This is a genomic window from Chitinophaga terrae (ex Kim and Jung 2007) (assembly GCF_900107795.1).
Lineage (GTDB): Bacteria > Bacteroidota > Bacteroidia > Chitinophagales > Chitinophagaceae > Chitinophaga > Chitinophaga terrae.
The window spans coordinates 57,672-109,348 of record NZ_FNRL01000023.1 but is presented as its reverse complement, the minus strand read 5'-3'; the positions used below and the strand labels follow the sequence as shown (position 1 = coordinate 109,348).

Here is a 51,677-nt window from a genome sequence, read left to right as displayed (position 1 = left end):
TCTACAATCGTCTGCGCATATGTATCTGGAAGCAATGGAAAACCATCCGTAACCGGTACCGTAATCTTATAAAACTTGGCTTATCAAAGTATTACGCAAGGATGTGGAGCAAAACGAGTATAGGTTACAGCCGTGCGGCTCGTAGTCCGATACTATGCAGAACCCTCACCAACGCATACTTTAGGAAAGAAGGCTATGTCGGATTTTACGAACGCTATTATCTGAAAACAGAAAGTCAGATTAAATTATTCTAACAAACCGCCGTATACCAGACCGGTACGTACGGTGGTGTGAGAGGACAGTGAGGGAAATAATCCCTCACTTCCTACTCGATTTGGTACGAAGAATGCTAGGTATTCAACAAAAGAACCGCTGAAACGTATATATACCAGTGCGGATCGTTTATTGGTCACCGTATCTAAAAGTTTATATATGAAAACAATTCTGGTACCTACCGATTTCTCAGATACAGCATACAATGCTGCTGTTTATGCCATTTCCCTGGCTACCAACTATGGCGCTACCCGTATCGTTTTATACCATGCGTATGAACTCATTGTTCCCATCCCGGATGTGCCAACAATGATTCCCATGGTAAACCCCGACGATTTGAAGGAAGCCAGCCTGGAGGGACTGGAAAAGATGCGGAATGAACTTAAAGATCTTGTGCCTCCGGAAATAACATTGGTGACAAGAGCCGATAATACCCTGCTTGCAGCAACCATAGAAGATGTTTGCAAAACAGAGGAAGTGGATATCATTGTAATGGGAATTACCGGCGGAACGAAGCTCGAAGAAGTGCTGGTAGGATCAAATACAATAGACGTGGTAAAAACCACTTCTTACCCGGTATTGGTAGTGCCGGGAGGCGCCATGTTCAGGCCAATTGGCAAAATAGTGTTTGCCACTGACCTGCAGAAGATCGTAGAATCTACGCCTATCAGCCAGTTAACCAGGTTCCTCGACCTCTTTAACGCTGAAGTGCATGTGCTGAATATCGATCATAACAATAAGAATTTCTCTTCAGATACCCCTTACGAAACATTGCTGCTGGATACTATCCTGGAAAAATACAATCCTGTATTTCATTTTGTAGACGATAAAGAAATAGTGGAAGGCATCATGAATTTTGCGGATGCTAACAGGGCCGACCTGATCATCACCATTCCAAAGAAACACGGATTGTTTGAAACGCTCTTTAAAAGAAGCCGTACATCCAAACTGGCGTACCAGACACATATTCCATTGTTGGCTTTACGCGAATAATTTTTACATTTGAACTTACATTAAAGTTCATAATAATACTATGCTTAGACGTTCATTATCGGTATTGCTGGGATGTTTACTCCTGACGCAATTAAGCCATGCCCAGTTTTTAAAGAAATTGAGTAAAAGGCTGGAACAATCAACTACTGCCAAAGACACTTCTTCTTCATCCGGAACTGTTTCCCTGGCTGGTATTACTGAATCCGACGCTGGTTCCGCTATTAAAGAAGCATTGGCCAAAGGCGTTTCCGCAGGTATTTCCAAATTGAATAAAACTAATGGCTTCTTTGGCAGTGATATTTACAAGGTATTACTTCCCCCGGATGCGGTTAAAATAGAGAACACGCTGCGGTCTATAGGCTTAGGCAGCCAGGTAGATAAGGCTATTTTGCAGATCAACCGTTCTGCAGAGAAAGCGGTAGGTTATGCAGCTCCTATCTTCGTTAACGCTATTAAAAAAATGACGTTAACAGACGCTTTAAACCTCGTTAAAGGTGGCAATACTTCAGCTACTGATTACTTCAAAAGTAAAACAACAGACGAGCTGAAAGCAGCATTTGCTCCGGTGATCCAGAAAACGCTCGACAGTACGGCAGCTACCAGGTATTACACCGACATTGTGAATACCTACAATAAACTGCCTACTACTTTCAATAAAGCCAATCCTGACCTCAAAGACTATGTAACTACCATGGCAGTAAACGCCCTGTTCGACCAGATAGGCAAAGAGGAAGCGGCAATCCGGACTAACCCTGCCGCCAGAACTACTGATTTGCTGAAGAAAGTATTCGGAGCCAAGTAGGCTCGCAAAGTTGCTAAGGAGGCAAAGAGCGCAAAGTTTTTCAAGGAAAATAAGAAAGCAAAGGGATTAAAAGATTGTGTTATATACAATGATCTTTTAATCCCTTTGCTTTCTTATTTTGTTGTCTTGCTTTTTAAAATACGTTCCTCTCCTCCTTAAAAATTCACTCCCTCTTCTTAAAACTAAAACTCGCTCCTTTATTTCTTAAAACTCGCTTCAATCCAAAATCCTTTGCGCCCTTTGCCTCCTTCCGCCCCTTTGCGTGAACCTACGCGAGGAGGACCTGCCACGCCGCCCGCACATCTCCTCTCTCCAGCAACTGTTTGGCATACAGGTGCAACTCCCTCTCCATTTCGTCTGGCGTGACGCTATAATATTGGATGATGTTTTTAAGGTGATCGTCATGAAATGCCGGATCAATGAATGGCAGTTCATGTACGTTGGCCAGTTGGCCAAGGTTATTACCAGTGAGGATGCTGCTGTTCCGGATGGCTGCAGGCAGCGCATCTACGCCGATCCCCAGTTTGGTATTGGGTTTCGCTACTTCAAACACGGCATTGCCGGAGGCGCGGCAATAATAATCGCCTCCCATTCTTGCTACCAGGTCTATTTTATGCGGATCTATTTTGCCGTTGGCGTCCAGTATGGTTTCGGTGATATGCAGCATTACCGGTTCGCAGATCACGAGGTTGCCTGCGCCTCCTTCCTGTCCGGTTACGATGATCTCTTTCACGATACATTCTATCTGCACAGGGCTTTCCTTTACCCTGAATGGTTTGATCTTTTCGGAAGGCACCGGAGTGAAGCCCGATTTTTCAAATTCATTTACGCCTGCAGGGTATTCGCAACTGGCCAGGGAAGCTTGCTGCACCATGTTGTAGTTCACCACATTGATCACCACTTCCCTGGTAGCCATTACATTTTCCAGGGTATGTTTCACTGTATTATCCCTTACCCGGCGGGAAGGAGAAAATATCAGCGTAGCGGGATTAGAGCCGAAAACGTTGAAGAAACTGAAAGGCGACAGGTTAGGCTGACCTTCGGCGTTCATGGTGCTGGCAAAACAGATAGGCCGCGGAGCCACCGCCCCCAGCAGGTAAGCATGCAACTCGCTGGTTTTGATACTTAAAGGATCTATCTGCATACTATTTTTTCTTTAAAGCCAGGATAGAAAAGTCGCTGTCTTCCTGTTTGATGATATTGGTAAGGGTACCAAGGCCGGTTACTTCCATTTCCACTACATCTTCGGGCTGCAGCCATTGTTCTTTATATTCCGGATCGTTCAGTTTGCCGGTGCCGTTGAGTTCCAGGAAACAACCGGTGCCTACGGTACCGCTGCCGATAATATCGCCAGGCAGGATATTGGCGCCATACGCGCAGCGTTCAACGATTTCAGCAAATGTCCAGTCCATATCTCCCATATTTCCTTCACTTACCTGGATGCCATTTACTTTGCAGGTCATTTTCAGGTTGTAATTATTGCCTGTATGACCTGGCTTCGCCGGGATCTTATAGGCTTCCAGTTCATCCGGCGTTACCAGCATAGGGCCAACAACGGTGCTGAAGTCTTTACCTTTGGCCGGGCCAAGGTTGAGCAGCATTTCTTCCATTTGGAGGGTGCGTGCGCTCATATCGTTCATGATCATGTATCCGCCAATGTATTCGTCTGCTTCGGCCGCTGTGATATTTCTGCCGGCTTTGCAGATCACGATCGCTACTTCCAGTTCAAAATCCAGTTTCTGGAAATGGTCGGGCATGCATGAAACGGCGCCGGGACCCTGGATAGCGTTATGGTTGGTGAAATAAAAGATCGGGTATTGATCAAATTCCGGGATCATAGGTACTTTCCTGTTGCGGCGGGCAGCTTCAACATGCTGGCGGAATGCATATCCATCGCGGCAGGAAGTAGGGAAAGGCACCGGCGATAAGAGGTCTACCGAGTCAACCGGGATACCGGTTGTACCCCCGGGGTGTTTGCCTTCTTTCAGCATTGCGTCGGCCTGTTTGGCTATCTCTATTACATCTTCCCACATCATGAGGAACATTCCCATATTATTGGGCAGATCGGGGTGCAGGTCTTGTGTATTGTAGAGCAGTCCATTTGCCAGTATGGCCAGTTGGTCGGTTTCTTCTCTTAAGTAGCTTACTAATTTCATGGTTGTTGGTTGTTCTGGTTGTATGAAGGCTCAAATATAACATCATTGCGGCAATAGAAGATGCTTTCTATCCGCCGAAAATGGGTATATTTATAAGTACGAACCATCGTGTATGCGTTACTGTTTTCTGATAATCTGTATGTTCGCCTGCAGGTCGATAGCTGTAGCCCGCCAGTCCGCCGATTCCCTGCTAATTAAGCTGATATGGCAGAAAGCATCTCCCGGCCTGAAACATATCCTGCAACACCCGGATTCTTTCAGATACCAGATAATTTATACCCAGATCGACAGGGATAAGCATAATGTGCCTTCCTTTACCAATCATAACTATGGAGTGGATGACCAGCTGTATTTTAACCCTGCCAGTACGGTTAAACTGCCGGTGGCATTGTTAGCCCTGGAGAAGCTAAGGAAATTGGGGATACAGGGACTGAATTTCGATACTCCGATGCTAACGGATAGCGTAAGAAAGGAACAGGTGCAGGCGCACACAGACACCACCGCCGAAAACGGGTTGCCATCGGTTGCCCACTATATCAAAAAAATATTCCTGGTAAGTGACAATGATGCCTATAACCGGCTATACGAATTCGTAGGTCAGCAGGCTATAAATGAAGAACTCTGGAAGAAGGGTTACCGCAATGTGAGGATTATACGGCGTTTTATGCCGCTCACGGAAGAGGAAAACAGGGTAACCAATCCCATCAGGTTTGTGCGCAACGGCCAGGTGATCTATCAGCAGCCTGAGATGATAGACACGATAACGTTTGATTTCAGCCGGCAGATATTTATCGGGAAAGGGTATTGGGATAAGGATGAGAAGTTGGTGTTTAAGCCGATGGATTTCACCAGGCACAATATTTTTCCATTGACAGACCTGCAGCATATGCTGCAATCTGTGCTATTTCCAACATCGGTACCCAAAGCCAGCCGTTTTTTATTAACGAAAGAAGATTTGAGATTGTTATGGGGGTATATGTCATCTTATCCGTCAGAAAGTAAGTGGCCGAGGTATGATACTTCGGAATACTATGACAGTTTTACAAAGTTCTTTTTTTTCAAGTCGGGACGGCAGAACATTCCCCCTGCTATCCGTGTATTTAATATGGCTGGCTGGTCGTACGGTTTCCTGACGGATGCTGCCTATATTGTTGATTTTGAACATAATATAGAATTCATGCTGACGGGTACCGTGTATGTGAACCGGGATGGGATCTTAAACGATAACAAGTATGAGTATGAAGAAGAGGGGTATCCTTTCTTCAGGGAGATTGGGGAGATCATATACCAGTATGAGTTGCAACGGAAAAGGAAGTACCGGCCTGACCTCAGGTCATTCAATATACATTACCGGGAGAATTAATCCGGCTAAATATCCTGATTGAGCGAAATAATGAATGAACATCGTATTTTTGCATGTCAATAAGGCTGATATATTCAAATTTTAATACATTTTGAGTTTTCGGCAAGGTATTTAGGAAGGTTTTATTCATATCCCGTAACTGCACCTCAAAACTTTGGGAGTTATGAAGTTTGAAAAGATTAAGAACAAAGGACAGGCAAGATTATTTGAAAGCCAGTATCTGGAGATGCTAACGAAAACGCATCCATTAGTGATCTGGGGTATGTATTTGCCCATTATCGGCTATATGTTGTATTATAGCCATGCAACTTTAGGATTCAGCGTTGGAACTGTAGCCGCCGTATTCTTTGGAGCCATGTTTTTCTGGTCGTTCTTCGAGTACATTATGCACAGGTTTATTTTCCATTTTGCCAGTGATAATCCAAAAGTTCGCCGTTTCATCTATGTCATGCATGGTAATCACCATGAGTACCCGAGAGACAAACAGCGGTTATTCATGCCACCGGTGCCAAGCCTGATCTTAGCATCTGTTATTTTCGGAGCGCAGTATATTTTTCTGCGCCAGATAACTTTTATGTTTTTCCCTGGCTTTTTGCTTGGTTACCTGCTGTACGGAAGCATGCACTATGCTATCCATGCCTGGAACCCTCCTTTCCCATTTATGAAGCCCTTATGGAGAAATCACCATTTACATCACTACAAAAGTGACGACAAGGGTTTCGGTGTAAGCTCTTCGATTTGGGATAGGGTGTTCGGAACATTTTTCGATCTGAAAAAAGAGAAGGAAGATAAAGAAAAGGTAAAGGAATTAATGTTTTAGGAAAAACCGGCTGAATAGCCGGTTTTTTTATATCCCAATTATTGAAAATCCCTTTTTGCCGCATCTTAGTGAAAAGAGATGTATGTTTTCAAATTGTTTACTAGCCTCCCATACCCTTCCTGTGGTAACGGAGAACCCTACGAAGAACGAAGTATCCTTCCCTTTCATTATTACAACTAAAACTACTTTTATTAAGTTACCCGGTAACCTGGAGGTAACCGGTCTGGCAGTTTTGTCGGTATTTATCAATAAAAAAGGATCGGCAGAACGTTTTACAATTGCCAGCCTCCAAACCTGGAAAGATGGCAAACGGATATTTTTGAAAGAAGAAGAAAAAAGCAAACTGCATTCCTTATTTTCGGAGTATACCAGGCGTCATATCCGGATCAGGAAAGTTTCCGGAACAGAAGTCAATACGCTAACAGAAGTGCATATCCCTGTAAGGTTGCATTAATATTCCACTATGAACATAAAATTGTTTTTAGCGTTAATCCTTTTGTTTTATTTGCCTGCCAGCGCCCAGGTAAAGGTTACGAAACTCAGCGTGGTATATGAAGATTTTGCAACAGAAACCGTTGAGGATGTGCCTTGCGAATATTTCAAAGCTGCATTTGCAGGATCATTGAAGACGATCGATATAACGGGGGCGGATATACTAAAAGATCTGCTGCCAAATTTTAAGCCTGTTAAACCGCGTGCTATTGATGTACGGGCAGCAATAGTAATTTGTCGGAATAAGTTGAAAGAAGAATGGTGTATGGACAGGTTTGGTGTTTTTGTAAATAAGACTACCGGGAAGTATTATACGAATAAGCGTTTGTTTGATCTTTTATCAGATAGATGCGGGCAGAAAGGAGGAGGAAATTTCGTCATCTTTACATTACCTAAAAAATAATAGATGATATTGTTTATAGATAAGACATTACACTATTTACGGACAATCCTCATACCAGTGGTTTGCTTATTTGGATGCATTCAAAAAAATGGCTCGGTCGAAAAAGAGAATGATACATCTGCGACGATAACTAGCTATTATGAAAACGGACAGCTTGAATCTATTTTGACGTTAAAAGATCCATCAAAGGGAATAGGGGTATATAAATCTTTTTACGTGAATGGGAGCTTGAAAAGTGAAGTGCCTTATGTAAATGGTGGAAAGGAGGGCTGGGAGGAGCAGTATGACAGCATCGGTAGAAAAATATCCAAAGTGCATTTTTCCCAAAACAAACAAAATGGGAGAGCTTTTTGGTATTCTGAAAGTGGGTCGCTAGAATCAGCCAGTTATTGGATTAATGACAAACAGTATGGAGAAGTTCTCTTTTATTTTAACGGAAATGTTATTCAGAAATATTATGTAAAAGATTGGGGAGGGAAAACATTTTATATTTCAAATTACAATAGGAAAGGCGATTTGCTTAGCGAAGAAGGTTTTGTTTTTAGTCCTTTGATTTTTATAAGGGAACGCAGAAACGCCATAATTGAGGAACATGAATATCCCTCAGGAAACCTAATTCGCTTGAGGGGGACAGATCAAGAAATTGGGATTACTGTCGCAACCCCTCCTAAAGTAAAATCGAAGCTCTACTTGATTATGAAAAATAATAGCAGCAATATTGACACTTTAGAAATGAGTGTAGAGAATAATACGGCTGTACTAAAACTAAACATTCTAAAAAAGGGAAGACATACAAGCACACTACAAGGAATGGATTTCAAAAATGAATCCTGACGAGCAATTCAACATAGTTTCTCATAGTGAGGGGGGAGCCTTTGCCGCAGGTATAGCAGCTTATTTATCTGAAAATGCTTGGGGTGATACGAAAGGTAATACAGTAGGTACCGTTTTATATTTATCGCCAGATGAAGCTGATGAGTTTGAACATACAAGCAGCGGAAAAGGGATACAAGTTCATAATTTAAGAGATCCAATCGCTCAATATTTCCCTTTGAAGGGCATTAAGAGAGAACTACAGTATGACAAAGGGGGGCTTGGAGAAGCTCATGGTGGGACTGTTTCCACTACTGTTATTAATGATTTGCAGACCCTCTTAAATGATGTAGCTAATTCAAAAGATTTTCAGCGGATTGAAACATCTGACGGTGTAATTTATAGAAGAAAATGAATGTTATTCACTAAACCTAAAGCTTTGCTTTTATTTAAATATGCAGAGCTTTAGAGGTTATGAGGTAATTAATGCCAGTAAGTTATTTGAGCGGTACTGGGATTCTTTGTATTAACAATGACGTGTTTTTCACAGATAGTGTTTTCCGTTTGTTTGTCGGGAAATTCAGATTTGATAAATACAATTTCGATTGAGTTGTAGTTTGGTTTGTACTTCATTATTTTAGAGAAGCGTGTGGCGATATTTGACGCTATTTCTTTTATTAAAAGACTGTCTACCGAACAGAAATTTTGGTGCTGTGCGTTTTTTAATTCTATCCAAAATTGACCGTTTTTTTTATTTTCTTTTATTGCTTTATAGTCGTGCTGTAGATTAACATCGGCGGAATACACGTTAGCTAAAGAGTCTGCGAATCTTTGTTCTTCTTTTGAGAGAAATATTTTAGGGGAGTAGCAGCAAGGTAAGGTTGCCATCATGAATAAAGTTATAAAAGGTAACGTACATTTTTTAAGAGCCATACAGGTTGAATTTATTGCAGTAAATTTAATTTTTCCATTGATGATAAAAGAATCGACGAGCTCACATATAACTTCCTTATTTTTTTGCAATAGTTTGTTTTATCTTGGATACGGTTAAATTTGGCTGCATCGGTAGTATTACATAAAGTATCAGTGGTTTAAAGATTGAGTTTGAGCCTGTCACCAAAGATAATAGATAAATGGCCAAGAGTTTGATTCCAATTATAGACAGGTTTGTTCCATCAAATGTACCATTACGATCCCTGGGAGGATTGATATCAACGGTGCCTATCGGGGGTTTTACTTGTTTACGGCCCTTCCCGTTCTTTCTATTGGCTCTATATCATCTTCTATATGTGCTTCAAGTTCATCCTCAAGAGCCCCTTCTAGGAACTCTTTTAGTAATGGAGTAAGCACCCCATCCTTACCTAGCAGCGTGTCACCCTTCTTCAAACGGGTAGCAGCCTGCTTCTTAAATGCCTCAAAATCGAAATTCTGTTTTTCCATATTGTCAGTTTAAAGTTAGTTAACTTTTAACTGACACACTTTTTGTAATAGTCTCTTAAGTGGTTAGCGTAAAGTGAGTTGGTATTGTAAGATTAACCAGCAACTCACGAATCACCACCTCTCCTCATCATCCGGCAAATCCTCCTGCCTGAAACTCGCCCGCGAAATTATTTTCTGCAACTGTCGCTCTACTATCAAACTCGCAATCGGTTTGTAAGGATCTGTGCCCAGCAACGCCGCTTCATTCAATAATTGCTTTACCCGTTTTTCCGAAACATCGATCCTGTACAGCAAGTAAACAAATTGCTGAAAATCTTTGCTGATCAATGATTCCAACCTTTCGGCCAATATCTCCAGGAGCTGGTCTGTACTCACATTATCGGGTACACGAACTTCTAAGGCGTCTTGCACCCACGCAGCAGTTTCCCGGAGATATTTTACGGGTAAGGTTGTCATTACTTCATTTGTTTGATCTTGTAAGAAGCATTGGTAATGATCTTGGCAGGTACTTTCTTATTATTCTTTATCTTTTTGGCAATGTAGGTATAATCGCCGGCCATTTCGCTGTTCTGTACGCAAATAGAAGGAAGTCCGCTGCTGATATTGATCAGGTAATTGGAAGTGGTGGTGCCGCTGATCTCTGCTGTTGCTTTAACATTATCGTCCAGGAATATAGTCTGGATCTTATCTGTTTTCATTTTTGCAGTGCCGTTGATCTTCGCGGTCTGCGAGTCCCAGGTTTGCAAAGTCCAGTAAAGGTCTACCCGGCCAACCAGGTCGCCGCGCATAGGTACGTTCTCTTCCCATTGGGTACCTGTTTTAATACCATGGGCAGGATACATCACAAAAAGTTGTTCCAGCCATCCGCGGAAGGCATCCGTTCCGAACTGGTCTTTGATCAGTTTCTTATAGGCTTCCTGTTCGTCTTTTTTCAGGGTGTTGAATGTTTCGCCGGCTTTATCCACCAGGGCGTCTAACCCTTCTACTTTGTTTATAATGCCGGTGGTTTGTATTTCAACTGTGAAAGGCTGATCCAGGATAGCTTTCAGTGCGCCCTGGAATGGTTCATCAGGTTTGCTTACCTTGGCATCTACGAAGATATTGTTATTCTTTGCGTTGAAATTGAATTTCAGGTCTTTATATTTAAATGTCAACGTAGTTTTTCCCGGTTCTATATTGGTGACCTCAATAGAGATCAGGTTGTTGTAGTCTCTTGTAGTACGTTGTACAACCCCATCTACGGTAACATAGGTTTCAGTTCTGCTTTTCTGCTCCAGTTCAAATACTTCGCCTTTATGGAAGGTATAGCTCAGGTCCAGGTATGCGCCGCCTTGCTGCGCATTGGCAATAGAAAAAGCAAAAAGGAAAGTGAGAAGGCCAAAAATTCTTTTCATTACTATTTTATTTATCAAACATACTTTTCAATCACTCCCAGGCCGAACAACGCAAAATCATATTTCGCCGGGTCGTCCGGGTCCAGTTTCTTCAGTTCATGTGTAAGCGCTACTGCTGTTTTCCAGTCGGATTTTGCTTCCGGGATAAGTCCCAGGCGGGCAGCAACCCTGCTTACATGTATGTCTACAGGACATACTAACTGTGATGGAGATATGTAGTTCCATAGTCCAAAATCTACGCCATTTTCGTCCTTTCTTACCATCCAGCGTAAATACATATTCAGTCGTTTACAGGCCGAATTCTTAGCAGGAGTGGCAATGTGTTTTTCTGTTCTTTCCGGGTGTTCCAATGCAAAGAAGACTTTTCTGAAGCCTATCAGCGCATTTTCTACATTCTCGTCCTGGGCGCTGATATGCCCGCTGAATGCAAATTCCAACGATGTTACATTGGAATAGTAATGTTGAAGGAACTCGACAAAATACAGCAGATCAAGCCCGTTAAAGGTTCGATGGGCGAACGACATCAGCTTCATCCTGTCTCTCGGCTGATGGTTGCGGATAAAGTCGTAAGGCGCATTATCCATCATTTTTAGCAGCGAAGTACATTTGTTGATGATGCTGGTGCGGTTTCCCCACGCGAGTACTGCCGCGAACAGACCGGCTATTTCAATGTCCTGCAGTTGGCTGAACCGGTGAGGGATACTGATAGGATCATCTGCAATAAAATCCGGATTATCGTAATAGTCGGCTTTGGCATTTAAGAACTCCTGTAATAGCTGGATCTTCATATTATAACTTACTGTATCGGCAAGGTATTTCTAACACTATCGGTAACGATAGCCCTGGAAACCCCCGGGATATGGTTAGGGCAAAAAGGTACGCGTTGGTAAAGATAATTTTTACAGATAAAAATTGGAATGAAAATTCTTCGAACGGATTTTGAACCGATAGTTATTCTATAGCCTTATCAAGATCGTCAATCAGGTCGTCTGCATCTTCGATCCCCACGCTCAGGCGGATCAAAGAATCGGCTAAGCCGTTCCGGAGCCTTTCTTCCCTGGGTATAGAGGCATGCGTCATGCTGGCCGGGTGCCCGATCAGCGACTCTACCCCGCCCAGCGATTCGGCCAGCGAAAACAGGTGAGTGTTGCTAAGTACCCGGTTGGCAGCTTCCAGGCGATCGTCTTTCAGGGTAAAAGAGATCATGCCTCCGAAATTGCGCATCTGGGTGGCGGCGATTGCATGATTTGGATGATCGGCAAACCCCGGCCAGTATACTTTATCCACTTTGGAGTGGTTCCGGAGAAATTGCGCTATAGCGGCCCCGTTTTCACAATGCCGCTGCATCCTCACATGAAGGGTTTTGATGCCGCGCAATACCAGGAAACAATCCTGCGGCCCAGGCACTGCCCCGCATGAGTTCTGGATGAAATACAACTGTTGTGCAAGGGCCTCGTCTTTCACTATTACTGCGCCATGTACTACATCGCTATGCCCCCCAAGATATTTGGTAGCCGAATGAACCACTATATCAGCACCCAGGTCTAAGGGGTTTTGCAAATAAGGAGAGGCAAATGTATTGTCTACAACCAGCAACGCCTTGTGCGCCGCTGCTATTTCAGCGCAGGCGGCTATGTCAATGATCTTTAACAGGGGGTTTGTTGGCGTTTCTATCCATATCATCCGGGTCTGAGAACTCAGGTGCTGCGAAATAGTTGCAGCGTCCGACATGTCAATGAATTTAAACCTGATACCCAATGGTTCATATATTTTGGTGAAAATACGGTAAGAACCGCCATATAAGTCGTTGGTTGCCAGTACTTCATCTCCCGGTTTCAATAATTTCATTACTGCATCCGTTGCAGCCATCCCGCTGCCAAAGCTGATACCATGACTGCCATTTTCAATAGCTGCCAGCGCTTTTTGTAAGGCATCACGGGTTGGATTCTGTGTTCTGGCATATTCATACCCTTTATGCACACCCGGCCCGTCTTGCACATAGGTGGATGTCTGGAATATAGGGGTCATAATGGCGCCGGTTGATGGATCTGGGGCTACACCGGCATGTATGAATTTAGTACCTGGCTTCATATCTGTATGATTTTAAATCGCTAATTCGGTTTTGGCGGTTTTCAAATATACCGTTTTCAACACCTTTAGCCAACATCATTTTGTAAACAAAAAAATGGCAGACAACCTGGATGTCATCTGCCATTTTCCTGTAATATTAAAATATGATCGTATAAATCCCGACGCTTACGAACATTTTTATATCGTTCACCAAATCGTTCTTCCTCTAACCTCGCAATCGGACTAAATTTGTTCCAGGTTTTTCATAGGATATGGTTAAAATTCTTAAGGCGGTATTCTTACCGCTTTTCTTTTTTATTACTTTTTCTTAGCTGTTGCACCCTCAGACCATTTGATCGGTAAACTAACACTCACTTTATCCCAGGCAATCACCAGGTTAGCGCCCGGATCTCCCTTCTCAAATACCATTGTAAATGCTTCTACCGGTGTATCCAGCGCCATTACCGGCAATGCTGTCCTTACAACATCTTTCTTCTGATCATATTTAAAAGCTCCCCAGATATCAGTATCCTTATTCAGGATGATAGTCCAGGTTTTTTCTGTTGGGATCGCATACATGGTATATCTCCCTTTGGGAATGTTTTTGCCGGCGATAATAACAGGTCTGAAGAACTCTATCTCCGTAGCCTCGTTGGCGCCTAAACGCCATATCTGGCCATACTCTTCGAGGTTCCCAAAAATATCCCTGCCCTTGGTCTGTGGGCGACTGTAAATAACTCTTGCAACCAGGGTACCCGGTTCGCCTTTCACTTTCACCGTATACGGGTACATTACAGGATAATAGGCCATATCCATCGGGCTGGCGTCTAAAGGCGGCAGTTTTTTGTCTTGAGCATTTACACAAATACTTAACAGGCAGGCAAAGGTGGCAAGCAATTGAATTTTTCTAAACATCCGGAAAGGTTTTTCTAATTAAAATGACTGGGCAAACCTAGCTTTTTTAAGCAATCTGAAAAGTGCCGATCCGGCTTTTTAACAAGCTATTGGCGGATTTCCTCCCGGATCAACCCTTCCACATACTGCTGTAATTCAGGGAAAAATTCCTGGTAACAGGCTTTTAATTTTTCGTAGTGTTCCATGAATACAGCATAGATGATATTGGCATCCGTTTCCAGGTATTTTGCCCTTTGTACCAAACCCCTCATCGACCTGAAGATCCCTTCGATATAGTGATAGCCGTATAACCAGTTATATTCTTCCATATACCCGAACATTTTCATAAATGCTGGAGGCAACGCCTCTTCTTGCTTCCGGATGATGCTGTAAACGTTACGGGCAAACGAATGCAGGCTTTCTGCCGTGAATTTTTCGGGGTCGGTAGCCAGGAAATGGTCATAAACCAGGTCAACGAATACGCCGCTATATAACCCGCTTGAAGCCCTGAAATACTGCTTGGCGTGAAGCGTTAACGGATGCTGATCGGTGAACGTATCGATAGCCCTGTGGATCCGGATCCCGGCCTGGATCGCCGGATCGTAAACGGCAAGCCTGGACTGGCCTTTCACAAAATCAGCTATCATATTCCCGGTGATCAGTGCGGGTTGCTCGAACGATAAATATGCATGGGCCAGGTAATTCATACAGGGCAAGGTAAGGATTTATGCGGTTCAGCCTAACTATTTTTGTCTCTAACCTAAGTATGTAGTTATCAAGTTGTTGCCGCTGTGCATGGTAAAGCCGGCCAGTTATACAGACCACCTGAAAATCTATCCAGTTTAACAATATCTTAACTTTCGTTCATGCAACATTGGCAAAGTTGAACCAACACACAGACAGGAGGGCGTCTATAACCGCTACTGTACAGTATTGGGCAGGCGGACGTCCATTACCGGATACCCCAACTAATCATGTAAACCCACCAGTAAAGTATCACTTGCCATCCGCCCCAGTTGCGATGTAGCTTTGGGTCGTAATCAAAATGTAAAACAAACAATCACAATAAATTTTTTCCGCCATGAAAAAACTAATTGCAATCCTGGGAGCATCCATCTTATTGTATGCAAATTCGCTCTTTGCGAACGTTTACGAAACAACCGTAAGCAAAAAGATCTCTACCTCGTTCACTGACGCCTTTGCCGGCGCTAAAGACGTGAAATGGTATACAGATGATAATAAAACCTTTACGGCCAAGTTCACTTTAAATAATAATAAAGTGACTGCCTTTTACCGCGAAGACGGCAGCCTGATGGCTACCAGCCGTTACCTGTCAGGAGAACAACTGCCGCTGAATGTGCTGAGCAGGTTGAACAGGAAGTATTCCGACTGCTCCATCTATTCCGTAGTTGAGTATACTGCCGACGAACACACCGTTTACTACCTGACCCTGGAAAACAAAGATTCCTGGATCATAGTAAAGGCCGACGAAGACGGAACCCTTCGTACCAATAAAAAAATGAAGAAAGCTTAGTTTAGTTTTAGTTAGTGTTAAAAATTATAGTGCCTGCGGTTTTTACCCAGGCACTTTTTTTATAACCTTGGGCGCCTCCAAATTTATCTTAACTTTGCCCACTGTTAAGGCTTTATTAGCCAGACTGTTAATGTATAAATGATTAAATGACATGAACAAGGGACCCGTTTCTCAATTTATCCAGCACCATTATCGCCACTTCAATGCCGCTGCATTGGTGGATGCTGCCAAAGGATATGAAACACACCTGCTGGAAGGCGGTAAAATGATGGTGACATTGGCCGGTGCAATGAGTACGGCCGAACTGGGCATTTCTTTCGCAGAAATGATCCGTCAGGGTAAAGTTGATATCATTTCCTGTACAGGTGCAAACCTCGAAGAAGATATCATGAATTTGGTGGCTCATACTCACTATAAAAGAGTGCCTAACTATCGCGATCTGAGTCCGCAGGAAGAATGGGATCTGCTGGAACAAGGTTTCAACCGTGTTACAGATACCTGTATCCCTGAAGAAGAAGCTTTCCGTCGTATTCAGCAACACATCTACAAGATCTGGAAAGAAGCCGATGAAAAAGGTGAACGTTACTTCCCGCACGAATTCATGTACAAACTGCTGTTGAGCGGCGTAATGAAAGAAAATTACGAGATCGATCCGAAGAACAGCTGGATGCTGGCCGCCGCAGAAAAAAATATTCCTATCATCGTTCCCGGATGGGAAGACAGTACAATGGGTAACATTTTTGCTTCTTACTGCATTAAAGGCGACCTGAAAACCAGCACTATGAAGTCCGGTATCGAATACATGATCTTCCTGTCTGAATGGTACCGCGCTAACTCTTCAGGTAAAGGTGTCGGATTCTTCCAGATAGGCGGTGGTATTGCAGGCGATTTCCCTATCTGCGTTGTGCCAATGATGTACCAGGACCTGGAATGGACCGATGTTCCTTTCTGGTCTTACTTCTGCCAGATATCTGACTCAACTACCTCTTATGGTTCTTATTCAGGCGCAGTGCCTAATGAAAAGATCACCTGGGGTAAACTGGATATTCACACGCCTAAGTTCATTGTAGAATCAGATGCTACCATCGTAGCTCCGCTGATCTTCGCTTATGTTCTTGGCTGGTAATTTATTTTTTCTTCAACATTACAAAGGCTGACCGGTTTAACTGGTCAGCTTTTTTTTATATAAACAACTCCCCGGCTATTCCATCTGCAAACAACCGGCCTGCTGTAGTAAGTCTTAATGCCTCTCCTGCCCTTTCCATTTTCCCCGCTGCTATAAAAGGCTGGCTATGAGCCAACAGGTGCAATACCCTGTCTTTACCGAATTTCTCGGCTACCCATTCCAGGTTGCAACCTGCCGAAGTGCGTAAAGTGGTCATTATATACTCGTTGAACTGCATACTGGTGGTAAGCGATTCTATTTCAAACGGCACTGTTCCGGCCTGGATGCTTTTCATATAAAGGGCGTTATTGGCAATATTCCATTGCCTGGAATGCCCATTGAACGAATGGGCCGAAGGTCCCAGGCCCAGGTAATGTTTTCCCTGCCAATAGCTGCTGTTATGCCTTGAATGCCAGCCGGGAAGCGCAAAGTTAGAGATCTCGTAATGCTCGTATCCCGCTTCTTTCAACCACTGCATCAGCAATTCGAAATGCAGGGCCGCTTTATCCGGATCTGTGGGTTCCATTTTTTTCTTGGCGATGAAATGATCCAGTGCAGTGCCGGGTTCAACTGTCAGTGCATAGCAGGATAAATGTGGGATACCCAACGCGATTGCCCGTTTTACATTGGCCTCCCAGGCTTCATCACTGAGGGTTGGCCCACCGTAAATAAGGTCGATGGTTATATTCGTAAACCCCGCTTCCTGTGCGTGTGTAATGCAGTTTATTGCTTGTTGGCTGTCGTGAGCCCTGTTCATCCAGCGCAGGTCTTCTTCCCGGAACGACTGCACGCCAATGCTCAGGCGATTGATGCCTGCTGCTTTGAGTGATTTTAGCCGGTCGGCCGACAGGTCATCAGGGTTTGCTTCCAGCGTGATCTCCGCTTCCGCCGTTATAGGGTATAGCGCATGCAGGCGGTTAAGCAGTTTTTCCAGTTGCGTTTCGCTCAGTAAACTGGGCGTTCCACCGCCGAAATAAATGGTTTCAACAGTTTCGCCGGCCAGGTATTGCCGCTGGTATTCCATCTCCTGCAGGATGCAATTCACCATTTCCTCCTGGTGCTGCCTGGAAGTGGAAAAATGGAAATTGCAGTAGTAGCAAGCCTGTTTGCAGAAAGGAATATGTAAATAAATGCCGGACATGTGTATCTTGAAACCTCGTTTACGGTGACCTGTTACCGGTCAACTATGGACTATTTTAATATCTTTGTGGCATCAAATTTACGTTGCAGTTTTGTTTTGTGAGCAGGACGGTGTTAATTGCTGCTGTATTCCCAAAGTTGAGGGAGATTGATATTTGTGAAAAACCGATTATAAAGTCATTGCAAAATATTTTCCTGGTGCGAAACTGGTTATTGTCGCTATTTTTTATTCTTGTTTATTGGCCTTTACAGGCGCAAAATGCTGATTCTGTTAAACCTGAAAGCTCCAGGGTTGTGCAACAAAATCCCGCACCTCAACGTACGGGAACCGATACCGCCCGTCGGGTGATCCGTAAACCCGCAGTGAAGAAAGACAGTACCCGTACGGTTATACACAAGGTTGATTCGGCAGCCCTCGCAAAAGACACAGTTAAACTGAAGGCAGATAGCCTGGCGGTTGCAGCGCCTCCAAAAGTGCTGCCTCCCACTCCTTATGAGATCTACCTGAAAGAGCTCGCGCAGAAAAATGATTTCCTGAAACCCGGCAGGCCCAGGTTTGTTGATACCAATCCTGTAAGGCAGTATAAAGACCTTGACTGGCTGATATACCTGATGTCGGGAGTCTTGTTGTTATTGAGCATTATCCGTTTATCATACCGTAAATACTTTGCAGATCTTTTCAGGGCATTCCTGAATCCTACGCTGAGCCAGCGCCAGTTGAAAGACCAGCTGTCGCAGGCCCCCTTCCCTAACTTCCTGATGAATGCCTTTTTTGTCATTGCCCTTGGCGTTTACCTCTACCTGGTGCTTTTCAGGATGCAGATCTTCCCGCAGGCGGAACCATGGCTGCTGATACCGGGGTTGATCATGATGGTAGGATTGATCTATGGAGCGAAATTTATTGTGCTGCGTTTTTGCGGGTGGTTATTCGGCAACTCGGAGCTGGCAGATGCGTATGTCTTTATTTTATACCTGATCAACAAGGTATTGGGTATATTATTAGTGCCTTTCCTGGTGATATTGGCCTTCTGTAAACCAACAATAGCGGATACTTTCCTGTATATTTCAATATTTTTTATTGTGTTACTGGTTGTGTACAGGTATATTAGATCATATTCCTTAGTTAAACAGTATCTATCCTTCAGTAAATTGCATTTTTTTCTTTACCTTTGCGCATTCGAAGTAGCGCCGGTTTTGATTCTGATCAAGGTGCTACAGAATATCTGGTTAACTGGTAATCCCTGATTATCGCCTATTGTTAACACAAGAGCAAAAAACGTATGATAAAAGGCGGGCCAAAAAAAGATTTGCAAGGTAAACAAATTCAGTCAATCCTTATTTCTCAACCAAAGCCAGAAACAGAAAAATCGCCCTACTATGATTTGGCGAAGAAATTCAATGTGAAATTGGATTTTTTCCCCTTTATCAAGGTAGAGGGTTTGCCAGCTAAGGAGTTCAGAAAACAGAAAATCGACATCCTTAGTTATACGGCCGTAATTTTTACCAGCCGTAACGCGGTAGATCACTTTTTCAGGATTTGCGAAGAAATGAAGATTAAAGTGTCGCAGGATTGCAAATACTTTTGTATCACAGAAGCTGTTGCGTTGTATCTTCAAAAGTTCATCCTTTACCGCAAACGTAAGGTATTCTTTGGTGCGGACGGTTCTACCAAAGGCGTACTGGAGGTAATGAATAAACACAAAGACAACGAGAAGTTCCTCTTCCCAAGTTCTGACAGCCAGAAAAAAGATATCGAGGAATGGTTGAAGGCCAACAAATGTGAGTACGCTACTGTTACCCTCTATAAAACAGTATCTACGGACGTAAAGGAAGTATTGGCTGCTACCAACTATGATATGATCGTGTTCTTCAGCCCTTCCGGCGTAAAATCGTTATTTGAAAACGTACCTGGTTTTGTACAGAACGGAACGCATATAGGCGCATTTGGTCCTACCACTTCAGCCGCTGTTGAAGAAGCCGGATTACGACTGGATGTAAAAGCTCCCCAACCGCAGGCGCCATCTATGGTTGCCGCTTTGGAACAGTACCTGACTTCGTTAAGTAAAAAATAATTCTACCAGCAACATATTGAAGGGTCGGCCAGGCAATGGCCGGCCCTTTTTGATTTAATATAGCAACTCATAAAAATTCCGGGAAATAATTCAATATTTGTAGCACTAAAATCTAAGTCCGGAAACCATGAACAAGCTTATCAGTGAAACGAGCCCGTATTTGTTGCAGCATGCGCATAACCCCGTGAATTGGTACCCCTGGGGAGATGAAGCTTTGGAACGGGCTAAGCAGGAAGACAAGCCTATCCTGGTGAGTATCGGCTATGCAGCTTGTCACTGGTGCCACGTAATGGAGCGGGAAAGCTTCGAAAATGAAGCCACCGCCGCTATTATGAACGATCATTTTATCAATATAAAGATCGACAGGGAAGAAAGACCCGACCTGGATCATATCTATATGGACGCCCTGACGGCTATGACCGGCGCAGGCGGATGGCCTTTGAATGTTTTTCTCACACCAGATAAAAAACCGTTTTACGGGGGCACTTATTACCCTCCCGTTAAGGCATACAACCGTCCGTCGTGGACGGATGTACTGTTGTCTATTTCCGATGCATTTCAGAACCGCCGTGAAGAAATAGAAAGCCAGGCCGAGAACCTGGTATCGCATATTCATCAGTCGTCGCAGTTCGGATTGCAGGCGCCGATCCTGAACCTGCCGGTCGAAGAGCTGTTCACCCGGCAACAGTGCGATACCGTCGCAGAAAACCTCTTAAAGCAGGCGGATACGCTCTGGGGTGGTTTCGGAAGGGCGCCAAAGTTCCCGCAAACCTTTGCTATCAGCTATCTCCTGAGATATCATCACGCCTGGAAACATCCCGAAGGCCTGCAACAAGCATTATTATCGCTGGATAAAATGCTGCAGGGCGGGATCTACGATCAGCTGGGCGGCGGTTTTGCCAGGTATTCGACAGATGAAAAATGGCTGGCGCCGCACTTCGAAAAGATGTTGTACGATAACGCATTGCTGGTCGATGTGTTATGCGACGCCTGGCAACTGACCCGTGCAGAAAGTTATGCAACAACGATCAGGGATACACTCTCTTTTATTGAAAGGGAAATGACCTCGCCTGAAGGAGGCTTCTACGCCGCGCTGGATGCTGATTCTGAAGGTGTTGAAGGTAAGTTTTATACCTGGAGCAGGGCGGAGATCCATCATATCCTGGGCGAACAGGCAACGCCGTTCTGCGAATATTATGGCGTAACGGAAGAAGGGAACTGGGAACATACTAATATTTTATGGGTACAGCAGCCGTTAGAGCAGTTTGCGGCCGAGAGAGGATATGACGCCCCGGTGTTGAACGCAATGTTGAAAGGATGCAGGGAAAAACTGATGGCGGTGCGCAACAACAGGATCCGGCCAGGGCTGGACGACAAAATAATCCTGGGTTGGAATGCGTTGATGATACACAGCTATTGCAAAGCGTTCCTGGCGTTGGGCGACGAACATTACCGGGACGTTGCGGTTGCAAAGATGGAATGGGCCCTGAAGGCGTTTGCAGAGGGAGAGGGATTTAAGCATACCTGGAAGAATGGCGTGGCTAAATATCCTGCGTTCCTGGACGATTATGCCTACCTTATACGGGCGCTGATTCAATTGCAGGAAATAACCGGGAACCTGGATTATTTGTATAAAGCAAGGAAAATCACTGAATTTGTAATTTCGCAATTCGGGGATGAGCAACAACTTTTCTTTTATTATACAATAGAAGGGCAGAATGACGTTATAGTGAGGAAAAAGGAGATTTACGACGGGGCGGTACCAAGCGGGAATGCCATAATGATTCAAAACCTTTGGTATCTTTCTGTTGTTTTCGATCAAAAAGCATGGGCTGAGAGGAGTTTGGCTGTTGTTTCAGCAATATCGCAAACGACTGTACGCTATCCTACTTCTTTTGGCGTTTGGGCTATCCAGTTATTACAGTTCGTAAAAGGAACCCCCGAGCTGGCAATCGTTGGTCCACAATTTTTAGAAAGAATGAATGAAGCGGGTAACTGGTTTATCCCGTTCCGGGTGCTGGTCGGCGCTTCAAAAACTGTCACGGATATACCATTGTTAAATGGTCGGGAGTATGAAAATGAAACCCTTGTCTATCTGTGCAAAGATTATCATTGTATTAAACCAGTTTCTTATATAAAAGAAATTATTAATTTAATATAATTATTATGTAACTTGCTGCCAGGATGAAGGGGTAGCGTTCAAATAAATGTTAATGACTTTATATAATAAAATGTTAAAAAGCGCGTTTAAACTACTTACGGAACGGATTTGACGGAATTGAAAAAGTTGGATAAAAAGTCACTACGGATTAAAATTAATTATTACATTTGCTATCTTTCATATAAACAAAGCGGGTGAAAAATGAGAGTTGTGTTCCCTTGTATGCAGGTATGTCACACCAGGCTGGTTAAAGAAAAAACATATTCTGATGAAAGCTACCCTTATGAAGCTTAACTATGTAAAAGGTCTGTTGGCAATAGTGCTGGTTTCCCTGCTGGCCGGCTGTGGCGGTAGTAAAACCCCTAAAAACGCTCAAGGGCAATTGATTGGCGTGAGCCCAAGACCAAAGTACACTCCCCCTGTACCTTACGGGATGGTATACGTACCAGCCGGAACTTTTCACATGGGTCCCAGCGATGAAGATGTGAACTATGCTTACACTGCACGTAACAAGTCTATCTCCATCTCCGGGTTTTACATGGATGCAACCGAGATCACGAACAATGAATACCGTCAGTTCGTTCAATGGGTGCAGGATTCGATTGCCCACATCCTGTTAGGTCATGTAAAATCTGACGACGGTGTGGATGTTATCGACTGGAAACAGAAGATCAACTGGAAAGACAAAGCGACTGTCGAAAAACTGGATGCCATGGTGTATGCAGAAGCAGATCGTTTGTATGGCCGTAAGGATATTGATGTTGGAAAACTGATCTACCACCAGGAGACTTTCAACTGGGATAAAGCCAAATTAAGGGAGAACGCGGGTAAACCACGTTCCACCTTTATCGTAAAGAAGGATGTACCTATCTACCCGGATACACTCTGCTGGATAAGAGACTTCTCTTATGCCTACAATGAACCAATGACCCGTATGTATTTCTGGCATCCGGCGTTCGATAATTATCCTGTTGTTGGTGTAAATTGGCACCAGGCTACTGCGTTCTGCGAATGGAGAAGTAAATTCTGGGAAGATTACCGTGCAGCACATAAATTATTCACTGAAGATAAATTCCAGCTGCCTTCCGAAGCGCAGTGGGAATATGCAGCCCGTGGCGGTAGAGAGCAAACCCCTTACCCTTGGGGCGGTTACTATATCAGGAACAAAAAAGGTTGTCTGTTAGCCAACTTTAAACCTGGTAGAGGTAATTACCCGGAAGATGGCGGCTTCTACACCGTAAGAGCCGACGCCTACTGGCCTAACGACTATGGTTTATACAACATGGCCGGCAATGTAGCGGAATGGACTGCAGATATCTTTTATGAAAACGCCTACTCCTTTACCTCAGATATGAACCCATATCTGAGAATGGACGTACCAGACGACGCACCTCCTAAAATGAAACGTAAAGCGATCAGGGGCGGTTCCTGGAAAGACGTTGGATATTTCTTACAATCAGGTACCAGAACATATGAATACCAGGATAGTGCAAAATCGTATGTAGGATTCAGATGTACAATTGCACTGAGCAGAAGATCAAAGCACCGTTAGATTAAACCAAAATGATTAATAGCCTGTATTATTATAACCACAGAGTAAACCTAAAATCTGTTTTTATGATACACTCTATTAACTGCAAATCTTTGAGAATTAACTATTCCATACAGACTTTAACATTTAACACTTTAACCAGTAAATTTTAACCTATGGCTATGAATCCTAACAAAGCTAAATGGCTGAATTTTTTTGTATGCGTTGCTGCTTCTGTTGTAATCATCGGAGCATTATTTAAACTGCAACACTGGCGGGGAGCCGATATTGCTTTGATCTTAGGTCTGAGCACTGAAGCGCTCATCTTCTTCGTGTATGCTTTCGTTCCAGATTCAGGCGGTCATGCTGAAGGCGCTCCTGCAGTTGCTGTAGTTGGTAGCCCGGCTGTTGCAGGTCTCGACAAAATGCTGCAGGAAGCAGACATCACCCCTGCTAACCTTCAACGCCTGAGCGAAAACTTCCAGAAGTTAGGTACAACTGTTGACAAAATGAGAGACATCAGCGATGTGGTTGCTGCAACCGGCGATTACACCCAGAAAACCAGGGAAGCTGCCAGCGCTATCGGCAATGTTGCCAACGCTTACACTACCGCCGCTGCTGCCGTTTCTTCTTTCAACAGCGCATCAGAATCAACTAAAGATTTCCATGTTCAAATGCAGGGTATGACTAAAAACCTGGCTTCCCTGAACGCTATTTATGAACTGGAACTCCAGGATACCAACAACCACCTGAAAGCAATGAACAAATTCTACAGCAACCTGCAGAATGCGTCTGCTGCAATGAGCGGTAGTATCGAAGATGCTAAGAAAACTCAGGAACAAATTTCATTGCTGGCTAAAAACCTCAGCAACCTGAACTCGATCTACGGTAACATGCTCACTGCTATGCACGGTGGCAGATAAGGTACAGCTTATAGTTTCAATCAAAAACTTTGAATTAAATCTCAAATTAAACTATGGCACTACCTAAAGATCCCAGGCAGAAGATGATCAACATCATGTACTTGGTCTTAACAGCCATGCTCGCGTTGAACGTCTCTGCTGAAATATTAAACGCTTTTAATATCGTCAATAATTCTATCGTTACTTCTAACAAAACCTTAGCTGATAAGAACAATTTCATCTACACCCAATTCGATGAACAGATGAAAGACAATGCAGCTAAAACAGCTCCTTTCCGTGAAAAAGCATTGCAGGTGAAAAAAATCTCCGCCAGCATGTATGATTACGTTGAGGAACTGAAAAATACCATCATCAAGGAAAGCGGCGGACTGGACGAACACGGCGAGATCAAATCCAAGTCAGACCTGGACGCTCCTACCCGCGTGATGGAAAACAACAAAAAAGGTCCTGAATTAGAAAGCAAACTGAAAGAACTCCGCGAGAAACTGCTCTCTTTCGTTTCGCCTAAAGACAGATCAAAATTTGAAAAAACTTTACCGCTGAAAATTGAAGTTGGAAAAAGTAACGATGACCATGGCGGCGGTCCTAAAAGCTGGACTACCTACCATTTCAATATGGTGCCTACCATCGCTGCCGTTACCATCTTAGGTAAATTCCAGAACGATATCAAAAACTCTGAATCAGTGATCATCGACGACCTGTTCCGCCAGATCGACGCTACCTCTTTCAAATTTGATAAAGTAAGACCTTTCATCTCCCTGAATTCTAAAAACCTGATGGTGGGTCAAACCCTGACTGCCAACATCGCCGTAGGAGCTTATAGCACCACTGTAAACCCTACTATCGTTGTAAATGGTCAGACCATCCAGGCAAAAGATGGCTTAGCCACCGTGGAAATCCCGGCAACAGGAATCGGAGAAAAAACAATTTCCGGCACTATCACCTTACCTAGCCCTAATGGCGGCGCTCCTGAGTCCTATCCCTTTACAGAAACTTATAATGTAGGTGCTTCTACCACCTCCATCTCCGCAGATAAAATGAACGTACTGTATATCGGCCTGCAGAACCCGATCTCTATCTCTGCTGCCGGTGTACCTGCCGAACAGGTATCTGCTTCCATCAGTGGTGGTAACATCACTAAACGTGGCTCAGGCGAATACATCGTTACAGTTAGCCAGCCAGGTAAAGCGGTGATCAACGTAGTAGCAAATATCGATGGTAAAACCAAAACCCTCGGCCAGAAAGAATTCCGCGTAAAACGCGTTCCTGATCCGGTACTGAAAGTAGGTACCAACAAAGGCGGTAGTATGAAAGCTGCCGACTTTAAAGTACAGGGCGGTTTGCGTGCTGATCTTGAAGATTTTGAATTCGAAGGCGTAAAATATGAGGTGGTTGGTTACCGCGTAGGTATTTCTGCAAAAGGTAAAGAATACCAGGAAGGTGATGCAACGTCTGCTTATTTCCCGGGTAGCGTAGCCGCTTCAATCCGCGCTCTGCGCCCTGGCGATGAGGTTTTCTTCGAAAACATTAAAGTGAAAGGCCCAGACAACGTAGTTCGTTCTATGCCTAGCACTATCTTTAAATTAAACTAACGGTCATTAATTACTGAATTATGCGAGCAGTAATATTTAACAGAATTGGTTGGTGCACTCTATTGTTGGTCATGTTGGCAACAGCAGCCGAAGCACAGCGCCGTGGTGGTACAACCCGTCGCAGAACGGCTACTACCGCAGAACCAACATCCACGGATACCCCTGTTGTAAATCCTGCAACGGGCAACACTGTTACTCCGCCTCCTGCCGCTCCGCCATCTTTGCGCCCCGATGGGATCACTGTTCCCGTTTCTGATACGCCGCGCAAATCACTGCGCGTAGACGGAGTTGTAGAACGCGGCCTCGCCAGAGAACGCACTCCTATCGCTTACGACTATATCCGCGAAGATGACAGGTTCTGGGAAAAACGTGTTTGGCAAGTGATAGATATCCGTGAAAAGATCAATCTCCCATTCCAATACAATGTGGAAGATGAAAGCGGCGTCAATCAACTGTTCATCAATATACTGCTTAACGCTATCAAGAATAAAGAGATTGAGGCTTTCAGCCCCATCGACGACCGTTTCACTACTATCATGCCTTATGAAGAAATTCAGAATAAGCTCAGTGGTGAAGAAAGAACCGTTCGTAGTATAGATCCGGTTACCGGTGAAGAAAAAATGGTGACAACCCGCGACGACTTCGATCCCCGTACCATCAAACAATACAAAATAAAAGAAGTATGGGTATTCGATAAAGAGGCTTCCGCCCTTAAAGTTCGTATACTGGGCATCGCCCCTATGGTTTCCCGCATCAACGAAGATGGCTCCGTTCGCGCTTCCATCCCGTTGTTCTGGGTTTACTATCCCGACTGCCGCGCCGTTCTGGCCAAACACGATGTGTATAACCAGAACAACGACGCATCTACTATCAGTTGGGAAGACCTTTTCGAAATGCGCTTCTTCGGCAGCTATATCGTGAAGGAAAACAACACCTATAACCGCGAGATCAAAGACTATATTAAAGACGGCGTAATGCGCCTCCTCGAAGGTCAGGCCATCAAAGACCGTATCTTTAATAAAGAACAGGATCTCTGGCAATACTAATAACAGGATCTTCTTATATCAAAAAAGCGAATGGCCAAGGTCATTCGCTTTTTTTGTTAACTTCAGGCATGTCGCTCGACCTCCTACATAAAACAGCTAACGCCATCATGCCGCTTCCGGCTACCGAATGGGAAGCCCTGGCCGCCTGCTGGACGCCTGTGAAATTCAAAAGAAAGGAAATCATCACCCCCACAGGAGAAATAGAAAAATACCTCTACTTTGTAGTCAAAGGGGTACAACGGGTCTTCTCGCTGGATGGCGAAAAAGAAACTACCCTGATCTTTTCCTATACCGGCTCGTTTTCAGGAATAATGGACTCATTCCAGCTGCAAAAGCCTTCCCCCTGGTACCTGGAAGCGCTCACCCACAGCGAAATGCTGCGATTAAACTTCGCCGATTTCGTCAGGCTTACAGACGAGTACCCGTTGTTACAGAAATGGGTAAGGATAGGCTCTGTTGCTGCCCTGTCGGGCGTCCTGGAACGATATAATGAACTGATCGCATTCACTGCTGAACAAAAGTTCAGGAAACTATTGACACGAAGTCCGCATGTCTTGCAGCTGATACCGCATAAGTACCTGGCTTCTTACCTGGGTATCGACCCGGCTACTTTCAGTAAATTGTTAAGTACGGTGAAACTCTGAAAATCTTGATCTGCACAAAGATTTTTCAGCAAGGCCTCTTCTACTTTTGCACTAAAATAAACGATATGCCCCCTGTAAACAGCGCAGAATACCTGCAGGCCCTGAAAGAGAAAGTAGCTGTAGTTCGTAGCAAAGCAGGATTTTTTTTGAATGAAACGCCGCCAGATCTCCTCCAGGAACCTCCCCTTCCAGGGAAGTGGAGCGCTCTTCAATGCCTGGAACACCTGAATTCATATGGCCGGTTTTATCTTCCCGCCCTGGAAAAGGCTATCCGGCAGGCGGAGCAACGTGGCAAAGCGGCCAAACCGATGTTTAAAAGCAGCTGGCTGGGCGCCTGGTTCACAAAGCTGATGGAGCCGAAAGAGGATGGTACTGTCCCCTCTAAAATGAAATCCCCTAAAGATCATGTTCCGCATGTTCGTTTGGATGCGGTAAAAGTGATCACAGAGTTTATTGCACAGCAGAACGAAATGGAAGCCCTGTTAACGCGCGCAGAGAAAATAAATATACAGGAGGTTAAGGTGGCTACTTCGCTGTCTAAGTACCTGAAGCTCTCAGTTGGCGATACTTTTGGGTTCCTGGTAGCGCATATCCGGCGCCACGTTTTGCAGGCGGAAAATGCTATCAGGGCACAGGTCAGCTCTTATGAAAGTGCTGGTAGATAAGTGCAGCTTTGGCCGGGCCTACTTCTTTCGTCAGGTCTTCTTCCGAAAGTAGTTTGATGCGGGCTACAGACCTGAAAGTCTTCAGCAGCTGGGTTGCCGTATTTTGTCCTATGCCTTTGATGCTTTCCAGTTCATTCTTGAAAGTGCCCTTGCTTCTTTTCTGGCGGTGAAAAGTGATACCAAAACGGTGTACCTCATCACGCACTCTCCTGATCAGTTTAAGGCTTTCGCTGTTGTAGGGCAGTTTGATACTCTCCGAATCGCCCGGGAAGAAGATCTCCTCTTCGTTCTTGGCCAATCCTACTACCGTCATGCTACCTATCAGGTCGAGTTGCCTGATGCTCTCCATTGCGGCGCCAAGCTGGCCTTTACCTCCATCTATGATCACCAGTTGAGGTAAGGGCTGCTGTTCGGCCAGCAGGCGGTTGTACCGGCGGAATACAATTTCTTTCATAGAAGCGAAATCATTGATCCCTTCAACGGTTTTAATATTGAAATGCCTGTAGTCTTTTTTTGAAGCCACTCCGTCTTTAAACACCACACAGGCGGCCACAGGATAGCTGCCCTGGAAGTTGGAGTTATCGAAGCATTCGATATGCTCCGGCAGTACAGGCAGTTCGAGGTCGGCCTGTAACTGGTACAATACCTGTTTTCTTTCAAAGTCAGATTTTCCTTCCAGGTGAAGGATCTTCTTCCTGTATAATTCTTCTTTAAAATAATTCACGTTCTTCTCCGAAAGCTCCAGCAACTTCTTTTTATCTCCGCCTTTCGGAACAGTTACAGTGATATTGCTTTCGGGGTAAGAAATTGGGAAAGGAACAATAATTTCTGTAGTGATGCTTTTAAAAACATCTCTCAGGTAGGCAATGGCATAAACCATCACTTCTTCATCCGTTTCTTCCAGTTGTTTTTCGAGGGTCACTGTTTTGGTATCAGCAACCGTCCCGTTCAGGATCCGCAGGTAGTTCACATAGGCATGATTTCCTTCGCTGATGATAGAAAATACATCCACGTTACCCATGCGGGTGTTCACGATAGTAGACTTGGCCGAGTAGGTTTCAAGGCTGGCGATCTTCTTTTTCATAATCTCCGCCTTTTCGAATTCCATTTTGGAAACATGCTCCATCATCTGTTCCTTGAACAGGTTGACAATGGGAGAAAGATTTCCTTTCAGGATATTCCTTACCTGTTGCAGGCCTTCCCGGTAATCCTCTTCGGTCTGTAATCCTTCGCAGGGGCCTTTGCAGTTGCCCAGGTGATACTCCAGGCAAACTTTGAACTTGCCTTTTTTTATGTTCTCGGGCGACAGGTTAAGATTGCAGGTACGCAGGGGGATGTTGTATTTGATGATATCCAGCAGTTCCCTGACCTTTCCTACGGAGGTGAATGGACCAAGGTATTCTGAGCCATCTTTGATGACGTTCCTTGTGAGGAACACTCTCGGGAAATTTTCATGTTTGATGACGATATAAGGATAGCTTTTATCGTCTTTCAGCTCGATGTTATATTTGGGCTTGAATTGTTTGATAAGCGAATTTTCAAGCAGGAAAGCGTCCTGTTCTGAATTCACTATAGTAAATTCAATATGGTGGATATGTTCCACCAGTTTTCTTGTCTTATAATTATCGTGATTCTTGACGAAATAAGAACTGACCCTTTTCCTTAAACTTTTGGCTTTACCAACATAAAGAAGAGTGCCGTTCTTATCGTAGTATTTGTAGATCCCTGCTTCAAGAGGGATGGTATGTGATATATTCTGAAACTCTGCTCCTGTCATAACTAATTCCCGTTTTTAGGTGCTATGCTAACAACTGCCTCTAATACCTTAGGTTGCAGAAATGCTATTTTCTGGTAAGTAGCCATCCGGACCTGTTTCTGACGGATGTATTGCAGGTCCTGGCGGTATTCATACACCAGGTTACTGGTATAGGAATGTATATTGATCTGTTGGATATTACCTGTTTTATCCAGCTCCATTGTAATTTCGGACGGCGATGTTTGTTTGCCTTTCGATTGATAGATCACAGTGGTTTTGCCCGAAAAGGAATCGTAGATGCTGGAAGTATCGTATTCTTCTTTCAGGGAAGGTTTATTCAGGTCAATGTCCTGGAAGGGTTTAAGCAGGTCGTGCACTGTTGTGCTGTCGGCTACGCTGCTAACCTTATCAGCTTCATTATTGAGGGTGACCGATTTATTTAATATATAATTTCCTGAAATTAACTGAGAATTTTCGGATTTAAAGTAAGCCGGCAGATCTGCGAATTTCCTGGACTTCTTGTCTTCCGGGGCCGGGTCCGTCATCTTACAGGCGCTCAGGCCAACAAGGATCGTCAGTGCTGTTCCTAACCAGTATTTAATCATTCTACAAAATTAAGATTAAGAGCCGAAAAAAATGCGCCGTAAAAACGGCGCATCGATGCATGAGCAAATCTGTCGAGAGCACTAAAAAATATATCATTCAACCTTTGGGCTGAAAATTATTTCAGGGGTCCATAGTTAAACGGGGGGCATAAACGAAATGTTACAGCCCGTGTAAAAAACTTTTCACGGAGAGGTCTCACGCAAAGAGGCTGAGGAAGCAAAGAAGCATAAGATATATTTTTAAGGAAAATAAGAAAGCAAAGAGGAAGATTGCATTATAATCTTACTTCTTTGCTTTCTTAATATTCGCTCTGGTCAAAAAATCTTATGCTTCTTTGCTTCCTCAGCCTCTTTGCGAGAAACTAGGCCAGCACTTCTCCCGTCATTTCCGCTGGGATCGGCAATCCCATGAATTTCAGGATAGTTGGAGCAATATCGCCCAGTTTACCGTCTTTTACCGGCCCATTGAAATCTTTACTGATAATAAAGAATGGAACCAGGTTCAGGGAGTGGGCAGTGTTAGGAGAACCGTCAGGATTGATCATGAAGTCGGCATTTCCATGGTCGGCGGTGAGGAACACAGTATAATCGCTTGCCAGGGCAGCGGTCACAACTTTCTCCACGCAACTGTCTACCGTTTCAACGGCTTTGACCACAGCATCAAAAACGCCGGTATGGCCAACCATATCGGCATTGGCGAAGTTCAGCGCAATGAAATCGGCTGATTTCTTTTCCAGTTCCGGTACAATAGTGCTGGTAACTTCATAGGCGCTCATTTCAGGCTTGAGGTCGTAGGTGGCTACTTTAGGAGAAGCTACGATCATCCTGCGTTCGCCGTTGAATTCTTTTTCGCGGCCGCCCGAGAAGAAGAACGAAACGTGAGGGTATTTCTCTGTTTCTGCAATACGGATCTGGGTTAAGCCATCTTTTTCCAGTACTTCGCCCAGCGTCATGTTCAGGTTATCGTTTTCGAAGATAACATGTACATTCTTATAGGTTTTATCGTACTCGGTCATGGTGGTATAGAAAAGGTTCAGCGGCTTCATACCAAAGTCTGGGAACGCTTCCTGGGTGAGCACCTGGGTGATCTCGCGGCACCGGTCTGTACGGAAGTTGAAGCACAGTACGGCGTCTCCGTCCTGGATAGTAGCCAGCGGTTTTTCGCCATCTGCCGTAGCGATAATCGGTTTAATGAACTCGTCGGTTACGCCTTCTGCATAAGAGGCTTTTACAGCTGTTGGAATATCCTGGGTCAGGGCGCCGGTACCGTTTACCAGTGCATCGTAGGCCAGCTTTACTCTTTCCCAGCGTTTATCCCGATCCATGGCATAATAGCGGCCGGTTACAGATGCTATTTTACCAACGGTTTTATCCAGGTGTGCGGAAAGATCTTCCAGGAAACCAAGCCCGCTTTTCGGATCTGTATCACGGCCATCAGTGAAGGCGTGAACAAATACTTTTTCCAGTCCTTTTTCTTTGGCGATGGTAGCCAGTGCTTTCAGGTGTTCGATATGCGAGTGTACGCCGCCATCGCTTACCAGCCCGATTAAATGAAGGGCTTTGCCATTATCTTTTGCATGTGCCAGCGTTTCCTGGAGTACCGGATTCTTAGCCAGTTCTCCTTCACGGATGGCTACATTGATCCTTTGAAGTTCCTGGTAAACGATCCGGCCTGCGCCAATATTGAGGTGACCAACTTCTGAGTTACCCATCTGTCCGTCGGGCAATCCTACTGCTTCGCCACAGGTAACAAGGTGGCTATGTGGATATTTATTGTATAAGCTGCTTACAAAAGGGGTTTTAGCATGAGCTATTGCATCGGCTGATGGTACTTTACCTTCGCCCCATCCATCCATAATTACCAGAATGGCTCTTTTTTTTTCCATATCCTATCAGGTTTTTAAAAATATATCACTTCAGAAGATGTGAAAGTAATTATAAAGGGTTTAAATTTTTTGCAAAAATAAACTTAATGGCGATTAAGTCAGATAATTTCAAAATTGCATAGATGATAGCTAAACTATATTCTAATTATAACATATTTAAAACCGTATTAATTGTTTATTGATTCATCCCTACCACGATAATGTGATTTTATTGATTTGCAGGCGCTTTGGCATAGTTTTAGCTTTTAATTTGTGTTTGCAAAATCACATTTTTAATAAAATAACTGACAATGAAGAAGCTATTGATCGTGCTGGGGATTATGTTGTTGGGAGGTGTTTTTAATGCATTAACATTATCAGCTAAACCAGTTATTGTTACTGTGGCGGCCGGTCCGTTTGATGACATTGTAACTGCGCTTAAACAGGGTGATGTTAATGGGCTTTCCAGGCTTTTCGACTCCAATGTCGAAATAAATATCGCCGGAAAATCGAATTCTTACAGTAAAGCTCAGGCAGAGATCATCTTAAAGGATTTCTTTGCCAAGAATCCGGTTAAATCTTTTGAGCTGGCTCACCAGGGTGGTGATAATTCTCGTTTCGGAATTGGTAACATGACTTCTTCCGGAGGCAATTACAGGGTTACATTTTTCCTTCAAAAGAAGGGCAATACAGTGGTACTCAGTGAATTGCGCTTTGAGAACAAATAAAAATGCCAATATAAATAATTGAAAAGCCCCGGTGCTTCGCAAATATTGCGAGGCACTTTTTATTTTTGGGAAATTTTACCCCTGTGAAGGAGCGAATTCTTTAGGGAGCAGAAGTTAATCTTATCAGTTATGTTAGAAGAAGCAGCATTAAATGCGTTTATAAGAAGTGCCCTGACCGAAGATATAGGAAGCGGCGACCACTCCACGATGGCTTGTATCCCTCCCACCGCCAAAGGCAAGGCAGTGTTAAAGATCAAAGAAGACGGCATCATGGCTGGCATGCAGGTGGCGGAGGCCATCCTGAAATGGCTGGATATGTTCACCGTTTTCACTCCCTATAAAAAAGACGGGGAAGCAATGAAGGCCGGCGAAATCGCATTTGAAGCTGAAGCTGCGGTGCATACCCTCCTCATGGGCGAAAGACTGATCCTGAACTGCATGCAGCGAATGAGCGGCATCGCTACCCTTACTCACCAATACGTTGAGAAGCTTAAAGGCTACCACACAAAGATCCTGGATACCCGCAAAACAACGCCTAACTTCCGTATGCTGGAAAAAGAAGCAGTTCGCATCGGCGGCGGCGTAAACCATAGGATGGGATTATATGATATGATCATGCTGAAAGATAATCATATCGACTTCTCAGGCGGTATCACCGCCGCAATCACCAATACCGTTGCTTACTTAAAGGAAAAGAACCTCCCATTGCAGATAGAAGTGGAAACCAGGAATATAGAGGATGTAAAAGAAGTGCTGGCGGTTGGGCAGGTGAACAGGATCATGCTCGACAACTTCGCGCCCGCCGATATTGTTGCTGCTCTAAAGCTGATAGACGGAAAGTATGAAACAGAGGCCTCTGGCGGGATCACTCTGGATAATATAGAAGACTATGCAAAAACAGGAGTGGATTATATTTCTGTTGGAGCCATTATACACCATGCCGTAAGCCTGGACTTAAGTTTAAAAGCCATTATTTTATAAATCAACTCTTTTGAAGAAGATACTTTTTATCATCAATCGCAAGGCAGGCACCGACAGGGAGAAAAGGCTGGGAAGCGCTATCAGTAAATATTTACCTGCAGACCAGTTCGATGTAAAGATCGAATATCTTGCTTACCTGGGCCATGGCGCAGATCTGGGAAGGGAGGCAGTGAAGAATAATATTGATATAGTAGTAGCAGTGGGCGGCGATGGTTCTATCAACGAAATAGCACAGGGGTTGATCGGCAGCACAACCGCGCTGGCCATACTTCCGCTGGGAAGCGGCAATGGCCTGGCACGTGCGCTGAAGATACCGCTCGATATTGCCAGGGCTTTACGCCTCATCGTCAACAACCAACAACGGAAAATAGATGTCGGCTACGCGAACGAACATCTTTTTCTAAGTAATGCAGGCGTAGGGTTTGATGCGCTGGTGGCAGAACAGTTCAGGAACAATACCAAACGCGGCTTAAGCGGTTATGCAAAACTGGTGCTGAAGAGCTTCAACTCTTACGATCCTTCTGTTTACGAAATCAATATTGATGGTAAACCTATTTCTACCAAAGCATTCCTGTTAACAGTGGCCAATGGCAACCAGTTCGGGTACGAGTTCAAACTGGCGCCCAAAGCCAATGTATTCGACGGGCAGCTGGATCTTTGCATTGTTCCGCCTATCGGCGTAATGGGCCTGTTGCCAATGAGTGTATTTTCTTTGATTGGAAACATCGATCAAACCCGTTATCTTAAACATTATGTAGGAAAGAATATCACTATTCAGAGCAGCGATCTCAAATACCTGCAGGTAGATGGCGACGCTGTGCCGTTAACACAGGATGGCACGGTTAACATTCGCATCCAGCCTGCCGCGCTTTCTGTAATAGTGAACGGATAACCTTAAAACATTGTACTATGTCTAAAAAGAAAAATAATACTGCAGGCGGTATAGTTTATTCTACCGATCCTAATTACTCTTTTCAACAGGAACCGGAAGAAGAAGTGAATACCCTTGCCCCTGCGGATCAGGTGCTGCGAGTGATATTGGATAAAAAACAAAGAGCCGGTAAAGTAGTTACATTGGTAACAGGTTTTGTTGGTAAAGAAGAAGACCTTGAGAAACTGGGTAAAGAATTAAAAACAAAATGCGGTACCGGCGGTAGTGTGAAGGATGGTGAAATCCTTATCCAGGGCGATTATAAAGAAAAGGTTATAAAGTGGTTACTCGATTGGGGCTATAAAAAAACGAAGTAGCTGTTGATGTTGCATGAAATAAAATGCAGCAATGTTGCGAATTCATTTTTTTTTAAATCAGGGAAATTTCACAATTTGTTAACGCACTTTATCAACCAAAATCTTGTTATCATTTTCAACAGAAAATGATTGCACGGTAATCGGGAATTACTGCAATGCCTACAAACAAGATATTTATCTAAGCGGAAATACATGGCACCAAACTGTATTTCCGCTTTTTTCATACTATGAATGCTTTAACAGTATCCCCGCAAAAAAATAACCCGCTGTGGTTATTAGCTATCTTATTAATTGCAAAGATCCTCCTTCAATACCTGGTAGTTAATCCTTGCTACGATTTGCACAGGGACGAATACTTACATCTCGATATGGCCAACCACCTTGCCGGCGGCTATCTATCTGTTCCTCCCTTAACCTCCTGGAATTCATTATTGATACAATGGCTGGGCAATACCGAATTCTGGGTAAGGTTCTTTCCTGCTTTATACGGGGTATTGACAATGTTGCTTACCTGGAAGATGATCAATATGCTTGGCGGTTCCTGGTTTGCCCAGTTGCTGGCAGGAGTTGCATTCCTTTGTTCGGGAATGACGCGTATTCACATGTTCTACCAGCCTAATTCGGTGGATATACTTGCCTGGACTATTATCTTGTGGTTGTTGATAAAATATATCAATAACCCTAAGGATACTTACATAATTTGGATCGGTATAGTGTTGGGCGTTGGAATATTGAACAAATACAATATTCTTTTTTTCGCAGTCGGCTTGCTGGTTGCATTGATACTGACGCCGCTCAGGGCTGTATTCAGGAAAAACGCTTTTTATACGGCTATAGGGCTGGCTGTCTTGATAGCACTGCCTAATATCATCTGGCAGGTAAAGCACGGTTACCCGGTGTTGCATCATATGCAGGAACTGGCGGAAACCCAGTTGGTGCATAACAACAGGATGGATTTTATTACGGGGCAGCTTATATTTTTTCTTGGAGGAGCATTTCTTACCGTGGCCGGGCTCCTGGCTTTGTTGTTTTATAAACCGTTCAGGCCATACAGGAGCATTGCAATAATTTACTTTGTTACGATACTGCTGTTCGTTTACCTGAAAGCGAAAAGTTATTATTCGCTGGGCTTATACCCTACTTTGCTGGCTTTCGGGAGTACCTACTGGGAGCAGCTTTTCCAACGCTGGAAATATATGCGCCTGCTCTGGCTGGCGGTGATCGTCTTTCCTTTTGTGCTGATCCTGAACGCGGCTTTTCCGTTGCTGAAGCCGGAAGGGGTAGCAAGGGAAGCGGCGCGGTTTAAGGCGTTGGGTCTTTCTAGATGGGAAGATGGAAAAGAGCATGAGATCCCGCAAGACTTTGCAGATATGCTGGGGTGGAGAGAAATGTCGGCCCTCGGGCTGAAAGCCTGGCAGCAGGTGCCGGAGGCGGAAAAGAAGCATACCCTTGTACTGTGCGATAATTATGGCCAGGCCGGCGCCCTGAATTATTTTAATAAAGGGAAGATGCCTTTTGCTGTAGCCATGGAAGCTGATTACGTGTTCTGGTTTCCGAAAACGGACACCGTCCGTTATGTGATCAAAATCGGACACGGTCCCGACTCAACAGCGAGCAAAGGGATCGGGAATATTCAAAGGATCGGAAAACTTTCAGATCCCTTTGCACGGGAGTATGGCTGGGGAACGGAGGTTTACCTGCTCTCCGGTTTCACCGGCGATGTGCATTCCCTGTTGCAGCAGCGGTTGCAGAAAAAGCAGCAAAGTTATATGGCTCAGTGATTTTGGGAACCGAGTACAAATTCTACCTCCCCGAAACCCAGTTTCAGCATCTCTCCGCTCTCTTTTTCCAGGCACAGATGCCCGTCGGGCAGCACGTCCCGGATGGTTCCCCGGAAGGTTTCGCCGTCTTTTTTGTATAAGGCCGGTTGCTGCCAGCGGAACAGCCTGGAAGTATATTCCTTCAGCATTGCTTCATAGTTGGAAGGATGTATTTGTTTTATCCTGTTTTCGAGCGAGGCGCAGAGGACTTTTGCTACTTCAATGGCTTCCCGGCGTTTGCCGGTGATCTGGAGTAAGGAAACTGCATTGGGTAGTTCAGGAGGGAAGGCAGGTTGGTTTACATTGAACCCGATACCGATAATGGCATATTGCCAGATGCTGCCTCTTAAAACATTCTCGATCAGGATGCCGCCTGCCTTTCTGTCACGCCAGTAAATGTCGTTGGGCCACTTTATTACGGTCTCGTCTCCTGCCAGGGAAATGAAGCAATCGGCTGCGCCGAGCGCTACGGCAACGCTCAGCATAAATTGCCTGGAAAGCGGCAGCATAGATGGTTGCAGAGCAATGCTTAAAGCGCTGATATCTCCGGGCTGGGCTATCCATGTTTTACCACGGGTACCTTTACCGGCTGTTTGGTTACTGGTGAACCAGGCTGTACCGGATGTCACTTTGCCGGTATTGACCTGTTCCATGGCATAGTTATTGGTGCTACCAACTTCGTCTAATATATATAACGGGTGTCCAATCACATGAATCATTTTTAGTCTGAATCCAGCCCGAAAAGTAATTCATTTTATTATTTTCTTAACAAATCCGGGCCCCCGCGAGCGATATTAAACATGTTATATTACTGCTTGTTTAGTAACTTTGACAATTAAAGATTATTTTTAACAAAAACGAGATTTATTGGCACCCTTAACCGTTCTGAGTACTAGAAAGAAGGCGCAACAACGCCTGACCAGAGAAAGTGAAATTTTTACCACCATCATTAAGGCCATACAGGATAAGAAGGGGGAAAATATCGTATCCCTGGATCTACGCCAGATTCCTGAAGCTGTGGCCGATTTCTTTATAATATGTGAAGCCAATTCAGGCACCCAGGTAAAAGCAATCGCGGATTATGTGGAGGAAGAGGTAGAAAAAAATACATCTGAAACACCATATAAACATGAAGGCTTTAATTCACAGCAATGGGTATTGGTCGACTATGTGAATGTAGTCGTACATGTATTCCAGCCCGAAAACCGGAAATTCTATAATCTGGAGGAAATGTGGAGTGATGCCGATAGAATGGACCACACAGACGACTAAACAAAACAGTTGTTTTAGAATTTAATTATTCATATTATTCTGATAGCAATAAACATCCGTAAAGGAGCGTAAGATTATGGAAAAAGGAGGCAATAACTTCAACAAGGGTTCAGAGAAAGCACCTAAGAAAGGACCGAAGTTCAATATATACTGGGTGTATGCCATTATCGGCATAGCCCTGCTTGCAATGAACTTGGCGGGAGATTGGAAATCTCCTAGCAAAGAGATCAGTTTCCAGGAGTTCCAGGTAAATTACCTGAAACCAGGAGACGTTGATCGTCTGGTAGTTGTGAACAAAAAGTATGTAGAAGTCTACATAAAACCGGATTCTCTTAAACTGCCTAAATTCAATGCTGTAAACAAAACGAAATTTGGTAGCGAAAATCCTGGACCGCACTTCCGTTTTACAATCGGTAGTGAAGAAAGTTTCAAAAAAGATATCGATAAAGCACAGGAAGGAGTTCCTATCGAAAACCAGGTTAAGATCTCGTACGACGAGCGTACCGGTTGGTTCGAACCTATCTTCCAGTTGCTGCTGCCGATCATCCTTATCATTGGTTTGTGGATCCTGCTCATGAGAAAAATGGGCGGCCCTGCCGGCGGTAGCGGAGGTCCTGGCGGTATCTTCAACATTGGTAAATCAAAAGCAACCCTCTTCGATAAAGGCACCCGTGTAAACATCACCTTTAACGATGTTGCAGGTCTGGACGAAGCGAAAGTAGAGGTAATGGAAATCGTGGATTTCCTGAAAAACCCTAAGAAATACACCTCTTTAGGTGGTAAAATTCCTAAAGGTGCTTTACTGGTAGGCCCTCCGGGCACCGGTAAAACCCTCCTGGCCAAAGCAATGGCCGGCGAAGCCCAGGTACCATTCTTCTCTATGTCCGGTTCCGATTTCGTGGAACTGTTCGTAGGAGTTGGCGCCAGCAGGGTACGCGACCTGTTCAAACAGGCCAGGGAAAAAGCGCCTTGTATCATCTTCATCGACGAAATTGACGCCATCGGCCGTGCCAGGGGTAAAAACGTGATGATGAGCAACGACGAACGCGAAAATACCCTTAACCAGCTCCTGGTTGAAATGGATGGTTTCGGAACAGACAGCGGTATCATTATCCTGGCTGCTACCAACCGCCCGGATGTACTGGACAGCGCGTTACTGCGCCCAGGGCGTTTCGACCGTCAGATCTCTATCGACAAACCAGATCTGGCCGGCAGGGAAACTATTTTCGAAGTTCACCTGAAACCGATCAAAACTTCTCCAAATCTTGATATCAAGAAATTAGCTTCCATGACTCCTGGCTTTGCCGGCGCCGACATCGCTAACGTTTGTAACGAAGCAGCCCTGATCGCCGCACGTAAAGGCAAAACACAGGTTGAAATGGAAGACTTCAACGACGCCATCGACCGCGTAATAGGAGGTCTGGAGAAAAAGAACAAGATCATCTCTCCTGAAGAAAAAGAAGTGATCGCATACCATGAAGCAGGTCATGCTATCTGCGGCTGGTTCCTTGAACACGCTAACCCACTGGTAAAAGTAACCATTGTTCCGCGCGGTGTTGCTGCCTTAGGGTATGCTCAGTACCTGCCTAAAGAACAATACCTGTATAACACCGAGCAGCTGATGGATGATATCTGTATGACCCTCGGCGGCCGTGCAGTGGAAGAACTGGTATTCGGAAAGATCTCTACAGGCGCACAAAACGACCTGCAGGTGATCACCCGTATGGCTTACGCTATGGTAACCGTATACGGTATGAACGAAAAAGTTGGTAACGTTTCGTTCTATGATCCGAACAGCGATCAGTCATTCACCAAGCCTTACTCAGAAGAAACTTCCCGCCTGATAGACGAAGAAGTGCGTAAACTGATCGAAGGCGCTTATGAAAGAACTAAAAAACTGCTCACAGAAAAAATTGACGCAGTAAAAATATTAGCTCAGGAACTTTTGAAGAAGGAAGTACTTTACCAGGCCGACCTAGAACGCCTGATCGGTAAACGTCCTTTTGATACGCATAAAGAACATCCAAAGAATGAAGGAATGACCACAGATGGTATCCATCCATCCGACATCATCAATCCTTCACCTTCACCAGCTAATGCTTAAGAGTGATATGAAAATCTCTCCTGCCAAGGAAAATATTCTGAAAAGAGTGCGAAATGCGCTCAGTCAGCCGGTTCAGTTGCCCTTCCCAAATTCGGAGGGCAACTCGTCTGTTTTCCGCACGGAGAATGAAAGCCTGGAAATTAAGTTCGCAGAGGAGTTCACCCGCTTACAGGGAAAGTTCGTTTTCTGCAGCAGTAAAGGAGAATTGCTGGATACTTTAAGAGCCTTGTGCGAACACAAAGACTGGCATAATGTATACTGCCAGACGCCCGCTCTCTTAAAGCAGATCAACCAGGATCAATTAAACGTCTTGAACCGCGGAACCATGCACGAAGCAGATGCCGCCATCACAGACTGCGAATACCTGGTATCCAGGACCGGAACAGTGGTGTTAAGCGCCGCCCAGCCAAGTGGCCGCGCCCTTCCCGTATACGCGCCCGTACATATCATTGTTGCCTATACGCACCAACTGGTATTCGATTTAAAAGATGCACTGAATAAGCTGAAAGATAAGTATGGCAACGATCTGCCTTCTTCTATCTCTTTTGCTACAGGCCCAAGCCGCACAGCAGATATTGAAAAAACACTGGTAGTCGGCATTCACGGACCTAAAGAAGTGTATGTATTTTTAGTAGACGAATAATAGCATGAAATAATTTATAGCCTTTAGTATTGGATTTTAGTAATATCATTGCACATTACTAAAAGCTGAACACTAAAGGCTATTACTTTTTAAAGAAATGGAGATCCAGTTACCTGCCAATAAGAAAGTATACTTTGCTTCTGATTTTCACCTGGGAGTGCCTGATCCTGCCGCCAGCAGGGAAAGGGAAAAATTGCTCCTGCAATGGTTTGACCAGATAGAAGCCGATGCTGCCCATATCTTCCTGGTAGGTGATATCTTCGATTTCTGGTTCGAATACAAACACGTGATCCCTAAAGGGTATACCCGTGTATTAGGCCGCCTTGCTTCGTTAAGAGATAAAGGCATAGGTATTTCCGTATTCATTGGCAACCATGATATGTGGATGGATGGATATTTTGAAGATGAACTGGATATACCGGTATATTACGAACCCCAAACTTTTACCATAGGCAGCAAACGCTTTTACATAGGCCATGGCGACGGACTTGGCCCCGGTGATCATGGTTATAAATTCCTGAAAAAAGTATTTCGCAACCCCGTTTGCAGATGGCTGTTCTCTGCTATTCACCCCTCCTGGGGCATAGCGCTCGCCAACTACTTCAGCCGCAAAAGCCGGGCTGCAACCGGCCAGGAGCTGGAACACTTCCTCGGCGAAGAGAACGAATGGCTCGCTATTTACAGCAAGGAAGTCTTGCAAAAAGAACACTTCGATTACTTCATCTTCGGCCACCGGCACCTGCCGCTGGATATTCAACTGAAAGATAACAGCCGGTACATCAACCTGGGCGACTGGATCAACTACTTCTCCTATGCCGAATTCGACGGCCGGAAAGTGGATCTCCGTTTCTTTACTGAAGCCGGTAAAAAGGCCGCTGATCAGGCGTCTAAGATCTCGTGAAGAATAGGCGGCGAATGCATCTCCGTGAAATCGGGCAAATGCAGTTGAAAGAAATCAAGGTAGGCGTACAGCAATCTTCTCCTTTTGTCTTTACTCATTGTAATGGTAACCAGTTCAGGGATCCCTGCGCAACGGAATATCCTGTCTGTCAGTTCACTGCATTCAGGGTCCAGGTGATAGCTGTGATGCGGAGGGAGGTCTGTGAATGTACCTTCCTGCAGATCGAGGAATGGGGTGTATTCTGAAAAATGACCGTTTAACCTGAAGCCCAGCTGCTCCCCTACTTTCAGGGTGTAATACAGGGGCAGGTTGGCGATAGCCGGCATGGGGGCCAGGTCTAAATACCGCAAAGTATTTTCAGTGAAATAGTACAATTCCAGGTGTTGTTCCGGTTGCTTCAGGCATTTTTGCAGCAACTCTATTATATACAGGGCTACCGTATTCTTTACCACGTTTAACTGAACAGACGTATAGATATGTCCCAGCTTGAACTCGGAGATGCGGTGAATATTCTTGATATCCTGGTGGTATACGACCATCTCCAGGATATTGCCCGGTTGGAGCAAATTCCCTTTTGCAGCTTTAGGTTTGGAGGATCGGGCGCCATTTACAATGTATGATTGCAATCCGAAAAGCTCTGTAAATACACTCAGGATCAGGCTTGTATCTCCATACTTCACCGCACGTAAAACGATACCGCGGGTTTTATGTAGCATTGAATATCGGTAAAAGCGCAAATTTACAGGAATTAACCTGGTTTATTGTAGCAGCGTTAAGAGTTGTTAACTATCAGCTTAGCTATTTTTGTTTACCTTTACGCCCATTACCAAAATGGAAGTCCTTATGTGGCAACGGTTAGCCAGCTTTGTGCTAAAATTCAGATTATTATTACTTGTCCTGCTATTCATTAGTACCGGTATAATGGGGTACTTTGCCAGCAAAGTAGAGATGTCTTACGATTATGTGGCAACAATACCTACAGATAACCAGAAGTACATTGAGTTCCAGGAATTTAAAAAGAAGTTCGGTAGTGATGGTAACGTGTTGATGCTGGCCGTGCAAACAGATAAGTTTTTCCAGGCAGATTACTTCAGGGATTATGTGAAACTGAACCAGGATATGAAGAAGGTTTTCGCCGTGGAAAATATCATGAGCGTACCGATGGCCATCAACCTGGTAAAAAATGACAGCACACAAAAACTGGAGGCGCACCAGCTGTTCGCCGGTGATCTTTCCAACCAGCAAACCGTTGACAGCCTGGCTAACAAATTTTACCAGCTTCCTTTTTACAAAGGTTTACTCTATAACCCAGATAGCCATGCATACCTCATGGCTATTTACGTTAATAAGGATGTATTTAATTCCCCCAAACGTACCGGTGTAGTAAAAGAGATCACCAAACTGGCAAACGATTTCCAGGAGAAGCACCATTCAGAGGTCCGTTTAAGCGGCTTGCCACTGATAAGAACTGTGATGGCTACCAAAGTGGCGGATGAACTGAAGTTCTTCCTCAAGATATCGTTCCTCCTCACTGCCTTGATCCTGTTCTCCTTTTTCCGTTCATTCAGCGCAGTGATCATGTCGATGGTCGTGGTTGCGATCGGCGTGATCTGGTCCGTAGCTACAATCGTATTGTTCAAATACAAGATCACTTTGCTGACAGGTCTTATCCCTTCATTGATTGTAGTGATAGGGATACCTAACTGCGTGTATTTTCTCAGTAAGTACCACGCCGAATATGCAAAAGACCAGAATAAGTCGAGAGCGCTGGTACACATGATACAACGTATGGGTATTGTAACGCTGTTCACCAATATTACAGCGGCTATCGGTTTTGGCGTGTTCTGTTTTACGAACAGCGCTATCCTGAAAGAATTCGGTGCAGTGGCAGGATTAAATATCATGTTCATCTTCCTGATCTCATTTATTTTCCTGCCGGCAGTTTTAAGTTATTTGCCGCCGCCAAAAGCGAAACATACCAATTATCTCGAGAATAAATTCTTTAATTCAATACTCAGTTTGCTGACTACCCTGGTGTTCAAATATCGTCGCTGGGTCTATGGCGTGAGCGTTATTATGCTCATCCTGGCGGGAATAGGAATGAGCAAACTGCAGTCGGTAGGTTATATGCTCGACGATATTCCGCATACCGACAAACTGTATACAGATCTGAAATTCCTTGAAACGAACTTCAAAGGCGTAATGCCGCTGGAGATCGCAGTAGATACCAAAAGGAAGAATGGCGTGGTGAGTTTGCAGACCCTGAACAAGCTGGATGAACTTACCCAATTGATCGCTTCCCAGCCTGATTTTGGAAGGCCATTATCTGTGGTAGAAGGGATTAAGTTTGCGAAACAGGCTTACTATAACGGCGATAGTTCCAACTATGCAGTACCTAACCAGTTCGATCTTGGCTTCCTTGCGCCTTACCTGCGTATGAAAGGTGCGGCCAATGCAGGAGGAGATGCATCTACCTTCACCAAACTGGTTTCATCTTTTATGGATAGTACCAAGCAGGTTGCCAGGTTAAGTGTGAACATGAAAGATGTTGGATCTAAAAAGTTGCCGGAATTGTTGGACTCCTTACAACCCCAGGTTGCCAAAATATTTGATACGGCGCATTATAAAGTGACATTCACCGGTACCAGCGTTATCTTCCAGGAAGGTTCCCGTTTCATCATCAATGGGTTGATGGAAAGTATTATGTGGGCGTTCCTGCTGATCATGTTGTGTATGTTATACCTGTTCCGCAGCTGGAGGATGTTGCTGATATCGTTGATCCCTAACGTAATTCCGCTGGCTGTAACAGCCGGCGTGATGGGCTGGGCGGGCGTTGCCTTAAAGCCATCTACGGTACTGGTTTTCTCCGTTGCCTTGGGTATTGCGATTGATGTGACTATCAGGTTCCTGGTGAATTTCAAGCAGGAGTTGCCAAAGAATAATCTTGATATCAGTGCTACTGTAAAGCAAACCATCCACGAAACCGGTTTAAGTATCATCTATACATCAGCGATCCTGTTTGCAGGATTTATGATATTCAGTTTCTCAGGATTTGGCGGAACAAAAGCGTTAGGATGGCTAACTTCATTGACATTGGTAATGGCAATGATCACTAACCTGACTATTCTCCCGGCGTTGCTGTTATGGATGGAGAAAGCGTTGCTGAAGAAGGCGAGGAAGAAGGAATTATGGAATACGCTGGATGAAGAAAAGGATATTGATGTCGCGGAATTAGGTTTGAAGAACCGCGATTAGGCGGCAGTTTGATAAAAAATATCATAAAAAGGGCATAAGCAATTACCTGGCTTATGCCCTTTTTTAATTATTTAAAAAACATAAGAAATTCAGGTGCTTATAAGTCAATTGATCTAGTGGGAAGCGCTTAAATACTTGTATAGCCGTTTGTAAAAAATGAGCATATAATATAAGTAAAAAGTGAGAGGTTTATAATGCCATTCTAACCACATAGTTCATGAAAAATAAGTACTTAAAGGGTGCTCACTTATCTGAGCGCAAATTTAAGGAGATCTTGCGGCTGTTTGCCGATGATCTGACCGCCACACAGATTGCCAATATCAGTGGCGTGAGTAGGGTAACTATCAACAGTTATCTGAAGAAACTCAGACAACAGATTGCACGTTATTGCGAGACATTGCATCCCGTGCCTGCGCCTCTTCCCATTTATGAGCCAAGGCTCGCACTTTCAGTAGCAGACAACGATGGAGACACGCTGGTAGCTGTAAGAACAGAAGTTGAAAAGGTAGTAAAACCTGTCATCTTCGGTATTTGCAGAACTGGAGAACGAGTGCATACGGAGATCCTCCCGGATGTAACCCGCTCTATGATCCATGCTGCTACCAGGGGGCGTTCTGTCCTGGAAACCCAGGGCGCTGCCGAGCGTTTGCGTAAGTTCAACGGTGTAGTGGACCTGGGCCAATACCGGTTATACCGTTTAGGCCAGACATCCGATACGCACCAGATGGATGATGTAGACGCGTTCTGGGGTTTAACCAAGCATCGGCTGGCTAAGTTTAAGGGACTGAACAGGAATACGGCTTATTTGCATTTGAAAGAATGTGAATACCGGTTCAATAACAGGAACGAGGACTTGTTTAATGCCCTGATCGAGTTGTTAAAAACGTATCCGCTATCCTTGTCTTAAGATATAAGGCCTCACTTTAAGTGGGGCAACATTAATCTCGATTTAGATTTTGGTTGATGAGTACAGGCGGTAGTCTTGCCGCTTGTTTTATTTTCATTTTCTTACAAATTATTATTTTATTTTATTTGTTAACAGTATGTTAAAAGACTGTTATCCAAATGTTATCCGCAAATTTTCTGGCTTAACTTTTTGTTAAGAAAGTTTATATTTGAAGCCGATTGAAAATTTGCTAAGGAAACTGCTTATGAGAAGGAAGTTTACTACACTTTCGTGTGATTTATTGTATAAATCGCAAAAGTGTAGTAATCAATTTGCTTAATGAGAAAATTTACAGACTGAGAAATAGAAAGAAATCACTTGTCTGCCAACTCGCTGCCAACTCGACAGCCTAGTTTACCATTGTATTTTCGATTCATTTAACGGGAACCAAAATTTTTGAGGCTCAATGGGCCTTACGAATGCTTTTTTATTTTTTAGGTTAAGGAAACAAAATCATGCTTATGAGGAAAGTTCTATTTCTCCTCCTGTCCGTTCTATTCCTGGGCGGACAGGCTTTCGCGCAAAGCCGCACTGTAACAGGGAGAGTGACTGATGCCAAAGATGGCTCAGGTATTCCCGGTGCCACTATTCAAATTAAAGGCACCAGTAAAGGAACTGTTACGAATCCGGAAGGATCTTTCACTTTACAGGTTGATGGTAATGCCACTTTAGTATTTTCTTTCATCGGATACGAGCAGAAAGAAGTTCCGGTTGGCAACGCCTCTACTGTAAATGTTTCACTGAAAACAGACGCAAAAAGCCTGGAAGAAGTGATCGTAACAGGTTACACTGTAGAGAAGAAAGTAAATTCAACAATTGCTGCTTCTACTATCAGTGGTGCAAAGATCAACAACGTAGCCCTGCCTGATGTAAATCAGATGCTGCAAGGTAACGCTCCCGGTGTTGCTGTATCAACCAACTCCGGTCAGCCAGGTGCAAAAACAGAAGTTAGGATCCGTGGTGTGGGTTCTATCTCTGCAAGCAACGCACCCATCTATGTAGTAGACGGTGTTATCGTATCATCTGGCGACTTCACTCAGAACACTGCTACTTACGATGTGATCTCTTCTATCAACCCTGCCGACATCGAGAACATCACTGTACTGAAAGATGCTTCTGCAACTGCATTGTATGGTTCCCGCGGTTCTAATGGTGTGATCGTAATCACAACCAAGAGCGGTAAGAAAGGAGTGAACAAGATCAATTTCAATGCAAAGTATGGTGTTCAGAACCTGGCACGTACCATCCCGATGATGAATTCATCAGAATTGCTGCAGTATCAACGCGAAGCGATGAAAAATGCAACAAAAAATGATGGTACTCCTACTTTCACCGAAGCACAGATCCTGGCTAACCGCCCTGATTACCTGGCAGACATTAATACTGACTGGATGGATCTGGCTTTCCGCACAGGTAAAACCCAATCTTACGGTATCAACGCAAGCGGCGGTAACGAAAAAACTTTGTTCTACGCATCAGGCGATTACTTCAAACAAGATGGTATCCTGGTAGGATCAAACTTTAGCCGTTACAATGGCCGTCTGAACGTCGACCACAAATTCAACGACAAATTTGACCTGAGCTTTAAAGTGAACGGTTCTTATACCGATATGAGAAGTGCAAGTGCAGGTAACTCCTACTCTTCTCCGCTGATGGGCGCTCTGTCTAACGTTCCTTACATCCCGGCGTACGACGACAACGGTAACATTACCAATGGTTATATCGCTGGTCAGCCAGGCACTGTAGGTTGGGATCATTTCTCCAGCATCCCTAGCTCTTACCGTCCTGTTTTGCGTGGCGGTAACTTCCTGAGCACTGTTGCTAACAACTACAACAAGAGCAACACTGGTCAAACTGTGTTCAATGTTGCGTTAGGCTACAACATCATCGATGGTTTACGTTTTGTAGTTAAAGGAAGCGCTGAGATCACCAACATCCGTGAGAAACAATGGACTTCTCCAAACTCTTACGATGGCCGTAACTACAGCGGTTACCTCTACAACGTGAATACTAACATGGGGCTGTATACTACTCAGCAATTGCTGACTTACAACTTCACAGTGAAGAAAGATCATAGCTTCCGTTTATTGGCAGGTAACGAGTACTCTTTCTCTAACAGGGTATGGAACTACAGCGCTAAAAACGGTTTCCCTAGCCAGGCTTCACAAGTGCCGGATGCAGGTTCTACCTACTTCGATATGGCTGGTGATGAGCTGAACTATGCTTTCCAGGCTTTGATCGGTAAAGTAGACTACGATTATAAAAATAAATATTTCCTGAGCGGTAGCTACAGGAGAGATGGCTCCAGCCGTTTCCCTAAAGACAGCCGTTATGGTAACTTCTATTCAGTAGGTGCTGCATGGCGTATTATTGAAGAAGAATGGATGAAGAATGTTTCCTGGTTAAACGACCTGAAAGTTCGTTCAAGCTATGGTGTGATGGGTAACGCAGAAGGATTGGGCAACTATCCTTATCAGCCGCTGTACAGCCTCGTAGGTTCTTACGATGGTCAGTCAGTTGCTTACCTGAAACAACCTGCTAACCTGAACCTGAGCTGGGAAAAACAAAACCTGTTCGACGTAGGTATCGACGTAGCTGTATTGAACAGGCGTTTATATGGTAGCTTCGGATTCTATGACAAACGTTCTTCTGCATTATTGATGGAAAAACCAGTGTCTATGACCACCGGTTTCTCTACCATGACTATGAACGTTGGTAAAATGATGAACCAGGGCTTCGAGATCACCGTTGGTGGCGTACCTGTTCAGACTAAAAACTTCCAGTGGACTTCCGACCTGAACTTCGCTACACTGAAGAATAAGGTATTATCACTGGGCGGCGACCAGGCTATTCCTTCCGGTACCCGTCAGAGAATTGAAGTGGGTATGCCTTTCGGTTCCTGGTACATGCCTATCTGGGCTGGCGTAAATCCTGAAACCGGTGCTGCACAATGGATCGGTGCTGACGGCAAACCAACTTCCGTTTACACAGAAGCTGTAAGACAATATGCTGGTCAGTTACTGCCTAAGATCACCGGCGGTTTCACCAACAAATTCAACTATAAAGACTTCGATCTTTCTGTGTTCATCACTTTCAGCGCTGGTAACAAAGCATACAACTCAAACCGCGCTAACCTGGAAAGCGATGGTGGTAATACTACCGGCAACCAGGCTAAAGATGCACTGGATCACTGGCAGAAACCAGGCGATATCTCCGACAGGCCTAAAGTTATCTGGGGTAACGGATCTGGCTCTACCAGCTCTTCCACTCGTTTCTTAGAAGATGTTTCTTATGCGAAACTGAGAAATGTACAATTAGGCTATAACCTGCCTAAATCCCTGCTGAGAAGAACCAAACTTCAAAACTTAAGAGTATATGCACAGGCAGAAAACCTGTACACGCTCACTAAGTACAAAGGATGGGATCCTGAGATCAACACTAACCCTGCTCCTCCTACCAGCACGGCTAACGTGGCTGTGTCTAACGCAGGTACTGATTTCTACCGTTATCCAACAGCCAGGGTAATTACATTCGGTATCAATGTGGGTCTGTAATTGAGTAAAACAAAAATTTAAGAATCGATTATGTTTAAATATTCTAAACTTTCCATATTGGCTTTGGCTACTGCCGGAATGTTTTCTGCTTGCAGCAAACTGGACCAGGACCCACAGTCATCACTGAGCGATAAAGATGCAGTAACGGAAGCGAATGCACGTATTCTCGCCAACGGTATGTACTCACGCATGCAAGCCCTCGAATATTATGGTCGCGATTTCATGATCGTTACTGATCTCGGAGGTATTGACATGAAGATCACTTCCCAGAACTCTAACAGGTTCCTGAGCGAGTTCCAGGTAATGTATGCTCCGTTGGTTGCTCCGCAAACCAACACTTTCCTGAATGCTTACCGCGTGGTGAACCAGGCAAATGTGATCATTAACAAACTGCCTGAAACCAGCAATACGTCTGCAATCCGTGGCGAGGCTTACTTCATGCGCGCGCTGGCCAACTTCGACCTGGCAAGAAGATACACCAGGCCTTATACTAACCGCGGCGCTGTTAAAGCCGGCTTAACTGCTCCTAATACAGGTATTGCCCTGGTTACTGAGTCGCTGGATAAACCAGATACTTATAAACCTAAGCGCAGCACACTGGAAGAAACTTATGCGGCTATTATCGCTGATCTGAAAGTGGCACAACAAAAAGCGCCAGCAGGTAAATCCGAAGGCGGCGCTGCAAGTATTTTCAAAGGAAACCGCGATGCAGCTACTGCACTGTTAACTCGTGCATACCTGTATAAAGGCGACTGGAAAAATGTAATTACCGAAGCCAACAAACTGGTTGATAAATATGATCTGTATGAAGCCAGCCAGGTAGCTGATATCTTCAATGCAGATGGTGCAACATCAGAAGAAATATTTTCTGTTCGTAACACTGTCAACAATGGTTTAGGCGCCAATAACTTTGGTTATATGTATGTGCCTGCTGCCAATGGCGGATATGGCGATATCAGGTTAACCGATGCTTTCATGGCGTTGCTGGATAAAAAAGATGCGCGTCTTGGCCAGGTGCTGGTTGCTGATAATGGCGCAAACAATTACCTGATGAAATTTTCCGGTAACAAAGCGCAAGGTCAGGTAGGCCTGGTGAATGTACGGGTGCTGAGGATCAGCGAAGTGCTGTTAAACCGTGCTGAAGCTTATGCGGAAGATGGCAATCTCGTTGCTGCTGTTGCTGATGTTAATAAACTGAGAGCAAAACGCGGACTGGATCCATTTGTAGGTGTTGATAAAACTGCTGTCCTGGCAGAGATCAGCAAACAAAGAAGACTGGAACTGGTGGGTGAAGGATTTGGTATGACCGACCTCTTCCGTAAGAACGGAACACGCGAGATCCCGGATGCAAATGCATTGAAGTCTAAAGTTGTTGGACCAGAAGATCCATATGTTGCTTATCCTATTCCTCAAACAGAAATGGATACCAACCCTAATATGGTTCAAAACCCGGGATACAATAAGTAATCATTCCTGTTCAATAAAACTCGGGAGGCTATACGTTCGTATAGCCTCCTTTTTTTGTTAGTTATCCTCCTCTTTCTTTCTCAAAATTTTTTTAAGCGAGTTCTTTATAAATAGAGATAAAAAAAATATAGCCACTGCTATCCTAT

The 51,677-nt window shown here is 44.4% G+C and carries 46 protein-coding genes and 3 pseudogenes; 33 read left to right on the top strand and 16 right to left on the bottom strand.

From position 1 onward, the window contains the following. The 3 genes and pseudogenes from BLV62_RS28640 to BLV62_RS21150 all read left to right on the top strand — a co-directional run. Positions 1 to 254, top strand: a pseudogene (locus tag BLV62_RS28640) (hypothetical protein); the annotation flags it as partial. A 178-nt stretch (positions 255 to 432) separates the two neighbouring features. Continuing rightward, the gene (locus BLV62_RS21155; protein ID WP_168927936.1) at positions 433 to 1,266 is read left to right on the top strand and encodes a universal stress protein; all 834 of its coding nucleotides are present in this window, start codon (positions 433 to 435) and stop codon (positions 1,264 to 1,266) included. A 40-nt stretch (positions 1,267 to 1,306) separates the two neighbouring features. After that, positions 1,307 to 2,068 carry a DUF4197 domain-containing protein gene (locus tag BLV62_RS21150; protein WP_089764041.1) on the top strand — a complete coding sequence of 254 codons (762 nt, stop codon included), beginning with the start codon at positions 1,307 to 1,309 and terminating at the stop codon, positions 2,066 to 2,068. Positions 2,069 to 2,774: 706 nt separating this feature from the next. On the opposite strand, the pseudogene BLV62_RS29015 reads toward BLV62_RS21150, so the two are convergent. Both BLV62_RS29015 and BLV62_RS21140 read right to left on the bottom strand, forming a co-directional pair. Then, a pseudogene (locus BLV62_RS29015) lies at positions 2,775 to 3,119 on the bottom strand (flavin reductase family protein); the annotation flags it as partial. Between the two features lie 94 nt (positions 3,120 to 3,213). Continuing rightward, a complete protein-coding gene (locus BLV62_RS21140) occupies positions 3,214 to 4,224 on the bottom strand; it encodes a fumarylacetoacetate hydrolase family protein (RefSeq protein ID WP_089764037.1) in 1,011 nt (336 codons plus the stop codon). Positions 4,225 to 4,336: 112 nt separating this feature from the next. Here BLV62_RS21140 and BLV62_RS21135 point away from each other — a divergent pair, with 112 nt between their 5' ends. The 6 genes from BLV62_RS21135 (at position 4,337) to BLV62_RS21110 (ending at position 8,530) form a co-directional block, all read left to right on the top strand. Then, positions 4,337 to 5,587, top strand: a complete 1,251-nt coding sequence (locus BLV62_RS21135) for a serine hydrolase (RefSeq protein WP_225889656.1) — start codon at positions 4,337 to 4,339, stop codon at positions 5,585 to 5,587. A 163-nt stretch (positions 5,588 to 5,750) separates the two neighbouring features. Beyond that, positions 5,751 to 6,407 carry a sterol desaturase family protein gene (locus BLV62_RS21130; RefSeq protein ID WP_089764035.1) on the top strand — a complete coding sequence of 219 codons (657 nt, stop codon included), beginning with the start codon at positions 5,751 to 5,753 and terminating at the stop codon, positions 6,405 to 6,407. Positions 6,408 to 6,489: 82 nt separating this feature from the next. Then, entirely contained in the window at positions 6,490 to 6,861 is a 372-nt protein-coding gene (locus BLV62_RS21125) for a hypothetical protein (protein ID WP_089764033.1), read from the top strand. Positions 6,862 to 6,870: 9 nt separating this feature from the next. Then, positions 6,871 to 7,302, top strand: a complete 432-nt coding sequence (locus BLV62_RS21120; protein ID WP_089764031.1) for a hypothetical protein — start codon at positions 6,871 to 6,873, stop codon at positions 7,300 to 7,302. 3 nt (positions 7,303 to 7,305) lie between these two features. Then, complete coding sequence (locus tag BLV62_RS21115) at positions 7,306 to 8,136, top strand: toxin-antitoxin system YwqK family antitoxin (RefSeq protein ID WP_089764029.1); 831 nt, start codon at positions 7,306 to 7,308, stop codon at positions 8,134 to 8,136. Then, the gene (locus BLV62_RS21110) at positions 8,126 to 8,530 is read left to right on the top strand and encodes a hypothetical protein (protein ID WP_089764027.1); all 405 of its coding nucleotides are present in this window, start codon (positions 8,126 to 8,128) and stop codon (positions 8,528 to 8,530) included. Before BLV62_RS21115 ends, BLV62_RS21110 begins: the two co-directional genes overlap by 11 nt. A gap of 68 nt (positions 8,531 to 8,598) precedes the next feature. Here the strand turns inward: BLV62_RS21110 and BLV62_RS21105 are convergent, their stop codons facing one another. The 8 genes and pseudogenes from BLV62_RS21105 to BLV62_RS21070 all read right to left on the bottom strand — a co-directional run bounded on the left by BLV62_RS21105 (position 8,599) and on the right by BLV62_RS21070 (position 14,620). Beyond that, positions 8,599 to 9,048 carry a hypothetical protein gene (locus tag BLV62_RS21105; RefSeq protein ID WP_139170336.1) on the bottom strand — a complete coding sequence of 150 codons (450 nt, stop codon included), beginning with the start codon at positions 9,046 to 9,048 and terminating at the stop codon, positions 8,599 to 8,601. A 241-nt stretch (positions 9,049 to 9,289) separates the two neighbouring features. Next, positions 9,290 to 9,555: pseudogene (locus BLV62_RS21100) on the bottom strand (transposase); the annotation flags it as partial. A 111-nt stretch (positions 9,556 to 9,666) separates the two neighbouring features. Then, on the bottom strand, positions 9,667 to 10,011 hold the full coding sequence (locus tag BLV62_RS21095) for a hypothetical protein (protein WP_089764021.1): 345 nt from the start codon (positions 10,009 to 10,011) through the stop codon (positions 9,667 to 9,669). After that, positions 10,011 to 10,949, bottom strand: coding sequence for a DUF6263 family protein (locus tag BLV62_RS21090; RefSeq protein ID WP_139170334.1), 939 nt, complete (start codon positions 10,947 to 10,949; stop codon positions 10,011 to 10,013). The genes BLV62_RS21095 and BLV62_RS21090 overlap by 1 nt, the downstream gene beginning before the upstream one ends. A 14-nt stretch (positions 10,950 to 10,963) precedes the next feature. Beyond that, positions 10,964 to 11,737, bottom strand: coding sequence for a TIGR02757 family protein (locus BLV62_RS21085; RefSeq protein ID WP_089764018.1), 774 nt, complete (start codon positions 11,735 to 11,737; stop codon positions 10,964 to 10,966). A gap of 163 nt (positions 11,738 to 11,900) precedes the next feature. Next, the gene (locus BLV62_RS21080) at positions 11,901 to 13,040 is read right to left on the bottom strand and encodes a cystathionine gamma-synthase (protein ID WP_089764016.1); all 1,140 of its coding nucleotides are present in this window, start codon (positions 13,038 to 13,040) and stop codon (positions 11,901 to 11,903) included. Positions 13,041 to 13,337: 297 nt separating this feature from the next. Further along, positions 13,338 to 13,934, bottom strand: a complete 597-nt coding sequence (locus BLV62_RS21075) for a DUF2911 domain-containing protein (protein ID WP_089764014.1) — start codon at positions 13,932 to 13,934, stop codon at positions 13,338 to 13,340. Between the two features lie 86 nt (positions 13,935 to 14,020). Continuing rightward, on the bottom strand, positions 14,021 to 14,620 hold the full coding sequence (locus tag BLV62_RS21070; protein WP_089764012.1) for an acyl carrier protein phosphodiesterase: 600 nt from the start codon (positions 14,618 to 14,620) through the stop codon (positions 14,021 to 14,023). A gap of 374 nt (positions 14,621 to 14,994) precedes the next feature. On the opposite strand from BLV62_RS21070, the gene BLV62_RS21065 reads away from it, so the two are divergent. Beyond that, a complete protein-coding gene (locus BLV62_RS21065; RefSeq protein ID WP_089764010.1) occupies positions 14,995 to 15,447 on the top strand; it encodes a hypothetical protein in 453 nt (150 codons plus the stop codon). Between the two features lie 151 nt (positions 15,448 to 15,598). Beyond that, complete coding sequence (locus BLV62_RS21060; protein ID WP_089764008.1) at positions 15,599 to 16,573, top strand: deoxyhypusine synthase family protein; 975 nt, start codon at positions 15,599 to 15,601, stop codon at positions 16,571 to 16,573. A 55-nt stretch (positions 16,574 to 16,628) separates the two neighbouring features. Here BLV62_RS21060 and hemW read toward each other — a convergent pair whose 3' ends face one another. Further along, positions 16,629 to 17,753 carry a radical SAM family heme chaperone HemW gene (gene hemW / locus BLV62_RS21055; protein WP_089764007.1) on the bottom strand — a complete coding sequence of 375 codons (1,125 nt, stop codon included), beginning with the start codon at positions 17,751 to 17,753 and terminating at the stop codon, positions 16,629 to 16,631. Positions 17,754 to 17,950: 197 nt separating this feature from the next. Between hemW and BLV62_RS21050 the strand changes: the two genes are divergently transcribed. The 9 genes from BLV62_RS21050 to BLV62_RS21010 all read left to right on the top strand — a co-directional run bounded on the left by BLV62_RS21050 (position 17,951) and on the right by BLV62_RS21010 (position 28,386). Continuing rightward, positions 17,951 to 18,997, top strand: coding sequence for a DUF4271 domain-containing protein (locus BLV62_RS21050; protein ID WP_139170332.1), 1,047 nt, complete (start codon positions 17,951 to 17,953; stop codon positions 18,995 to 18,997). 137 nt (positions 18,998 to 19,134) lie between these two features. Continuing rightward, a complete protein-coding gene (locus BLV62_RS21045) occupies positions 19,135 to 19,824 on the top strand; it encodes a uroporphyrinogen-III synthase (RefSeq protein ID WP_258522443.1) in 690 nt (229 codons plus the stop codon). Between the two features lie 127 nt (positions 19,825 to 19,951). Then, complete coding sequence (locus BLV62_RS21040; protein ID WP_089764001.1) at positions 19,952 to 21,985, top strand: thioredoxin domain-containing protein; 2,034 nt, start codon at positions 19,952 to 19,954, stop codon at positions 21,983 to 21,985. 268 nt (positions 21,986 to 22,253) lie between these two features. Next, positions 22,254 to 23,537 carry a T9SS ring complex lipoprotein PorK/GldK gene (gene porK, locus BLV62_RS21035; protein ID WP_225889658.1) on the top strand — a complete coding sequence of 428 codons (1,284 nt, stop codon included), beginning with the start codon at positions 22,254 to 22,256 and terminating at the stop codon, positions 23,535 to 23,537. 161 nt (positions 23,538 to 23,698) lie between these two features. Then, on the top strand, positions 23,699 to 24,439 hold the full coding sequence (gene porL / locus BLV62_RS21030; RefSeq protein ID WP_225889659.1) for a type IX secretion system motor protein PorL/GldL: 741 nt from the start codon (positions 23,699 to 23,701) through the stop codon (positions 24,437 to 24,439). 53 nt (positions 24,440 to 24,492) lie between these two features. Beyond that, complete coding sequence (porM, locus tag BLV62_RS21025) at positions 24,493 to 26,031, top strand: type IX secretion system motor protein PorM/GldM (RefSeq protein ID WP_089763997.1); 1,539 nt, start codon at positions 24,493 to 24,495, stop codon at positions 26,029 to 26,031. Positions 26,032 to 26,102: 71 nt separating this feature from the next. Continuing rightward, complete coding sequence (gene porN, locus BLV62_RS21020; RefSeq protein ID WP_168927937.1) at positions 26,103 to 27,077, top strand: type IX secretion system ring subunit PorN/GldN; 975 nt, start codon at positions 26,103 to 26,105, stop codon at positions 27,075 to 27,077. A gap of 68 nt (positions 27,078 to 27,145) precedes the next feature. Further along, positions 27,146 to 27,721: a Crp/Fnr family transcriptional regulator gene (locus tag BLV62_RS21015; protein WP_089763993.1), complete on the top strand. Its 576-nt coding sequence runs from the start codon at positions 27,146 to 27,148 to the stop codon at positions 27,719 to 27,721. A gap of 65 nt (positions 27,722 to 27,786) precedes the next feature. Continuing rightward, complete coding sequence (locus tag BLV62_RS21010) at positions 27,787 to 28,386, top strand: DinB family protein (protein ID WP_089763991.1); 600 nt, start codon at positions 27,787 to 27,789, stop codon at positions 28,384 to 28,386. Here the strand turns inward: BLV62_RS21010 and uvrC are convergent. From uvrC to gpmI, 3 genes are all read right to left on the bottom strand, one after another. Beyond that, a complete protein-coding gene (uvrC, locus tag BLV62_RS21005; protein WP_089763990.1) occupies positions 28,358 to 30,163 on the bottom strand; it encodes an excinuclease ABC subunit UvrC in 1,806 nt (601 codons plus the stop codon). The genes BLV62_RS21010 and uvrC overlap by 29 nt on opposite strands. A gap of 2 nt (positions 30,164 to 30,165) precedes the next feature. Beyond that, positions 30,166 to 30,747 carry a hypothetical protein gene (locus BLV62_RS21000; protein ID WP_089763988.1) on the bottom strand — a complete coding sequence of 194 codons (582 nt, stop codon included), beginning with the start codon at positions 30,745 to 30,747 and terminating at the stop codon, positions 30,166 to 30,168. Positions 30,748 to 31,109: 362 nt separating this feature from the next. After that, a complete protein-coding gene (gene gpmI, locus BLV62_RS20995; RefSeq protein WP_089763987.1) occupies positions 31,110 to 32,633 on the bottom strand; it encodes a 2,3-bisphosphoglycerate-independent phosphoglycerate mutase in 1,524 nt (507 codons plus the stop codon). Between the two features lie 290 nt (positions 32,634 to 32,923). On the opposite strand from gpmI, the gene BLV62_RS20990 reads away from it, so the two are divergent. The 5 genes from BLV62_RS20990 to BLV62_RS20970 all read left to right on the top strand — a co-directional run bounded on the left by BLV62_RS20990 (position 32,924) and on the right by BLV62_RS20970 (position 37,350). Beyond that, a complete protein-coding gene (locus BLV62_RS20990) occupies positions 32,924 to 33,340 on the top strand; it encodes a DUF4783 domain-containing protein (RefSeq protein ID WP_089763985.1) in 417 nt (138 codons plus the stop codon). A gap of 129 nt (positions 33,341 to 33,469) precedes the next feature. Continuing rightward, complete coding sequence (nadC, locus tag BLV62_RS20985; RefSeq protein ID WP_089763982.1) at positions 33,470 to 34,321, top strand: carboxylating nicotinate-nucleotide diphosphorylase; 852 nt, start codon at positions 33,470 to 33,472, stop codon at positions 34,319 to 34,321. Between the two features lie 10 nt (positions 34,322 to 34,331). Next, the gene (locus BLV62_RS20980) at positions 34,332 to 35,213 is read left to right on the top strand and encodes a diacylglycerol/lipid kinase family protein (RefSeq protein ID WP_089763980.1); all 882 of its coding nucleotides are present in this window, start codon (positions 34,332 to 34,334) and stop codon (positions 35,211 to 35,213) included. 17 nt (positions 35,214 to 35,230) lie between these two features. Next, a complete protein-coding gene (locus BLV62_RS20975; protein WP_089763978.1) occupies positions 35,231 to 35,569 on the top strand; it encodes a translation initiation factor in 339 nt (112 codons plus the stop codon). A gap of 227 nt (positions 35,570 to 35,796) precedes the next feature. Further along, entirely contained in the window at positions 35,797 to 37,350 is a 1,554-nt protein-coding gene (locus tag BLV62_RS20970; protein ID WP_089763976.1) for an ArnT family glycosyltransferase, read from the top strand. Here BLV62_RS20970 and BLV62_RS20965 read toward each other — a convergent pair. Then, complete coding sequence (locus BLV62_RS20965) at positions 37,344 to 38,108, bottom strand: biotin--[acetyl-CoA-carboxylase] ligase (RefSeq protein WP_225889660.1); 765 nt, start codon at positions 38,106 to 38,108, stop codon at positions 37,344 to 37,346. The genes BLV62_RS20970 and BLV62_RS20965 overlap by 7 nt on opposite strands. Before the next feature lie 148 nt (positions 38,109 to 38,256). On the opposite strand from BLV62_RS20965, the gene rsfS reads away from it, so the two are divergent. From rsfS to BLV62_RS20945, 4 genes are all read left to right on the top strand, one after another. After that, on the top strand, positions 38,257 to 38,661 hold the full coding sequence (rsfS, locus tag BLV62_RS20960; protein ID WP_089763974.1) for a ribosome silencing factor: 405 nt from the start codon (positions 38,257 to 38,259) through the stop codon (positions 38,659 to 38,661). A 76-nt stretch (positions 38,662 to 38,737) separates the two neighbouring features. Continuing rightward, positions 38,738 to 40,765: an ATP-dependent zinc metalloprotease FtsH gene (gene ftsH / locus BLV62_RS20955; protein ID WP_089763972.1), complete on the top strand. Its 2,028-nt coding sequence runs from the start codon at positions 38,738 to 38,740 to the stop codon at positions 40,763 to 40,765. 7 nt (positions 40,766 to 40,772) lie between these two features. Continuing rightward, positions 40,773 to 41,408 carry a LutC/YkgG family protein gene (locus BLV62_RS20950; protein WP_089764056.1) on the top strand — a complete coding sequence of 212 codons (636 nt, stop codon included), beginning with the start codon at positions 40,773 to 40,775 and terminating at the stop codon, positions 41,406 to 41,408. Between the two features lie 97 nt (positions 41,409 to 41,505). Continuing rightward, the gene (locus BLV62_RS20945) at positions 41,506 to 42,309 is read left to right on the top strand and encodes a UDP-2,3-diacylglucosamine diphosphatase (protein ID WP_089763970.1); all 804 of its coding nucleotides are present in this window, start codon (positions 41,506 to 41,508) and stop codon (positions 42,307 to 42,309) included. Here BLV62_RS20945 and recO read toward each other — a convergent pair. Beyond that, complete coding sequence (gene recO, locus BLV62_RS20940; RefSeq protein ID WP_089763968.1) at positions 42,288 to 43,025, bottom strand: DNA repair protein RecO; 738 nt, start codon at positions 43,023 to 43,025, stop codon at positions 42,288 to 42,290. The two genes, BLV62_RS20945 and recO, sit on opposite strands and share 22 nt — an antisense overlap. A gap of 127 nt (positions 43,026 to 43,152) precedes the next feature. On the opposite strand from recO, the gene BLV62_RS20935 reads away from it, so the two are divergent. The 4 genes from BLV62_RS20935 (at position 43,153) to BLV62_RS20920 (ending at position 51,531) form a co-directional block, all read left to right on the top strand. After that, on the top strand, positions 43,153 to 45,564 hold the full coding sequence (locus tag BLV62_RS20935) for an efflux RND transporter permease subunit (RefSeq protein WP_089763966.1): 2,412 nt from the start codon (positions 43,153 to 43,155) through the stop codon (positions 45,562 to 45,564). 217 nt (positions 45,565 to 45,781) lie between these two features. After that, positions 45,782 to 46,471 carry a hypothetical protein gene (locus tag BLV62_RS20930; RefSeq protein WP_089763964.1) on the top strand — a complete coding sequence of 230 codons (690 nt, stop codon included), beginning with the start codon at positions 45,782 to 45,784 and terminating at the stop codon, positions 46,469 to 46,471. A gap of 500 nt (positions 46,472 to 46,971) precedes the next feature. Then, positions 46,972 to 50,064: a SusC/RagA family TonB-linked outer membrane protein gene (locus tag BLV62_RS20925; protein ID WP_168927938.1), complete on the top strand. Its 3,093-nt coding sequence runs from the start codon at positions 46,972 to 46,974 to the stop codon at positions 50,062 to 50,064. Positions 50,065 to 50,094: 30 nt separating this feature from the next. Continuing rightward, entirely contained in the window at positions 50,095 to 51,531 is a 1,437-nt protein-coding gene (locus BLV62_RS20920) for a RagB/SusD family nutrient uptake outer membrane protein (RefSeq protein WP_089763960.1), read from the top strand. The last annotated feature ends 146 nt before the right edge of the window (positions 51,532 to 51,677 follow it).

Coding starts and splice junctions, on each gene's coding strand:
- BLV62_RS21155 (WP_168927936.1), top strand. CDS start 433: ATGAAAACAATTCTGGTACCTACCGATTTCTCAGATACAGCATACAAT.
- BLV62_RS21150 (WP_089764041.1), top strand. CDS start 1,307: ATGCTTAGACGTTCATTATCGGTATTGCTGGGATGTTTACTCCTGACG.
- BLV62_RS21140 (WP_089764037.1), bottom strand. CDS start 4,224: ATGAAATTAGTAAGCTACTTAAGAGAAGAAACCGACCAACTGGCCATA.
- BLV62_RS21135 (WP_225889656.1), top strand. CDS start 4,337: ATGCGTTACTGTTTTCTGATAATCTGTATGTTCGCCTGCAGGTCGATA.
- BLV62_RS21130 (WP_089764035.1), top strand. CDS start 5,751: ATGAAGTTTGAAAAGATTAAGAACAAAGGACAGGCAAGATTATTTGAA.
- BLV62_RS21125 (WP_089764033.1), top strand. CDS start 6,490: ATGTTTTCAAATTGTTTACTAGCCTCCCATACCCTTCCTGTGGTAACG.
- BLV62_RS21120 (WP_089764031.1), top strand. CDS start 6,871: ATGAACATAAAATTGTTTTTAGCGTTAATCCTTTTGTTTTATTTGCCT.
- BLV62_RS21115 (WP_089764029.1), top strand. CDS start 7,306: ATGATATTGTTTATAGATAAGACATTACACTATTTACGGACAATCCTC.
- BLV62_RS21110 (WP_089764027.1), top strand. CDS start 8,126: ATGAATCCTGACGAGCAATTCAACATAGTTTCTCATAGTGAGGGGGGA.
- BLV62_RS21105 (WP_139170336.1), bottom strand. CDS start 9,048: ATGGCTCTTAAAAAATGTACGTTACCTTTTATAACTTTATTCATGATG.
- BLV62_RS21095 (WP_089764021.1), bottom strand. CDS start 10,011: ATGACAACCTTACCCGTAAAATATCTCCGGGAAACTGCTGCGTGGGTG.
- BLV62_RS21090 (WP_139170334.1), bottom strand. CDS start 10,949: ATGAAAAGAATTTTTGGCCTTCTCACTTTCCTTTTTGCTTTTTCTATT.
- BLV62_RS21085 (WP_089764018.1), bottom strand. CDS start 11,737: ATGAAGATCCAGCTATTACAGGAGTTCTTAAATGCCAAAGCCGACTAT.
- BLV62_RS21080 (WP_089764016.1), bottom strand. CDS start 13,040: ATGAAGCCAGGTACTAAATTCATACATGCCGGTGTAGCCCCAGATCCA.
- BLV62_RS21075 (WP_089764014.1), bottom strand. CDS start 13,934: ATGTTTAGAAAAATTCAATTGCTTGCCACCTTTGCCTGCCTGTTAAGT.
- BLV62_RS21070 (WP_089764012.1), bottom strand. CDS start 14,620: ATGAATTACCTGGCCCATGCATATTTATCGTTCGAGCAACCCGCACTG.
- BLV62_RS21065 (WP_089764010.1), top strand. CDS start 14,995: ATGAAAAAACTAATTGCAATCCTGGGAGCATCCATCTTATTGTATGCA.
- BLV62_RS21060 (WP_089764008.1), top strand. CDS start 15,599: ATGAACAAGGGACCCGTTTCTCAATTTATCCAGCACCATTATCGCCAC.
- hemW (WP_089764007.1), bottom strand. CDS start 17,753: ATGTCCGGCATTTATTTACATATTCCTTTCTGCAAACAGGCTTGCTAC.
- BLV62_RS21040 (WP_089764001.1), top strand. CDS start 19,952: ATGAACAAGCTTATCAGTGAAACGAGCCCGTATTTGTTGCAGCATGCG.
- porK (WP_225889658.1), top strand. CDS start 22,254: ATGAAAGCTACCCTTATGAAGCTTAACTATGTAAAAGGTCTGTTGGCA.
- porL (WP_225889659.1), top strand. CDS start 23,699: ATGAATCCTAACAAAGCTAAATGGCTGAATTTTTTTGTATGCGTTGCT.
- porM (WP_089763997.1), top strand. CDS start 24,493: ATGGCACTACCTAAAGATCCCAGGCAGAAGATGATCAACATCATGTAC.
- porN (WP_168927937.1), top strand. CDS start 26,103: ATGTTGGCAACAGCAGCCGAAGCACAGCGCCGTGGTGGTACAACCCGT.
- BLV62_RS21015 (WP_089763993.1), top strand. CDS start 27,146: ATGTCGCTCGACCTCCTACATAAAACAGCTAACGCCATCATGCCGCTT.
- BLV62_RS21010 (WP_089763991.1), top strand. CDS start 27,787: ATGCCCCCTGTAAACAGCGCAGAATACCTGCAGGCCCTGAAAGAGAAA.
- uvrC (WP_089763990.1), bottom strand. CDS start 30,163: ATGACAGGAGCAGAGTTTCAGAATATATCACATACCATCCCTCTTGAA.
- BLV62_RS21000 (WP_089763988.1), bottom strand. CDS start 30,747: ATGATTAAATACTGGTTAGGAACAGCACTGACGATCCTTGTTGGCCTG.
- gpmI (WP_089763987.1), bottom strand. CDS start 32,633: ATGGAAAAAAAAAGAGCCATTCTGGTAATTATGGATGGATGGGGCGAA.
- BLV62_RS20990 (WP_089763985.1), top strand. CDS start 32,924: ATGAAGAAGCTATTGATCGTGCTGGGGATTATGTTGTTGGGAGGTGTT.
- nadC (WP_089763982.1), top strand. CDS start 33,470: ATGTTAGAAGAAGCAGCATTAAATGCGTTTATAAGAAGTGCCCTGACC.
- BLV62_RS20975 (WP_089763978.1), top strand. CDS start 35,231: ATGTCTAAAAAGAAAAATAATACTGCAGGCGGTATAGTTTATTCTACC.
- BLV62_RS20970 (WP_089763976.1), top strand. CDS start 35,797: ATGAATGCTTTAACAGTATCCCCGCAAAAAAATAACCCGCTGTGGTTA.
- BLV62_RS20965 (WP_225889660.1), bottom strand. CDS start 38,108: ATGATTCATGTGATTGGACACCCGTTATATATATTAGACGAAGTTGGT.
- ftsH (WP_089763972.1), top strand. CDS start 38,738: ATGGAAAAAGGAGGCAATAACTTCAACAAGGGTTCAGAGAAAGCACCT.
- BLV62_RS20950 (WP_089764056.1), top strand. CDS start 40,773: ATGAAAATCTCTCCTGCCAAGGAAAATATTCTGAAAAGAGTGCGAAAT.
- BLV62_RS20945 (WP_089763970.1), top strand. CDS start 41,506: ATGGAGATCCAGTTACCTGCCAATAAGAAAGTATACTTTGCTTCTGAT.
- recO (WP_089763968.1), bottom strand. CDS start 43,025: ATGCTACATAAAACCCGCGGTATCGTTTTACGTGCGGTGAAGTATGGA.
- BLV62_RS20935 (WP_089763966.1), top strand. CDS start 43,153: ATGTGGCAACGGTTAGCCAGCTTTGTGCTAAAATTCAGATTATTATTA.
- BLV62_RS20930 (WP_089763964.1), top strand. CDS start 45,782: ATGAAAAATAAGTACTTAAAGGGTGCTCACTTATCTGAGCGCAAATTT.
- BLV62_RS20925 (WP_168927938.1), top strand. CDS start 46,972: ATGAGGAAAGTTCTATTTCTCCTCCTGTCCGTTCTATTCCTGGGCGGA.
- BLV62_RS20920 (WP_089763960.1), top strand. CDS start 50,095: ATGTTTAAATATTCTAAACTTTCCATATTGGCTTTGGCTACTGCCGGA.